The 55125-nt window shown below is 39.7% G+C and carries 50 protein-coding genes and 1 tRNA gene; 35 read left to right on the forward strand and 16 right to left on the reverse strand.

The annotated features are described in order from the left end of the window. From J576_RS16810 to J576_RS16865, 12 genes are all read left to right on the forward strand, one after another. On the forward strand, positions 1-786 hold a 786-nt coding region (locus J576_RS16810), incomplete at its 5' end, for an elongation factor Tu (protein ID WP_031959841.1). Positions 787-846: 60 nt separating this feature from the next. Beyond that, a tRNA-Trp gene (locus J576_RS16815) sits at positions 847-922 on the forward strand. A gap of 75 nt (positions 923-997) precedes the next feature. Then, entirely contained in the window at positions 998-1438 is a 441-nt protein-coding gene (gene secE, locus J576_RS16820) for a preprotein translocase subunit SecE (protein WP_002157045.1), read from the forward strand. Positions 1439-1445: 7 nt separating this feature from the next. After that, positions 1446-1979, forward strand: a complete 534-nt coding sequence (gene nusG, locus J576_RS16825) for a transcription termination/antitermination protein NusG (RefSeq protein ID WP_002115092.1) — start codon at positions 1446-1448, stop codon at positions 1977-1979. Between the two features lie 109 nt (positions 1980-2088). Then, a complete protein-coding gene (rplK, locus tag J576_RS16830) occupies positions 2089-2517 on the forward strand; it encodes a 50S ribosomal protein L11 (RefSeq protein ID WP_001074682.1) in 429 nt (142 codons plus the stop codon). Positions 2518-2520: 3 nt separating this feature from the next. Continuing rightward, entirely contained in the window at positions 2521-3216 is a 696-nt protein-coding gene (rplA, locus tag J576_RS16835; protein WP_002156922.1) for a 50S ribosomal protein L1, read from the forward strand. A gap of 319 nt (positions 3217-3535) precedes the next feature. Next, complete coding sequence (rplJ, locus tag J576_RS16840; protein ID WP_002157004.1) at positions 3536-4042, forward strand: 50S ribosomal protein L10; 507 nt, start codon at positions 3536-3538, stop codon at positions 4040-4042. Between the two features lie 42 nt (positions 4043-4084). Next, a complete protein-coding gene (rplL, locus tag J576_RS16845) occupies positions 4085-4456 on the forward strand; it encodes a 50S ribosomal protein L7/L12 (RefSeq protein WP_001229360.1) in 372 nt (123 codons plus the stop codon). 304 nt (positions 4457-4760) lie between these two features. After that, a complete protein-coding gene (rpoB, locus tag J576_RS16850) occupies positions 4761-8849 on the forward strand; it encodes a DNA-directed RNA polymerase subunit beta (protein WP_002156925.1) in 4089 nt (1362 codons plus the stop codon). Between the two features lie 86 nt (positions 8850-8935). Further along, complete coding sequence (gene rpoC, locus J576_RS16855) at positions 8936-13129, forward strand: DNA-directed RNA polymerase subunit beta' (RefSeq protein ID WP_002053534.1); 4194 nt, start codon at positions 8936-8938, stop codon at positions 13127-13129. Positions 13130-13295: 166 nt separating this feature from the next. Beyond that, positions 13296-13661: a hypothetical protein gene (locus J576_RS16860; protein ID WP_002157021.1), complete on the forward strand. Its 366-nt coding sequence runs from the start codon at positions 13296-13298 to the stop codon at positions 13659-13661. Positions 13662-13873: 212 nt separating this feature from the next. After that, entirely contained in the window at positions 13874-14230 is a 357-nt protein-coding gene (locus J576_RS16865) for a YMGG-like glycine zipper-containing protein (protein ID WP_023187972.1), read from the forward strand. 41 nt (positions 14231-14271) lie between these two features. Here J576_RS16865 and J576_RS16870 read toward each other — a convergent pair whose 3' ends face one another. Beyond that, positions 14272-14757, reverse strand: a complete 486-nt coding sequence (locus tag J576_RS16870) for a DUF4442 domain-containing protein (protein ID WP_002156984.1) — start codon at positions 14755-14757, stop codon at positions 14272-14274. A 117-nt stretch (positions 14758-14874) separates the two neighbouring features. On the opposite strand from J576_RS16870, the gene J576_RS16875 reads away from it, so the two are divergent. From J576_RS16875 to htpG, 5 genes are all read left to right on the forward strand, one after another. Continuing rightward, the gene (locus J576_RS16875) at positions 14875-15753 is read left to right on the forward strand and encodes an alpha/beta fold hydrolase (RefSeq protein ID WP_081401019.1); all 879 of its coding nucleotides are present in this window, start codon (positions 14875-14877) and stop codon (positions 15751-15753) included. Positions 15754-15857: 104 nt separating this feature from the next. Beyond that, entirely contained in the window at positions 15858-17282 is a 1425-nt protein-coding gene (locus tag J576_RS16880) for a Na+/H+ antiporter family protein (protein ID WP_002156999.1), read from the forward strand. A 328-nt stretch (positions 17283-17610) separates the two neighbouring features. Next, complete coding sequence (locus J576_RS16885; protein WP_002156917.1) at positions 17611-18192, forward strand: OmpW/AlkL family protein; 582 nt, start codon at positions 17611-17613, stop codon at positions 18190-18192. Positions 18193-18376: 184 nt separating this feature from the next. Beyond that, on the forward strand, positions 18377-18730 hold the full coding sequence (locus J576_RS16890) for a lysozyme inhibitor LprI family protein (RefSeq protein WP_002157002.1): 354 nt from the start codon (positions 18377-18379) through the stop codon (positions 18728-18730). Between the two features lie 102 nt (positions 18731-18832). Beyond that, the gene (gene htpG, locus J576_RS16895; protein ID WP_033855700.1) at positions 18833-20752 is read left to right on the forward strand and encodes a molecular chaperone HtpG; all 1920 of its coding nucleotides are present in this window, start codon (positions 18833-18835) and stop codon (positions 20750-20752) included. A gap of 85 nt (positions 20753-20837) precedes the next feature. On the opposite strand, the gene J576_RS16900 is transcribed toward htpG, so the two are convergent. From J576_RS16900 to J576_RS16910, 3 genes are all read right to left on the reverse strand, one after another. Continuing rightward, a complete protein-coding gene (locus J576_RS16900) occupies positions 20838-21740 on the reverse strand; it encodes a hypothetical protein (RefSeq protein ID WP_025467988.1) in 903 nt (300 codons plus the stop codon). A 122-nt stretch (positions 21741-21862) separates the two neighbouring features. Next, positions 21863-23002: a hypothetical protein gene (locus tag J576_RS16905; RefSeq protein ID WP_025467987.1), complete on the reverse strand. Its 1140-nt coding sequence runs from the start codon at positions 23000-23002 to the stop codon at positions 21863-21865. A gap of 351 nt (positions 23003-23353) precedes the next feature. Continuing rightward, entirely contained in the window at positions 23354-24064 is a 711-nt protein-coding gene (locus J576_RS16910) for a DsbA family oxidoreductase (RefSeq protein WP_002156938.1), read from the reverse strand. A gap of 177 nt (positions 24065-24241) precedes the next feature. On the opposite strand from J576_RS16910, the gene J576_RS16915 reads away from it, so the two are divergent. Continuing rightward, positions 24242-25000, forward strand: coding sequence for a hypothetical protein (locus tag J576_RS16915; RefSeq protein ID WP_002156981.1), 759 nt, complete (start codon positions 24242-24244; stop codon positions 24998-25000). 18 nt (positions 25001-25018) lie between these two features. Here the strand turns inward: J576_RS16915 and J576_RS16920 are convergent, their stop codons facing one another. After that, complete coding sequence (locus J576_RS16920; protein ID WP_002156979.1) at positions 25019-25387, reverse strand: MerR family transcriptional regulator; 369 nt, start codon at positions 25385-25387, stop codon at positions 25019-25021. Between the two features lie 71 nt (positions 25388-25458). On the opposite strand from J576_RS16920, the gene J576_RS16925 reads away from it, so the two are divergent. Together J576_RS16925 and J576_RS16930 are read left to right on the forward strand one after the other, a co-directional pair. Beyond that, positions 25459-26106: an RBBP9/YdeN family alpha/beta hydrolase gene (locus J576_RS16925; protein WP_002157044.1), complete on the forward strand. Its 648-nt coding sequence runs from the start codon at positions 25459-25461 to the stop codon at positions 26104-26106. A gap of 238 nt (positions 26107-26344) precedes the next feature. Then, the gene (locus tag J576_RS16930) at positions 26345-26836 is read left to right on the forward strand and encodes a hypothetical protein (protein WP_002156995.1); all 492 of its coding nucleotides are present in this window, start codon (positions 26345-26347) and stop codon (positions 26834-26836) included. A gap of 46 nt (positions 26837-26882) precedes the next feature. Here the strand turns inward: J576_RS16930 and fadA are convergent, their stop codons facing one another. Both fadA and fadB read right to left on the reverse strand, forming a co-directional pair. Next, entirely contained in the window at positions 26883-28055 is a 1173-nt protein-coding gene (gene fadA, locus J576_RS16935; protein WP_002157046.1) for an acetyl-CoA C-acyltransferase FadA, read from the reverse strand. A 12-nt stretch (positions 28056-28067) separates the two neighbouring features. Continuing rightward, complete coding sequence (gene fadB, locus J576_RS16940) at positions 28068-30221, reverse strand: fatty acid oxidation complex subunit alpha FadB (RefSeq protein ID WP_002156941.1); 2154 nt, start codon at positions 30219-30221, stop codon at positions 28068-28070. A gap of 572 nt (positions 30222-30793) precedes the next feature. Here fadB and lpxO point away from each other — a divergent pair. Next, complete coding sequence (lpxO, locus tag J576_RS16945) at positions 30794-31708, forward strand: lipid A hydroxylase LpxO (protein WP_002156921.1); 915 nt, start codon at positions 30794-30796, stop codon at positions 31706-31708. Between the two features lie 173 nt (positions 31709-31881). Here the strand turns inward: lpxO and J576_RS16950 are convergent, their stop codons facing one another. Beyond that, on the reverse strand, positions 31882-32166 hold the full coding sequence (locus J576_RS16950) for a hypothetical protein (RefSeq protein WP_002157039.1): 285 nt from the start codon (positions 32164-32166) through the stop codon (positions 31882-31884). Positions 32167-33049: 883 nt separating this feature from the next. Here J576_RS16950 and J576_RS16955 point away from each other — a divergent pair. The 6 genes from J576_RS16955 (at position 33050) to J576_RS16980 (ending at position 38723) form a co-directional block, all read left to right on the forward strand. Continuing rightward, positions 33050-33580 (forward strand): CHAP domain-containing protein, encoded by a 531-nt coding sequence (locus tag J576_RS16955; RefSeq protein WP_002157041.1) that lies wholly within the window; start codon positions 33050-33052, stop codon positions 33578-33580. Positions 33581-33713: 133 nt separating this feature from the next. Then, positions 33714-35513 (forward strand): excinuclease ABC subunit UvrC, encoded by a 1800-nt coding sequence (uvrC, locus tag J576_RS16960; protein WP_031944813.1) that lies wholly within the window; start codon positions 33714-33716, stop codon positions 35511-35513. A 120-nt stretch (positions 35514-35633) separates the two neighbouring features. Continuing rightward, entirely contained in the window at positions 35634-36428 is a 795-nt protein-coding gene (locus J576_RS16965) for a thioesterase family protein (RefSeq protein WP_002156933.1), read from the forward strand. A 118-nt stretch (positions 36429-36546) separates the two neighbouring features. Continuing rightward, positions 36547-37134: a CDP-diacylglycerol--glycerol-3-phosphate 3-phosphatidyltransferase gene (pgsA, locus tag J576_RS16970; RefSeq protein ID WP_002156973.1), complete on the forward strand. Its 588-nt coding sequence runs from the start codon at positions 36547-36549 to the stop codon at positions 37132-37134. 126 nt (positions 37135-37260) lie between these two features. After that, positions 37261-38115, forward strand: a complete 855-nt coding sequence (locus J576_RS16975; RefSeq protein WP_002156992.1) for a methylated-DNA--[protein]-cysteine S-methyltransferase — start codon at positions 37261-37263, stop codon at positions 38113-38115. Then, positions 38112-38723 (forward strand): alpha-ketoglutarate-dependent dioxygenase AlkB family protein, encoded by a 612-nt coding sequence (locus J576_RS16980; RefSeq protein WP_002156920.1) that lies wholly within the window; start codon positions 38112-38114, stop codon positions 38721-38723. Before J576_RS16975 ends, J576_RS16980 begins: the two co-directional genes overlap by 4 nt. 195 nt (positions 38724-38918) lie before the next feature. Here the strand turns inward: J576_RS16980 and J576_RS16985 are convergent, their stop codons facing one another. Next, positions 38919-39692 (reverse strand): IclR family transcriptional regulator, encoded by a 774-nt coding sequence (locus J576_RS16985; protein ID WP_002157015.1) that lies wholly within the window; start codon positions 39690-39692, stop codon positions 38919-38921. Between the two features lie 494 nt (positions 39693-40186). Here J576_RS16985 and J576_RS16990 point away from each other — a divergent pair, with 494 nt between their 5' ends. The 3 genes from J576_RS16990 to J576_RS17000 are packed head-to-tail and all read left to right on the forward strand — an operon-like array spanning position 40187 to position 43526. After that, positions 40187-42286: an FUSC family protein gene (locus J576_RS16990; RefSeq protein ID WP_002157006.1), complete on the forward strand. Its 2100-nt coding sequence runs from the start codon at positions 40187-40189 to the stop codon at positions 42284-42286. Further along, the gene (locus J576_RS16995; protein ID WP_002157017.1) at positions 42279-42485 is read left to right on the forward strand and encodes a DUF1656 domain-containing protein; all 207 of its coding nucleotides are present in this window, start codon (positions 42279-42281) and stop codon (positions 42483-42485) included. Before J576_RS16990 ends, J576_RS16995 begins: the two co-directional genes overlap by 8 nt. 39 nt (positions 42486-42524) lie before the next feature. Further along, positions 42525-43526, forward strand: a complete 1002-nt coding sequence (locus J576_RS17000) for an HlyD family secretion protein (RefSeq protein WP_002156989.1) — start codon at positions 42525-42527, stop codon at positions 43524-43526. 58 nt (positions 43527-43584) lie between these two features. Here J576_RS17000 and ruvX read toward each other — a convergent pair whose 3' ends face one another. The 3 genes from ruvX to recN form a co-directional block, all read right to left on the reverse strand. After that, positions 43585-44025, reverse strand: a complete 441-nt coding sequence (gene ruvX / locus J576_RS17005) for a Holliday junction resolvase RuvX (protein ID WP_000127528.1) — start codon at positions 44023-44025, stop codon at positions 43585-43587. Continuing rightward, on the reverse strand, positions 44025-44579 hold the full coding sequence (locus J576_RS17010; RefSeq protein ID WP_001979301.1) for a YqgE/AlgH family protein: 555 nt from the start codon (positions 44577-44579) through the stop codon (positions 44025-44027). Before J576_RS17010 ends, ruvX begins: the two co-directional genes overlap by 1 nt. A gap of 126 nt (positions 44580-44705) precedes the next feature. Then, entirely contained in the window at positions 44706-46373 is a 1668-nt protein-coding gene (gene recN, locus J576_RS17015) for a DNA repair protein RecN (RefSeq protein WP_002156954.1), read from the reverse strand. A 114-nt stretch (positions 46374-46487) separates the two neighbouring features. On the opposite strand from recN, the gene J576_RS17020 reads away from it, so the two are divergent. The 4 genes from J576_RS17020 (at position 46488) to J576_RS17035 (ending at position 50002) form a co-directional block, all read left to right on the forward strand. Next, positions 46488-47798, forward strand: coding sequence for a tetratricopeptide repeat protein (locus J576_RS17020; RefSeq protein ID WP_002157008.1), 1311 nt, complete (start codon positions 46488-46490; stop codon positions 47796-47798). A gap of 76 nt (positions 47799-47874) precedes the next feature. Beyond that, complete coding sequence (gene ppnP, locus J576_RS17025; RefSeq protein WP_000099685.1) at positions 47875-48201, forward strand: pyrimidine/purine nucleoside phosphorylase; 327 nt, start codon at positions 47875-47877, stop codon at positions 48199-48201. Between the two features lie 101 nt (positions 48202-48302). Next, a complete protein-coding gene (gene rlmB, locus J576_RS17030) occupies positions 48303-49052 on the forward strand; it encodes a 23S rRNA (guanosine(2251)-2'-O)-methyltransferase RlmB (RefSeq protein WP_002156969.1) in 750 nt (249 codons plus the stop codon). A 35-nt stretch (positions 49053-49087) separates the two neighbouring features. Beyond that, positions 49088-50002, forward strand: coding sequence for a DMT family transporter (locus J576_RS17035; RefSeq protein ID WP_002156915.1), 915 nt, complete (start codon positions 49088-49090; stop codon positions 50000-50002). Here J576_RS17035 and coaE read toward each other — a convergent pair. From coaE to pilB, 4 genes are read right to left on the reverse strand one after another with little or no spacing between them, the layout of a single operon-like run. Continuing rightward, on the reverse strand, positions 49999-50595 hold the full coding sequence (gene coaE / locus J576_RS17040; RefSeq protein ID WP_002156916.1) for a dephospho-CoA kinase: 597 nt from the start codon (positions 50593-50595) through the stop codon (positions 49999-50001). The genes J576_RS17035 and coaE overlap by 4 nt on opposite strands. 1 nt (position 50596) lies before the next feature. Further along, positions 50597-51457, reverse strand: a complete 861-nt coding sequence (locus tag J576_RS20560) for a prepilin peptidase (protein WP_002157022.1) — start codon at positions 51455-51457, stop codon at positions 50597-50599. Beyond that, positions 51457-52683, reverse strand: a complete 1227-nt coding sequence (locus tag J576_RS17050; protein ID WP_002156990.1) for a type II secretion system F family protein — start codon at positions 52681-52683, stop codon at positions 51457-51459. The genes J576_RS20560 and J576_RS17050 overlap by 1 nt, the downstream gene beginning before the upstream one ends. Before the next feature lie 27 nt (positions 52684-52710). Next, on the reverse strand, positions 52711-54423 hold the full coding sequence (pilB, locus tag J576_RS17055; RefSeq protein ID WP_002156910.1) for a type IV-A pilus assembly ATPase PilB: 1713 nt from the start codon (positions 54421-54423) through the stop codon (positions 52711-52713). 290 nt (positions 54424-54713) lie between these two features. Here pilB and J576_RS17060 point away from each other — a divergent pair. Then, the coding region (locus J576_RS17060) for a triose-phosphate isomerase (RefSeq protein ID WP_033855701.1) at positions 54714-55125 on the forward strand (412 nt) is incomplete at its 3' end.

Raw genomic sequence — 55125 nt, forward strand, 5'->3', positions numbered from 1 at the left:
AACAAATGCGACCTTGTTGACGACGAAGAATTACTTGAATTAGTAGAAATGGAAGTTCGTGAACTTCTTTCTACTTACGACTTCCCAGGTGATGACACTCCAGTAATCCGTGGTTCAGCTCTTGCTGCTCTTAACGGTGAAGCAGGTCCTTACGGTGAAGAATCAGTTCTTGCTCTTGTAGCAGCTCTTGACTCTTACATCCCAGAACCAGAACGTGCTATCGACAAAGCATTCTTAATGCCAATCGAAGACGTATTCTCAATTTCTGGTCGTGGTACAGTAGTAACAGGCCGTGTAGAATCTGGTATCGTTAAAGTTGGTGAAGAAGTAGAGATCGTTGGTATTAAAGATACAGTTAAAACAACTGTAACTGGCGTAGAAATGTTCCGTAAACTTCTTGACGAAGGCCGTGCAGGCGAGAACTGTGGTGTATTACTTCGTGGTACTAAGCGTGAAGACGTACAACGTGGTCAAGTACTTGCTAAACCAGGTACAATCAAGCCGCACACTAAATTCGACGCAGAAGTATACGTACTTTCTAAAGAAGAAGGTGGTCGTCACACTCCATTCTTAAATGGTTACCGTCCACAGTTCTACTTCCGTACAACTGACGTAACTGGTGCGATCCAGTTGAAAGAAGGCGTTGAAATGGTAATGCCAGGTGACAACGTTGAAATGTCAGTAGAATTAATCCACCCAATCGCAATGGACCCAGGTCTACGTTTTGCGATCCGTGAAGGTGGTCGTACTGTAGGTGCTGGTGTTGTTGCGAAAGTAACTGCATAAGCATAATATAGTGACGTATTACGTCTCAAGTTGAGAGCTTTGGCTCTCAACTTGCTTTATAGGTCAGTAGTTCAATTGGTAGAGCGTCGGTCTCCAAAACCGAATGTTGGGGGTTCGAGTCCCTCCTGACCTGCCATATTTTGAAATAAAAAGCTTGATGCTGGCTTAGTTGTTCATATAATAAGTCGCGAGTTCTACGACGAGTACAAAAATGTCGAATGATAAATCGCGTGACGCATTGAGCGACGCGCCAATTCCTCAAAGAAATAATTCTGCTGAAGTTGTTCGTACTGGTTCGCCTTTAGATATCGTTCTATGGGTGATAGCAATTGCATTATTGCTCTCGGCTACCATGGTGAATCAGCATTTACCAGCGTATTGGGCCCCTGCAAATAATGTATGGGTGCGCGTTGGGGTAATTTTTGCTTGTATCGTTGTGGCTTTAGGTTTATTATACGCCACCCATCAAGGTAAAGGCTTCGTTCGTTTGCTGAAAGATGCACGAGTCGAATTGCGTCGAGTAACTTGGCCAACAAAACAAGAAACAGTCACTACATCGTGGCAGGTTCTATTGGTTGTAGTTGTTGCATCGTTAGTATTATGGTGCTTTGACTATGGTTTGGGTTGGTTAATTAAGTTGATTATCGGGTAAAAGAGCTATGAAACGTTGGTACATTATTCATGCCTACTCTGGTTATGAAAAACAAGTGATGCGTTCACTTACAGAACGAATCCAGCGTAGCGCTGTTGCCGATAGCTTTGGTGATGTCCTAGTTCCTACCGAAGAAGTGGTAGAAATGAAGGACGGTAAGAAACGTAAATCTGAGCGTAAATTCTTTCCTGGCTATGTGTTAGTTGAAATGGAAATGAATGATGATACTTGGCACATTGTTAAAGAATGTCCAAAAGTATTAGGTTTTATTGGGGGTACACCTGAAAAACCTGCGCCAATCACTCAACGTGAAGCAGATGCGATTCTTGCGCGTGTACGTAATACTGGTGAAGCTCCACGTCCTAAGACGATGTTTGAACCAGGTGAAGAATTACTCGTTATTGACGGTCCATTCACAGACTTTAAAGGTGTGGTGGAAGAGGTTCAATACGACAAGTCACGTTTAACGTTGACGATTAACGTGTTTAATCGACCAACTCAGGTTGAACTCGAATTTCGCCAAGTCGAAAAAACGATTTAATCTTAATTGGTTGAAAAGCGCCCGATTTTATCGGGCATTGTTGTTGTAACAGTGTTGTTACGTAGAAATTGGGGAGCCTAACGGCGCCTGTACCCAGAGGTATTTTAAAATGGCTAAGAAGATTGACGGCTATATCAAGCTGCAAGTTCCAGCTGGTAAAGCAAATCCATCTCCACCAATTGGTCCTGCACTAGGTCAACGTGGTGTAAACATCATGGCATTCTGTAAAGAATTCAATGCTGCTACACAAAAAGTTGAACCAGGTCTTCCAATTCCTGTAGTGATTACTGTGTACAACGACAAGTCGTTCACATTCATCATGAAAACTCCTCCAGCTTCTATTCTTCTTAAGAAAGCTGCTGGTATCCAAAAGGGTTCATCTGTACCTAACAAAACTAAAGTTGGTAAGTTGACTCGTGCTCAATTAGAAGAAATCGCGACTACTAAAGAACCAGACTTAACTGGTGCTGATTTAGACGCGCGTGTTCGTACCATTGCTGGTTCTGCACGTTCTATGGGCTTGGAAGTGGAGCTATAAGACATGGCAAAGTTAACTAAACGTCAAAAAGCCATTGCTGCTGCTGTAGAAGCAAACAAAGTTTACACTTTGGAAGAAGCAGTACAGGTTCTTAACAGCTTACCTGCAGCAAAGTTCAAAGAATCTTTAGACATCTCTGTAAACCTTGGCGTAGATCCACGTAAATCTGATCAGGTTGTTCGTGGTGCGACTACATTACCTGCAGGTACTGGTAAAACTGTACGTGTAGCTGTATTTGCTCAAGGTGCTCAAGCAGAAGCTGCTAAAGAAGCTGGTGCTGATGTTGTAGGTTTTGATGACCTTGCTGAAAGCATCCAAGGTGGAAACCTTGACTTTGATGTTGTGATCGCTGCTCCAGACGCTATGCGTGTTGTTGGTAAGCTCGGTACAATTCTTGGTCCACGTGGTTTAATGCCAAACCCTAAAGTAGGTACTGTAACTCCTGATGTTGCGAATGCTGTTAAAAACGCGAAATCTGGTCAGGCTCGTTACCGTGTAGACAAAGCGGGTATTATCCACGCTGCGATTGGTCAAGTTGGCTTTGATGCTGCTGCAATCCGTCAAAACGTTGAAACTTTAGTTGCTGACTTGAAAAAGTTAAAACCTGCAACTTCTAAAGGTGTATACATCAAAAAGATCACTTTGAGCTCAACTATGGGTCCTGGTCTTACTGTTGATGTAAACAACGTTTCTAACTAAGTTTTAACTTAGTTCTGTACAGAATTTTAAAGTCCTGATTGAGTAGGTAGAAAAAATAGAAATAAGTTTCTATTTTTGCGCAGTTAAAGCAACGCTTTGACTCTTGCTTATCAGGCGGACTTTGAATTGATGAATGAGAATTTATCAGCGTCAAAGACCTCAGGCGAGAAGGCGTTATTTTCGGATAGCGGCTTTTCTTAATAATCCAGCCTGCGTAGACGCGGTGGTGTGATTTGTTCCTCCTCCGCGTGTAAGTCGAAAGGCTTACGAATTGGGAGTGTGCCCATTGGGTGCATAAATCACCTTAGGAGGTTTTACAATGGCTCTTCTTATCGAAGACAAAAAACAGATCGTTTCAGAAGTAAGTGAAGTTGCTTCTAAAGCGTTTGCAGCCGTTGTTGCTGACTATCAAGGTTTAAGCGTAGAGCAATTAACAACACTTCGTGTTGAAGCTCGTAAGTTAGGTGTAACTACACGTATCGTACGTAACACTTTGGCTAAGCGCGCATTCCAAGGTACTCAATTTGATATCTTGAACGACAACCTTGTTGGTCCAACAATTCTAGGTTTTTCAACTTCTGAAGATGACATGGGTGCAGCTGCACGCTTGTTTGAAGAATTTGCAAAAACTAACAAAGCATTTGAATTAAAAGCTGCTGCATTTGACGGCAAAGTTTATCAAGGTGCTGATGTTAGCGTAATTGCTAATCTTCCAAACCAAGAGAAAGCGCTTACTATGCTTGCCTCTGTTCTTCAAGCTCCTATTTCGAAATTGGGTCGCCTCATTACAGCGCTCAAAGAGAAAAACGAGTCAGAAGCTGCTTAATCAATTTTACACACCATTCAATATCCATTTGGAGTTATTCTCATGGCTTTAACTAACGAAGAAATCTTAAACGCAGTTGCTGAAAAAACTGTTCTTGAACTTGTTGAATTAATTTCTGCTTTCGAAGAGAAATTCAACGTTTCAGCTGCAGCTGTTGCTGTTGCTGCTCCAGCTGGTGGCGCTGCTGCAGCTGCTGAAGAACAATCTGAATTCAACGTTGAGTTGACTTCTTTCGGTGCTAACAAAGTAGCTGTTATTAAAGCAGTTCGTGAAGCAACTGGCCTTGGTCTTAAAGAAGCTAAAGACCTAGTTGAAGGTGCTCCTCAAGTTCTTAAAGAAGGCGTTTCTAAAGAAGAAGGCGAAGAACTTAAGAAGAAACTTGAAGAAGCTGGTGCTACAGTTACACTTAAGTAATTGTAAAAGGAGTCGGTTTTTAAATCGGCTCCATAAAATGGCTGATGGCTCTTGGGTCATCAGCCTTTTTGCGTTACAATAATCGGCTCGATTTTTGTTAGTTTTGTTTGATTTTTAGAAAAATCTAAATAAAACAAGAAATTTCAAATGTTTACCAATATTTTTCTTTTTTAAAAATATTGTTAAGCGTTTTTATACCACTAAAAATTGCAGCATTTGTAAACAGTGGTGGCCATATCGGCCTGCGTAATTCCTTCTGAGCCCGTTCTGCAGGCGGGCTTAGTTTACTTTCCGAGGACTCCAGATGGCATACTCATATACCGAAAAGAAACGGATCCGTAAGAATTTTGGTAAATTGCCCCAAGTAATGGATGCACCGTACTTACTATCGATTCAGGTCGATTCGTACAGAACATTCTTGCAAGATGGCAAAACTCCAAAAAACCGCGAAGATATCGGTCTCCAAGCCGCATTTCGTTCAGTTTTTCCTATCGAAAGTTATTCTGGCAATGCTGCTTTAGAATTTGTTGAGTATAGCCTTGGTAAACCTGAGTTCGATGTACGCGAATGTATTCTTCGTGGTTCGACTTATGCGGCACCAATGCGCGTTAAAATTCGTTTGATTATTAAAGATCGCGAAACTAAATCAATTAAAGACGTACGTGAACAAGAAGTCTATATGGGTGAAATTCCACTCATGACTGAAAACGGTACCTTTGTTATCAATGGTACTGAGCGTGTAATCGTATCTCAATTACACCGTTCACCAGGCGTATTCTTTGACCATGATAAAGGTAAGACTCACTCAAGTGGTAAAGTGTTGTATTCAGCACGTATCATTCCTTACCGTGGTTCATGGTTAGACTTTGAATTTGATGCAAAAGACCTTGTTTACGTACGTATTGACCGTCGTCGTAAATTACTTGCTACTGTTGTGTTACGTGCACTAGGTTATAACAATGAACAAATCTTGAATTTGTTCTACGAAAAAGTACCTGTGTATCTTGACATGGGCAGCTATCAAATTGACCTTGTTCCTGAGCGTTTACGTGGTGAAATGGCTCAATTTGATATTGCTGACAATGAAGGTAAAGTCATTGTTGAGCAAGGCAAACGTATTAATGCGCGTCACGTACGTCAAATGGAAGCTGCAGGTTTAACTAAACTTTCAGTTCCTGATGAATACTTATATGAACGTATTACGGCTGAAGATATTACTTTACGTGATGGTGAAGTAATTGCTGCAAATACGTTGTTAAGCCATGAAGTAATGGTGAAGTTGGCAGAAGGTGGTGTTAAACAATTTAACATCCTATTCACGAATGACATCGACCGTGGTTCATTTGTTGCTGATACATTGCGTGCAGACACAACAGCGGGACGTGAAGAAGCATTAGTAGAAATCTACAAAGTGATGCGTCCAGGCGAGCCGCCAACAAAAGAAGCTGCTGAAAACCTATTCAATAACTTATTCTTCTCTTCCGAGCGTTATGACTTATCTCCAGTAGGTCGTATGAAGTTCAACCGTCGTCTAGGTCGTCCTTACGAAGTTGGCACTGATCAAAAATCTCGTGAAGTTGAAGGTATTTTATCGCACGAAGATATCATCGATGTATTACGTACGTTGGTTGAAATCCGTAACGGTAAAGGCGAAGTAGACGATATCGACCATTTAGGTAACCGTCGTGTACGTTCTGTTGGTGAAATGACAGAGAACCAATTCCGTGTTGGTTTAGTACGTGTTGAGCGTGCTGTTAAAGAGCGTTTAAGCCAAGCAGAAACTGATAACTTGTCTCCACAAGACTTGATTAATGCTAAGCCAGTTGCTGCTGCAATCAAAGAATTCTTTGGTTCAAGCCAGTTATCTCAGTTCATGGACCAAAACAACCCATTATCTGAGATTACACATAAGCGTCGTGTATCTGCGCTTGGCCCAGGTGGTTTAACACGTGAACGTGCAGGCTTTGAAGTACGTGACGTACATCAAACTCACTATGGTCGTGTGTGTCCAATTGAAACGCCTGAAGGTCCAAACATTGGTTTGATTAACTCGCTTTCTGTATATGCAAAAGCGAATGACTTCGGTTTCTTGGAAACACCATACCGTAAAGTTGTAGATGGTCGTGTAACTGATGATGTTGAATATTTATCTGCAATTGAAGAAGTAGGTACTGTTATTGCACAGGCTGACTCAGCAGTAGATAAAGATGGCAACTTAACAGAAGAATTTGTTTCTGTTCGTCACCAAGGTGAATTCGTACGTATGCCACCTGAAAAAGTGACGCATATGGACGTTTCTGCACAGCAGGTTGTATCTGTTGCTGCATCACTTATTCCATTCCTTGAACACGATGACGCGAACCGTGCATTGATGGGTTCGAACATGCAACGTCAGGCTGTTCCTACTTTACGTGCTGACAAGCCTCTTGTTGGTACTGGTATGGAAGCGAACGTAGCACGTGATTCGGGTGTGTGTGTAATCGCAAACCGTGGTGGTGCAATTGAATATGTAGATGCTTCTCGTATCGTTATTCGTGTAAACGAAGATGAAATGGTTGCAGGTGAGGCAGGGGTAGATATCTATAATCTCATCAAATATACACGTTCGAACCAAAATACTTGTATTAACCAAAATGTTATCGTGAATTTGGGCGACAAAGTTGCTCGTGGTGACATCTTGGCAGATGGTCCGTCAACAGACATGGGTGAACTTGCGCTTGGTCAAAACATGCGTGTAGCGTTCATGACATGGAATGGTTACAACTATGAAGACTCGATCTTATTATCTGAGCGTGTTCTTCAAGAAGACCGTTTAACTTCTATTCATATTCAAGAATTGTCATGTGTGGCTCGTGATACTAAGTTAGGTGCAGAAGAAATTACTGCCGATATTCCTAACGTAGGTGAAGCTGCGCTTTCTAAACTTGATGAATCAGGTATCGTTTATATCGGTGCTGAAGTTACTGCTGGTGACATCTTAGTTGGTAAAGTAACGCCTAAAGGCGAAACTCAGTTAACTCCTGAAGAAAAATTGCTTCGTGCAATCTTTGGTGAAAAAGCTGCTGACGTTAAAGATTCATCTTTACGTGTTCCATCTGGTACTAAAGGTACAGTTATCGACGTTCAAGTCTTCACTCGTGATGGCTTAGAGAAAGATGACCGTGCATTAGCGATTGAAAAAGCACAGCTTGATTCTTACCGTAAAGACTTGAAAGAAGAATATAAAATCTTCGAAGAAGCGGCTCGTGAACGTGTAATCCGTTTACTTAAAGGCCAAGAGTCTAATGGCGGTGGTTCAACTAAACGTGGCGATAAACTTTCTGAAGATTTATTGTCTGGTTTAGAGCTTGTTGATTTACTTGAAATTCAACCGACAGATGAAGCAATCGCTGAGCGTTTAACTCAGATTCAAGTGTTCTTGAAAGAGAAGAGCGCAGAAATCGATGAGAAATTCGCTGAGAAGAAACGTAAGCTTGCAACAGGTGATGAGTTAACAACTGGCGTATTGAAAGTTGTTAAAGTTTACTTAGCTGTTAAACGTCGTATTCAGCCTGGTGATAAGATGGCTGGTCGTCATGGTAACAAGGGTGTTGTTTCTAACATCTTACCTGTTGAAGACATGCCACACGATGCGAACGGTGTACCTGTAGATATCGTATTGAACCCGTTGGGCGTACCATCTCGTATGAACGTGGGTCAGATTCTCGAGACTCACTTGGGTATGGCGGCTAAAGGGCTTGGTGACAAAATCGAAAAAATGTTGAAAGAACAGCGTACAGTTTTAGAACTACGTGAATTCTTAGACAAGATTTATAACAAAGTCGGTGGCGAGCAAGAAGATCTTGATAGCTTGACTGATGATGAAATCCTAGCACTTTCAGGCAACTTGCGTGCTGGTGTTCCTTTGGCTACTCCTGTATTTGATGGTGCTGAAGAAAGTCAAATTAAAGATTTACTTGAGTTGGCTGACATTTCACGTACAGGTCAAACAGTATTGTTTGATGGACGTACAGGTGAACAGTTTGACCGTCCAGTAACTGTTGGTTACATGTACATGTTGAAGTTGAACCACTTGGTTGATGACAAGATGCATGCTCGTTCAACTGGTTCGTACTCATTAGTTACACAACAACCGCTTGGTGGTAAAGCACAATTCGGTGGTCAGCGTTTCGGTGAGATGGAAGTATGGGCACTTGAAGCATACGGTGCAGCATATACACTCCAAGAAATGCTCACAGTGAAGTCGGATGACGTTGAAGGCCGTACTCGCATCTATAAGAATATTGTAGATGGTAACCATTATATGGATCCGGGTATGCCTGAATCGTTCAACGTATTGACCAAAGAGATCCGTTCTTTAGGTATCAACATTGAACTGAAAAATGGTGACTAAGTCGTAAGACTCACGATTTTTTAGGAAAAAACAATATTTGTGACCCAGTCGGGTAAGCGAGGCTTCCCGACACACGGAGAAAAAAATTGAAAGACTTGCTCGATATCATGCGTAAGAAAACGGATTCAGATGGTCATGCGCCAGTTGAGTTCGACCGTATCCGTATTGGTCTTGCGTCACCAGAAATGATTAAGTCATGGTCTCATGGTGAAGTTAAAAAACCTGAGACGATCAACTATCGTACGTTCAAGCCAGAACGTGACGGTTTATTCTGTGCCAAAATCTTTGGTCCAGTAAAAGATTACGAATGCTTGTGTGGTAAATACAAGCGTATGAAATACAAAGGCGTCATTTGTGAAAAATGTGGCGTTGAAGTAACTACAGCGAAAGTTCGTCGTGAACGTATGGGTCACATTGAACTTGCTTCTCCAGTTGCGCATATCTGGTTCTTAAAATCGTTACCTAGCCGTATCGGTTTATTACTTGATATGACACTTCGTGATATCGAACGTGTATTGTATTTCGAATCATATGTTGTTACTGATCCTGGCATGACGCCTTTCGAAAAGTATCAACTTCTTAATGACGAAGAATACTTTACAGCTTTAGAAGAGCACGGTGACGAGTTCGTTGCAAAAATGGGTGCGGAAGCAGTTCAAGACTTGTTGAAAGACATTGATCTTGAAGCTGAGATTGCTCGTTTACGTGAAGAAATTCCTCAAACAACTTCTGAAACGAAGTTGAAAAAAGCATCTAAACGCTTGAAATTGATGGAAGCATTCAAAGACTCGAACAACAAGCCAGAATGGATGGTAATGAATGTACTTCCGGTGCTTCCACCAGATTTACGTCCATTAGTTCCACTTGAAGGTGGTCGTTTCGCGACTTCTGACTTGAACGATTTATATCGTCGTGTAATTAACCGTAACAACCGTTTGAAGCGTCTTCTTGACCTTGCAGCGCCGGACATCATCGTACGTAACGAAAAACGTATGTTACAAGAGTCTGTAGATGCGTTGCTTGATAACGGTCGTCGTGGTCGTGCAATTACTGGTTCTAACAAACGTCCATTAAAATCTTTGGCAGACATGATCAAAGGTAAACAAGGTCGTTTCCGTCAGAACTTGTTAGGTAAGCGTGTTGACTACTCTGGTCGTTCGGTAATTACTGTAGGTCCTACTTTACGTCTTCACCAATGTGGTCTTCCGAAGAAAATGGCACTTGAATTATTCAAGCCATTCATTTTCGCGAAATTACAAGCTTCAGGTCAGGCAACAACCATTAAAGCTGCGAAGAAAATGGTTGAGCGTGAGACTCCGGAAGTTTGGGACGTTCTTGCATCTGTAATTCGTCAACACCCAGTAATGTTGAACCGTGCGCCAACACTTCACCGTTTAGGTCTTCAAGCATTTGAACCTATTCTTATTGAAGGTAAGGCAATCCGTCTTCACCCACTCGTTTGTGCTGCGTTTAACGCCGACTTCGATGGTGACCAAATGGCGGTACACGTTCCATTGACACTTGAAGCACAGTTAGAAGCTCGTGCATTGATGATGTCAACAAACAACATCTTGTCACCAGCAAACGGTGAGCCAATTATTGTTCCTTCTCAGGACGTTGTCTTGGGTCTTTACTACATCACACGTGATGCAGTAAATGCTAAAGGTGAAGGCATGGTGTTTGCGGATACTCACGAAGTAAACCGTGCACTTGCAACTGGTCAAGTTGCGATTCATGCTCGTGTTAAAGTACGTGTGCATCAAACTGTTATCAATGAAAATGGTGAGCGTGAACAGCAAACTATTATTGTTGATACGACACCAGGTCGTTGCTTACTTTGGGAAGTTGTTCCAGAAGGTTTAAGCTTTGACATGATCAACCTTGAGATGACTAAAAAGAACATCTCGAAGTTAATCAACTCTTGCTACCGTAAACTTGGTTTGAAAGATACAGTTATCTTCGCTGACCAGTTAATGTACTTGGGCTTCCGTCAAGCGACTCGTTCAGGTGTATCTGTAGGTATGGAAGACATGTTAATTCCACCTACTAAGCACACAATTATTGATAAAGCTGAAACAGAAGTTCGTGAAATCGAACAACAGTTCGAACAAGGTTTCGTAACTGCTGGTGAGCGTTATAACAAAGTTGTCGATATTTGGGCGCGTACAAACGACCAAGTTGCGAAAGCGATGATGGATAACTTGTCTTACACACTTGTGAAAAACAAACAAGGTGAAGACGAGAAGCAAAAATCATTCAACAGCATCTATATGATGTCTGACTCTGGTGCCCGTGGTAGTGCGGCGCAGATTCGTCAGCTTGCTGGTATGCGTGGTTTGATGGCAAAACCGGATGGCTCGATTATTGAGACACCGATTAAAGCGAACTTCCGTGAAGGTTTAACAGTACTTCAGTACTTTATTTCTACACACGGTGCGCGTAAAGGTTTGGCCGATACAGCATTGAAAACAGCGAACTCTGGTTACTTGACTCGTCGTCTTGTAGACGTAGCACAAGACTTGGTAATTACTGAGCCTGATTGTGGTACAAATGGCGGCCTAGTAATGACTCCATTCATTCAAGGTGGTGATGTCATCGAGCCATTACGTGACCGTGTATTAGGTCGTGTAACTGCTGAAGATGTACGTCGTGCTTCTGATGATGAAGTTGTATTACCTCGCGGTACGTTAATTGACGAGAAAATCGCAGCTCAGCTTGAAGAGGCTGGTGTCGATGAAGTTAAAGTACGTTCAGTAATCGCATGTGAATCTACATTCGGTGTATGTGCTCGTTGTTATGGTCGTGACCTTGCACGTGGTCACTTGGTGAACCCAGGTGAGTCAGTAGGTGTAATGGCTGCGCAATCAATTGGTGAGCCAGGTACACAGTTAACGATGCGTACGTTCCACGTAGGTGGTGCTGCGAGCCGAACTTCTGCTGCAAACAGTGTTCAAGTACGTAACAAAGGTACTGTACGTTTCCACAACGTGAAAACTGTACAACACGCGAAAGGTCACTTGGTTTCAGTTTCACGTTCAGGTGAAATTGGTATTGCCGATGAGTTAGGTCGTGAGCGTGAGCGTTATAAACTTCCTTACGGTGCAAGCATCTTGTTGAAAGATGGTGAAGTCGTTGAGGCAGGTGGTATCGTTGCAACTTGGGATCCGCATACACATCCATTAGTAACAGAAGTTGCTGGTAAAGCACGTTTCAGCCAAATCGCTGATGGTGTAACTGCAACATCGAAAACTGATGATGCAACTGGTATGACAACTGTTGAAATCTTGCCTGTAACAGCACGTCCTGCTTCTGGTAAAGATTTACGTCCAGCAATCGTATTGGATACGGCTGATGGTGGCGAACAGTTCTACTTCTTGCCACAAAACACAATTGTTACCGTTCGTGATGGCGAAACAATTGGTGTGGGTGACGTTATTGGTCGTGTACCACAAGAATCTTCACGTACTCGTGATATTACCGGTGGTCTTCCACGTGTTGCTGACTTGTTCGAAGCACGTAAGCCGAAAGAACATGCGATCTTGGCAGAAGTGTCTGGTATCGTAAGCTTTGGTAAAGAGACTAAAGGTAAGAACCGTTTAGTAATTACTCCAGATGACGGTTCTGAAATTTACGAAGAGTTGATTCCAAAATGGCGTCAAATCAACGTGTTTGAAGGTGAACATGTGAACCGTGGTGAAACCATTTCTGATGGTCCACAAAACCCACATGACATCTTACGCTTGAAAGGCGAAGTTGCTTTAACTAACTACATCGTGAACGAAGTTCAAGACGTTTACCGCCTCCAAGGTGTAAAAATCAACGATAAGCACATTGAAGTTATCGTACGTCAAATGTTGCGTAAAGTTGATATCATCGATGGTGGTGATACAAGCTTCATTAAAGGCGAACAAGTGGATTACATCCGCGTTGTTCAAGAGAACCAAGCTGTCTTGGCTCAGAACAAGTTCCCTGCGAAGTTTGAACGTCAATTGATGGGTATTACGAAAGCATCGCTTTCTACTGACTCGTTCATCTCTGCTGCATCGTTCCAGGAAACAACTCGTGTGTTAACTGAAGCGGCTGTAACAGGTAAAGAAGATGATTTACGCGGCTTGAAAGAGAACGTTGTAGTGGGTCGCTTGATTCCAGCTGGTACTGGTCTTGCATACCATTTAGAACGTCGTCGTCAAGAAGCAGAAGCTGCAGAACATGAGCTTCATAATGACTTCAGCGAAGTAGACCAAGCATTTAGCCAAGCTTTAAACTCAGAACAATTCTAAGCTTAAAGTTTTATTAAAAAGACGCCTTAGGGCGTCTTTTTTGTGGAAAAAATAAGCTATTTTTACAAAAGTCTATTAAAGCACTCTTAATCTATTACTTAATGAGAAAAAACTCTCCATGAAAGCATACTATCCTAGGCACAACTGAGTAGAGGAGTAGCTTTCAATGAAAAAAATGATGATGATTGCAGGTGTGGGTCTGATGTCAACCACTCTATTTGTAGGTTGCCAAAATGCAAGTCCAGAAAGTAAACGTATTGGTTCTGCAGCTATTGGTGGCGGTGCAGGGGGTGCGGTAGGTAAACATGTAGGCGGTAATATTGGTGCAGGTTTAGGGGCAGCTCTTGGCGCAGGCGTTGCAGCAAATGCAAAAGGGTCTAACAGTAAAACTGTACGTAACAGTGCAATTGGTGCCGGTGTTGGTGCAATCTTAGGTGGTGCAGTGATTGGTGGTGATGCTGGTGCTGCTGCAGGTGGTGCACTTGGTGGTAGTGCGGGCGCGGCCTATGAAGAGAAAAAAGGGAAATACTAAAAGTACCTTTAAATATATTTAAACTAGAAGCTCTTTGTAAAATAAGAGCTTCTATTTTCTTTGCTTATTAGATTGAAATTTAAATAATAACTAGACCTAGAATGCTTTTACAAAATATCAATCTATTGCCACAGTGCGATAACATAAACTGATCAAATTCCTCATAAAAGAAGATTATGCTTTGATTAGAGCACAATGGAGTGAGTATGGTCATGAAAAAAACAATTGGTTTAATTTCTACTTTAATGTTATCTGCATTCATGTTCACTGGTTGTCAGAATATGAGTCCATCTGATCAGCGTATTGGTGCAGCAGCATTAGGCGGTGCTGTTGGAGGTGGTGTCGGTAACCATGTTGGTGGCGGTCTAGGTGCTGGTGTAGGTGCAGCAGCTGGTGCGGGTGTAGGTGCGAATGCTAAGGGTAGTAATAAGAGTTCCACAACAAGTAGTGCTATCGGTGCCGGTATTGGATCTGTAGTAGGGAAAGCCATTTTTGGTGGTGACACAGGCGCTGCGATTGGTGGTGCACTTGGTGGCGGAGCTGGTGCTGCGATTGAAGAAAAGCGTTAGAATTTACTAAAATAAAAATAAGTGCCTTTAGGCACTTATTTTTATGGGTATAAGGCTTTTGCCTTTTTTCTACGGATGTATAGCGTCTTTTGCACTTCAGCAATTCTCACACCTGATTCATCAAAAATATTTAAATGATATGTTCTAAGCACTGGAGCATAGTTCTCGGCAAGTTCTCGAATCTGTTCAATTTCTGCTAAGTCAACTCGAATGTCAGCATAAACAGTGCTTCGCCCAGGCGATAAAAAATTAATCTCAGCCGCTTTATCCCAAACTATATATTTTGATCCAAGGTGATGCATAAGAATCAGCATATAAAATGGATCAACCATAGAATAAAGACTTCCTCCAAAATGAGTACCTACCAGATTTTGGTTTTTCCAGGTCAGTGGCATTTTTACGCGAACATGACAGAGCTCTAAATTCATGATTTCAATATGAATCCCTGCACCGCGGTAGGGAGGATAATAATTAAATAAGAATTTAGAAATTGAGGGAATGTTCTGAAGTTTTTTTAAAATAGCCATAATAGTCAATTTTTTTTATTGCAACACTGGTCATACTAGATAAGTATCATCTTTTTTATATTGATGGCAATGCTTTATCCGATTAACGACATGATCGATTGAAAAACAAAATAGGAAATGATTATGCAGCCAAAGATTTATACAGTAACAACAAGTGATCAACAAACTCTATGCGCTAAGGCTTGGGGTGATGAGAAAAATACTCCATTAGTTTTAGTACATGGTTATCCAGATAATCAGGAAGTATGGGAATCAGTCATTGAGCATTTGATCAAAGATTTTTATATTGTTACTTATGATGTCCGTGGAGCGGGTTTGTCATCTATTCCTAAACGAATACGAGATTATCGTTTAGAACGTTTATCTTTAGACTTACAAGAAGTCGTCGATGAAGTACTCCCAAATCGACAGTTCCATATGGCTGCCCATGATTGGGGATCAATTCAGTCTTGGGAGTCTGCAACTGAACCTAAATTTAAAGGCCGTTTACTCTCTTATACAACCATTTCTGGTCCTTGTTTAGATCATGCTTCGCTCTTTTTAAGAGATAAATTTAAAACGACGCCTGCAAAAATCTTAAAAATACTAACAAAATCATGGTATATCGGTGCTTTCCATTTACCATTAATTGCTCCGACGGTCTGGTCTCTTTTTACTCCAGAAAAATGGGGCAAAATATTAAAAGACTTAGAGAGAAAAGATAATTTACCGTTAAATAGTAATATTTCTGCTGATGGTAAATACGGGATTAATTTATATCGTGCGAATTTTATTCCTCGCTTAACAGCTCCTCGCCAGCGTTATGCACAGTGTCCAGTCAAAGCAATAATTTTAAAATACGATACTTTTGTGAGTCCTGAATATATTACGGAAGCAATGCCAAAATGGGTTGAAAACTTTGAGTATGTTGAGCTTGAAGCAAACCATTGGGCGATTCTGAGTCAGGCTGAAAAAGTGGCAGGACATATTCGTCAGTTCATCGAATCACAAAGTTAGTAAGTGACTGTTTAATTTACAAAACTGATAATTTGGCGATATTTTCGGCTTCGTAGATGTGAATCTGATAGAATATCGCCTTTTGTTTTGTTCTGAATTTGTTCATGAATGCTGTTGTTGTGGCGATTGCTGTGATGTTTTTACTATCACTAGCACGCGTTTCTGTCGTATTGACATTAGTGGTCTCTGCCATTGTTGGTGGTCTTGTCGCGGGTTTAAGTCTTTCTCAAACAGTTGAAGCTTTTAATGCTGGTCTTGGTGATGGAGCCGAAGTTGCTCTCGCTTATGCTGTATTAGGTGCATTTGCACTCGCTCTCTCTAAATCGGGTTTACCCGACCTGCTTGCTCATAAACTTATTGGTCTGTTGGGAATGGAAGCAGGGAAAAGCCGTGAAACCAAAGTAAAATATTTACTCTTAGGTATTTTACTTATTGCTGCCATTTTCTCTCAAAACCTCATACCGGTTCATATCGCATTTATTCCTGTACTGGTGCCGCCATTATTACGAGTCATGAATCATTTAAAACTAGACCGCCGCGCAGCAGCTTGTGTCCTGACTTTAGGTTTAGTTGGTACTTATATTTTTCTACCCGTTGGCTTTGGTGCGATTTTCCTTGAACAAATTTTGATGGGGAATATCAACAAAATCGGTGCTGCTTATGGCTTGCATGTAGAACGTGGGATGATGCCAATTGGCATGGCTATTCCAGTTTTAGGTATGGTTTTAGGTACTTTAGTTGCAGTATTTATTAGTTACCGTAAGCCAAGAATTTATGTGGACCGTGCCATTACCCCTGTAGCTACCATTGATTTAGACAAACCTCTGCGTGCAACAGCGCAAGATGAAACAATAGATCTAAAAGCAGATGCAGAAGAACTTAAACACGAAGCAGAGCAAGGCCCTGTAATTGCGAAAAAAACAATTTTTATGGCTTTGCTCGCGATTGGTCTTACCTTAGTTGCACAGCTTTATTCCGGCTCAATGATTTTGGGTGGTTTAGTAGGCTTTGCGGTTCTGTCTACAGCCGGCATTTTTAAATGGCAAGATGCAGATGATGTCTTTGTACAAGGCATGCGAATGATGGCTCTAGTAGGCTTTATTATGATCTCTGCCGCCGGTTTCGCTTCAGTCATGACGCATACAGGAGATATCAATCAACTGGTTAAAGGGGTGGTTGAAATCATTGGTGATAATCGTGCGCTCGCGGCTTTCTTAATGCTGAGTATTGGTTTATTTGTCACGATTGGTATTGGTTCATCTTTTTCAAGTGTGCCTGTTTTAGCAGTTATTTATGTACCTTTATGTGTACAGTTTGGTTTCTCGCCATTAGCGACAATTGCATTGATTGGTACAGCGGCGGCTTTAGGTGATGCTGGATCTCCAGCTTCCGATTCTACCTTAGGACCAACAGCGGGTTTAGGGGTCGATGGACAACATGACCATATTTGGGATACCGTCATTCCAACATTTATCCACTTTAATATTCCATTGTTAGTTTTTGGTTGGATTGCAGCCATGGTTTTATAAGTTTTTTATAATATATTAAATTAAAACCTTCTTAATAATTATCTTAAGATAAGTATTAAGAAGGTTTTTTTATGCTCTAAATAAAATATGTATTTAAAATAAATTATATTAAAATACTCGGAATTTAAAGTATATTAAAAAGGTTGGTTATATAAAATAATTCTGATTAATTAAGTTGGGATAAAAACCAATTAAAATGGTTGGTTAATATATATTTTTATTTAAAACAGTTATTTAAAAATAAATATAAAAATAATTATATAATGGGTGTTGCATCAATTTAAAATAAATGTTTATTATAAATATAAATAAGGTTGGAGATATTAACGTGTTCAAAAAAGCTTTGATTATTGCATTAATGGGGATGTCTTCATTTACTTTTGCTGGTAATTGGCAAGTAAAATTTGGGGGTAGTGTTATTGCTCCATCTGACGATACAACAACTGCTTTAGGTGTAGTAAAAGCTGATCATGAATATGCATTTACACCATCAGTTGAATACTTTTTTGGTGAATCACCTTTTTCGGCAGAATTATTATTAGCAGCGCCGGTTAATCATGATGTTTTATTAGATGGTAAAAATGTAGCACGTATTAAACAATTACCTCCGACAATTACCGCAAAATATCATTTTAAAAACTCAACTCGTTTCACACCGTATATTGGTATCGGGGCGACAGCATTTATTCCTTGGGATGAACAAGGTGTTGCTGACAAAGTAAAAGAAGATTTTGGTGTAGCTGGACAAGTTGGTTTTAACTTCCAACCTGCTGATGCGAAAAATTGGGGGGTATTTGTAGATGTTCGCTATGCGGATATTAGCCCAGAAGTTACTTTAACAAATGGTGCTAAATTTGATTTGGATATTAATCCGTTTGTTTACACTTTAGGTTATAGCTATAAATTTTAAGCATAATAATAAATAGAAAAAATATAATAACAAACCTAGACTCAGGCACCTCACATAGATTTTATGTGAGGTTTTTTATTTTATTGCTCTCACTAAAAAAAAGCATAAAACAGACAGTTTTATACATATTCTTTTGATCTTTATTTTTAAACTATTTTTTATATATCTTTAAAGGAATAACATCATGAATAGAAAATTTGCCATAGGTCTAGCACTTTTTAGTGGCATCACTCTTGCTCATAATGCACAGGCCGCTAGTTTTTCCTGTGAGGCTGCAAAAACTAAGACTGAGCTGAGTATTTGCAAAAATCGTTCTTTAAATGATGCTGATGTCAAAATGGCAACAACATATCAAATTGTTTTACATGCATTGCCAATGGGTGGCCGTGATAATCAAAAAGATACACAGCAGCAGTGGTTAAAAAAAAGAAATGCTTGTGCAGCTAATGTAAGTTGTATTTCTAAAGCTTATCAGCAGAGACAACAACAATTGGACTCTATCTTGCAAGATAGGGTACTAAGTCATGGTCCGTTTTAGTTAAAGAAAAATTTTTTAATATTCAGGATTGAAAAATTGTAGAAGTACTCCATTCATAAAGCATTCGAGAACAAACAAACTTCAAAATTTAAGGAGTGATTTATGAGTGAACAAGCATCACAAAATTATAGTTTCCAAGCAGAAGTAGCCCAGCTTTTACATTTAGTGACGCATTCTCTCTATTCGAACCCTGAAATTTTCTTACGTGAACTTATCTCTAATGCATCTGATGCATGTGATAAGTTGCGTTTTGAAGGAATTAATCATCCTGAATATTATGAAAATGATCCGGACTTACATGTACGCATCAGCTTAAACAAAGAAGATAAAACTTTAACGATTTCTGATAACGGTATTGGATTAAGCCAACAAGAAGCAATTGATAACTTGGGTACTATTGCAAAATCAGGCACTAAAGACTTCATGTCAAAATTAACGGGCGACCAGAAAGCGGATGCTCAATTGATTGGTCAGTTTGGTGTTGGTTTCTACTCAGGTTTTATTGTTGCCGATAAAATTACAGTTGAATCACGCCGCGCAGGTCTCGATGCTTCTGAAGGGGTGCGTTGGATCAGCGGTGGCACAGGTGAGTTTGAAGTTCAGCAAATTGTTAAAGCTTCACGCGGTACTGACATTATTCTTCACTTGCGCGATGATGCGCTTGATTATTTAGAGTCTTATAAAGTTAAGCAAATCGTTAATAAATACTCTGACCACATTAGCTTGCCAATTGAAATGCAAAAAGAAGTTTGGCAGGAAGAGGAGGTTGCTGAAGGTGAAGAGCCTAAAGGCGGCCAAATGGTCAAGACTGATGAATGGGAAGCGATTAACTCTGCAAGTGCTTTATGGACACGCAACAAGAGTGAAGTGACTGAAGAGCAATATGTTGAGTTCTATAAAAACTTAACTCATGACTTCGAAGCACCACTGGCTTGGGCACATAACCGTGTTGAAGGTAGCACCGAATATACCCAATTACTTTATATTCCAAGTAAAGCACCACATGACATTTTTACACGTGAAGCAAAAGCGGGAATTAAGCTGTATGTAAAACGTGTTTTCATTATGGATGATGCGGATAATTTAATTCCAAACTATTTACGCTTTGTTCAAGGTGTCGTGGACAGCGCCGATTTACCGCTTAATGTGAGCCGTGAGTTGTTGCAAGAAAGTCGTGATGTTAAAACAATTCGTGAAGGTAACGCACGCCGTGTACTCACTTTGCTTGATGGTTTGGCTAAATCAGAAGATGAAAAAGACCAAGAAAAATTCAAGACCTTCTACACTGAGTTTGGCTCAGTACTGAAAGAAGGCTTGGGCGAAGACTTTGGTAACCGTGAACGTATTTTAAAATTATTACGTTATGCAACTTCAACAAATGATGAAGTGGTAACTTCTTTTGCAGACTATAAAGCGCGCATGAAAGAAGGCCAAAAAGCCATTTATTATGTTACTGCTGACAGCTTAGCTGCTGCTAAAAACTCTCCACAGTTGGAGTTGTTTAAGAAAAAAGGCATTGAAGTATTGTTAATGGCAGAGCGTGTTGATGAGTGGGCAATGAACTTTGTTCATGAGTTTGACGGTACGCCATTAAAGAATGTATCTAAAGGCGCTGTTGATTTAGGTGACTTGCAAGATGCAGAAGAGAAAAAGGCATTAGAGCAAGCGTCTGAACAGTTTAAACCTGTTGTTGAGAAATTAAGTGACTCATTGAAGGCTAAAACTAAAGAAGTCCGTGTAACGACCCGTTTAGTAGATTCTCCTGCGTGTTTAGTAACAAGTGAAGGTGAGTTGTCTCCTCAACTTATTCGTATGCTCAAACAAGCAGGGCAAGCTGTACCTGAAATCAAGCCAATTTTAGAAATTAACCCTGAGCATCCTTTAGTGAAAAAACTTGAAGGTTCAGAACAGTTTGATGACTTGGCAAACGTGATTTTTGATCAGGCTGTGATTGCAGAAGGTGGTTTACCAGAAGACCCTGCAGCTTATGTGAAGCGTATTAATAGCTTATTGTTGAAATAATATTTGATGTAAAAAAAGCCTCTGAACTGTCAGAGGCTTTTTTTGTGGATAAAGAAAGAGTTATCCACAATTTGATGATTTTTGGCTAAAAATTAGCTTCTAAATTCATTTGGACACTAAGCTGATGTTTCGGGTCATCATCAATATGATTAAAAAAATTAAGATCATTTTGCATAAAAATCCAATCTCGCCATACGGGCTGGCGCCATGAAATATAAGGTCCCCAACTATTTACCCGCATGTCATTTTTAGTATATACACCGCCACTATAAATGCCGTAAGTCAGGCTATTATCTTTTACGAACTCAAATTGCTGAAAAGTCCAATTGCCCCAGTTGTATTCTTCATTTTCACTCTTATTCACATTAAATTTGTTAGCGAACAGGGTGTTGTCTTGCATCTTTTGCGTTAAGTTTAGCGTGGTTTCAGTATAGTTTCGGCTGGTTGAGCCATAGCGAAAGACTTGTTCGGTATCTATGCTAATGTTATGTCTTAAATTCCATTTTTTCTTGGCAAGAAATTGTACATAAACATCACTTTCTGAATTTGAGCCTAAATCAAGATTATTTTCGAAAGGCATCCATGTTGAAATCGTATCCCAGCTTGCAGTAATTGGGTTGCTGATTGAAATATGGGGTGTTGAAGCTTTCTTCTTTTTCTTACCCAAGGTTTTATAAGGTTGTTTGTGCTGGGTTGCACGGTTCCACAGCGTATCATTTCCAAACACGGCCATCAGGTCCTGAATGAGTGCTGCATCTGAATCATTATTATTTTCTACTTCACATGGTGAATTTGAAAAAGTTAGAGAATGACTTTTGCTTTTTATGAATAGGCTCGACGGATGTAGGGAGCGTCTCGTGGAGCGTTGATGCTTTAAGGGCGTAGAGAAAAGCTGTGTATGAGGGATTAAAACCAACATACCTAAACTATAAATACAAAGTAGAGCTTTAGATTTATATTCAAATGACAAAGAAGAGAATTGATTCATTTTTCTGAAAATCAGGAATCAAAAGTTAGCTCAGTATTGTAAGGGAAAAAGCTTAAATTTTTATTTAAAAGTATTTTATTATTCATCACCTTGGAGATAACCTCCAAGGTGATCTTGCTCAATTAGAAAAGTGCTTCTAAACGTAAGAATGTGCTGACAAAATGGTTACGGTCTTCTCGGTGGTCATTAAAGTAGTTGACGTCACCTTGTACAAAGAACCACTCACGTAAGAGCGGCTGACGCCATGATACAAATGGTCCCCAACTGTTTAAGCGTAAATCGTTGTCGTTGTAATAGCCACCTGTGTAAATACCATAGTTAAAACGGTTATTTGCAAAGAAACTATGTTCACGGAAAACTCGGTTTTCCCATGTTAAATCATCATCTTGATCGTCAGCATAAGTTAGGCTGAACTGATTTGATAAGATGGGTTGATTTGGACGAGCATGGGTGAGTTCCAAATTAGTACGTAAATAATTTTCACTATGAATGCCATAGCGATAAATTTCTTCAGCATAAAACTTAAAGTCATTACGGAGTTGCCAATCTCTTGATGCTTTTAAGCGAACATACACGTCATCTCCAGAACGGATACCTAAGTCGGCATCTGTTTCAAACGGCAGTTTTTTAGAGAAATTTGACCAACGTAATGCGATTGAGCTGTTATCATCTCGTGTTCGTTTAGTATCAAGTTTCTTATTTGAATCTTGATTTGGGTTCTGGTTAATATTGGCTGGACTATTATTAAATTCGTTATCTAAAGAGTCATCACCAAATACTACGCTTAAGCGTTTTTCTAGCGTCGGAAGTTTAATTTTACCGCGTATTCTTGGCTTAATTTCAAAGTTATCATATTCGTTCCAATAGTTATCAATCATGACTCGAATGGTGGCCGAAGCAGGCTTTTGAGGATCGACTTCACCAAACCAGTTATCAATTTTTTCCGAAGTGTGATCGGCCCAATTTCGAATTTTCTTTTGCTTACGGTCAAACCAGGTCTGGTCTTCGGTCTGCTCGGTAGGTGGCACAATTGGTTCGTTGGACTGCTCCGGAAAAATCGTTGGAGTGGCATCAATCCACCTTGGAATTTGATCTAAAAGATTTTCATCTTTATTTTCTTCGGTTTGTACTCCAGATGACGAACCATTGACTTGTTGAGTTGAAGAAGAATTTACTTCTGCATGAGCCATGCATATAGAACCAAATCCCAATGTTACAAGTGCAAAAAGCTGCCGATACGTAATAACGTGAAATGTTTTCATATCTATCTTTATGTTTTGTTGTTATTGCCACTTTTGTTGATTTTTCTAATAAAATCAAGAGGACGACACAAAAGTTAAGTAAATTTAACTTTTCTTACATATTTGAAATAACTTAAAAAGTTTAAGCTATTAGCGAGAATTTTTAAGCAAAAAAAATCCCCCAAACTAGGGGGATTTTAGATCAAGGAAACTTCAAATTCCGATCATTAAACACATAAAAAACAGAACATTACAGCGCGAATATTCTAAGTGGCAATCATAAACGCATTTTAAGCAATTGAATAGTTCTTTTTTTAGAACGCTCTATTGCTAAAACGATGATAAAACATACGATTTGTTCACACTTTGCAATTAAGACTGTTTATTTTGTGGAATATCACATGTTTCATCATTACAAACAGCAGCATCATCTTGCTCGATTTCTTCAGCATTTGCCTTGAGCTGTGCTTGTTCTAAGACTTGTAAAAACACTTCACGAGGTTGTGCGCCTGCAAGCGCAATTCTTTGATCAAATACAAAGAATGGTACGCCTGTTACATTAAGTTGCTCATGCGCAATCTTTTCGTCATGACGAACAAAGTCAGCCAATTCATTTGTATCGAGTACATATTCAACTTCGGCATTATCTAAGCCAATACGAGAAGCGATTTCTTCTACGACTTCGCGTTCGCCAATAGCTAAACCTTCAGTCATATAAGCGTGAAAAAAGGCTTCTTTTGCTTCGTTACCTAAGCCTTTACTTTGAGCTAGGTGAATAATACGGTGAGCGTTAAAGCTATTGCCTGAGTTGGCTTTTTGCCATTGGAAGTCGATCCCTTCAGAGGCAGCCATGGCCGCAATGTTGCGCTCCATTTCTTCCATCTCTTCATAGGTACGACCATATTTTTTCGCTAAACGCTCAGTATTTGAAGTGTCGTGGGTCGCTGGCGCATTCGGATCTAACTCGAAACTATGCCAATGAATATCAAGTTCAATGCCAGCTTCAGCCGCGACATGCTCAAGGCGTTTTTTGCCGATGTAACAGAAAGGACAAACTACATCAGACCAGACATCAACACGCATGGGAGAATCTCATAAATTTTAATTACTCATCATAATAGGGATGATGTACAAGGATTTAAAGCATTGAATAGCGAATAGAGTGTTGCGTATTGTGAAATAAATGACATATAAAGAAGTAAGAGCTCTATTTCATAACTATAAAGAGCAAAACTATAAGAATGGAAATAGGAGGTGTGTATGCGCCGAATTTTGATTGCGATTGCAGGTTTGGTGGTAATTGCAGGTATTGTCTTTTTTTCCTATCAACATATTAAACAGCAACAAGCTAAAGACAGTAGCCAAATGTTCGATGTGGTGATGAATGAAAAAATGAGTGAACTTTATGAACAGGCTCAAGATTGGTCTAAACCTGTACAACTCGATATTCATGATAAACGGCTCGCAGGGCACTATAAGCAAGTCTCAGAATTTCTTTTAAGTTATTGGGTTCAAAATGTAAATGCGCGTAATGAATACTTAAGAGAATTAAAGGCTGCAAAATGGGATACTTTTTTAAATGTTGACCGTTTGGATATTGATAAAAAGCAAAAATATGCTGAAACAGAAAAGATGTTAGCTGACGTTCGAAAAGCTTCAGATAAATACCAATCTGAATATGAAAAAATTCATAAAATCTTTCTCGCTAAAATACAGGAATTATCTGTTGATGCAGATACCAGACAACTTCTTGAAATGAAATTGGGAACTCAGCAAAAAGCTGATCAAGACCATACGATTTTTATGATTGAGCTGCAAATTTTAGATGACGCAGAGCAAATGTTTAAACTTCTAAAAAACTATTCGTGGCAAAAGAAAGACCATATGATTCTTTTTCATGAAAATGCTCAAGTTAAAAAATTTAACGAGCTTTATCAACATGTCTTAAAGCTTAATGCAAAAATAGAAAGTATTAAGAAAAAGAACGTGGCTGCTTTAGAAAATGAGTTAGAAGAATAATTACAGCATGAGCATCAATCATGATGTATTGGTGCTCTCAGCTTTGCCTTTTATCAAGAAAGATTGTAATAAACTTTGAGAAGTTTGTAGTTTGTTTAACTGCTCCGATACATGCATCAGCTCTGTTTGTAGCTTTTCTTGAACAATAAGGCAAAGCGTAAATACCCTTTCATCTAAATCAAAACATGGTAATAACACCTGAATGTCTTTTAGTGTCATACCCGCATCATTTAATATTTTAATTTTCTTAATATTTTCAATATCTTTTTGCGTATAACTTCGATAGTTATTACTTGCTCGATGCGGTTGTATTAGCCCTAAACTTTCATAATAACGCAGCATACGCGGACTAACTTTAGTAAGCTCAGCGACTTTAGCTAGGTTCATAAAATAGGCTTGACCTTAACAGTGGTGTCATAGTTTAGCATGTTTTTATCTTTCAAAATGGTACTTGTTCAATGATCAGAAAACTCATTTTATTGGTGTTATTTGGATTAATGTTATTTGCTGCAAATACCAAAACACTGGAACATCAGGAGAAGAACATGCGTCAAATATTTGTACTTCACGGTTATTCGGCTTCTATACATGATCACTGGTTCTTGGACCTAAAACATCAAATAGAAGATGAACATACGGCTGTTACTTTAATACCATTTCCAGATTCTGAGCATCCCAATGTAGATGCTTGGCAGAAGGTTTTAGATGAACAGATACCAGTGGTTAATGAAAATACTTATTTTGTGGCACATAGTTTGGGTGTCATTACCTTACTGCACTTTTTGCAAAGACATGATTATAAAAATATTGGAGGAATGATTTTAGTATCCGGATTCTCTGGACCAATTGCAGATTCTTCCCCTCTCACAGCTTATATAACACAGAGCAAAGTCGACACCAATTATTTTAAGAGCATAAAGAAAAAGTTGGTGTATTTATCTGATAATGATGATTTGGTTCCACCACACTTAACGATTCAATTGGCTAAGGATATTGATGCGCCGTACATTACTGTTCCTAATGGCGGGCACTTTTTAGGTCGGGAAGGTTATACGGCATTTCCTCAATTGGTCGACTCTTTAAAAGAAATGTTAGAGAACAAATAAAATCTATAAGATAAATCTCACCCTATAAATGGTTATAACTCATTTATAGGGTGGTTTTTCTATTCAGCTTTTTATTAAGAAAGTCCCTTACTATTACATTAAAAATTTTAATTATATTTACCGTTTATCTGAGCCTTACTGAATCACAAAGCAGTTTGTTGTAGCCTATTTATAGAGACCTTTATTTGAATCTTCATCTTTTGATTGAAACAGGATGACTGATTTTTTGGAGCTAGTTATGAACTTTCTAAAACAATCAGCTTTAATCGCTGCATTTGCTTTTATGGGTTTACCAACTGTTCAGGCAGAAGAAGTAACGACTTTACCCACTATTCGCGTTATGGCTGAATCTGAGCTACGTGATGAGGTGGGCTTTGTGCCGTTTCAAGAAGATAAGAAGGTACGCCAAGCACTACAACACCATGAATATAAAATACATAACGATATACAGAATGCTTTAGTCCCAGAAGGGATGACGACCATAGATTATCAGCCCGTTATGGCGCAGCCTGATCTCTCACAACTTTCTCCATTTTTACGAGAATATATTCTAGCGGTAGCGGGCGGGATTCAGTCTTCTGACCCAACCAATGGTCTTTTTGAAATGTTAAAGCCGTTGAACATTAACCGAAGTAATGTCGATGCTTATCGTGAAGGTACGATGAAAGTAAATTTAGATGATATTTTGAAATTACAGCAACAAATCCAAGATGGTTTAAAAGGCCGGTAAAATAAAAATCCCCGCATTGAGCGGGGATTTTTTATCTTGGTGTTAATTAAACACGTTCGATAATCGTTGCGATACCTTGACCAAGGCCGATACACATGGTCGCAAGACCGATTTGAGTATCTTGTTGTTCCATTACGTTTAACAACGTAGTGGTGATACGAGCACCTGAACAGCCTAGTGGGTGACCAAGAGCGATTGCACCACCATTTAAGTTCACGATGTCTTGTTTGTCATACAGACCTAAGCCTTTAAGAACAGACAAGCCTTGTGCAGCAAATGCTTCATTTAACTCAACAGTCTGGATATCAGCAATTGATAAGCCAGCACGCTTAAGCGCTTTTTGAGTCGCTGGAACTGGACCGTAACCCATGATTGCTGCGTCACAGCCTGCTACTGCCATAGAGCGAATTACAGCACGTGGTTTTAAACCTAATGCTTGTGCACGTTCAGCAGACATAAGCAACATTGCAGAAGCACCGTCAGAAAGAGCAGAAGAAGTTGCTGCTGTTACTGAACCACCTTTAGGGTCAAATACAGGTTTTAATGCTTTGAATGCTTCAAGGTTTGCATCTGGACGAATCACTTCGTCGATGTCACAAAGGATTTTGAAACCATTTGCATCGTGGCCTTCAACACCAACGATTTCATTTTTGAAACGACCTTCCTGAGTTGCAGCCCAAGCACGGCGGTGAGATTCGACACCGAACGCATCTTGTTCTTCACGAGTAATGCCGTTCATACGACCTAACATTTCAGCAGTTAAGCCCATCATATTAGATGCTTTTGCATAGTGTTTAGATGCTTCTGGGTTAAGGTCGATGCCGTGCATCATACCTACATGGCCCATGTGCTCTACACCACCAATAATGAAGATGTCACCTTGGTTAGTCGCAATTTGTGCTGCGGCAGTGTGGATTGCCTGCATAGACGAACCACAAAGACGGTTCACTGTTTGACCAGCAACAGTTTTAGGCAAGTCAGCCAATAAACCGATGTTACGGCCAATGTTCATACCTTGTTCTAGAGTCTGGTTTACACAGCCCCAGATCAGGTCTTCAACTTCGTTTACATCAAACTGGTTACGGGCAACGAGCGCACGTACAAGTTCAGCAGATAAACTGTCGGCACGTACATTACGGAACATACCGTTTTTAGATTTGCCCATGGCAGAACGAACGCCATCAACAATCACAACGTCACGTGGATTTAAAGTAGCCATTCACGTCGCTCCTTAACCGTAGAATTTTTTATTGTTAGCAGCCATGTCGCGCAACATTTGCGGCGCTTCATAAGCCTTACCTAAGTGTGCATATTTATCGCAAAGTGCAACGTATTCAGCAACACCAGTTTGGTCGATGTAACGGCATGGACCACCACGGAATGGAGGGAAACCTACACCCATAATCATTGCCATGTCTGCTTCAGATGCAGTTGCTACAATCTTGTCTTCCAAGCAACGAACTGTTTCGTTACAGAAAGCAAGCATCATACGGTCAATGATTTCTTGGTTATCAAATTCGCGTTTTTCGCCAGTTACGAACGGAGCAATCACTTCATACGCTGTTGGATCAACAGTTTTTGCTTTCTTGCCTTTCTTGTCGAGTTCGTATTTGTAGAAACCTACGTCATTCTTTTGACCAAGACGCTTCGCTTCATACATTGCTTGGATTGCGCCTTTGTAGTCTGGCTTCATACGGTCAGGGAAACCTTCAGCCATTACTTCTGCACCATGCACACCTGTATCAATACCTACAACATCGATCAGGTAAGCAGGACCCATTGGCCAACCAAACTTAGACATTACATTGTCGATTTGTTGGAAATCTGCGCCGTCTTTTACAAGAAGGTCAAATGCGCCGAAGTAAGGGAACAATACACGGTTAACCAAGAACCCTGGGCAGTCGTTTACAACAATTGGTGTTTTACCCATTTTTTGAGCAAGAACGACTGTCGTTGCAATTGCTTCTTCAGAAGTCTTTTCACCACGAATAACTTCTACAAGCGGCATCATGTGAACTGGGTTGAAGAAGTGCATACCAACGAAGTTTTCAGGACGTTGTAATGCTTTTGCCAAACGTGTAATTGAAATTGTAGAAGTATTAGAAGCAATGATCGTGTTTTCACGAACATTTTTCTCAGTTTCTGCAAGTACGATTTCTTTAACTTTTGGATTTTCAGTTACCGCTTCGATCACGATGTCGACTTCTTTAAACTCTTCGTAGCTTAAAGTAGGACGAATACGTGCAAGCGTTTCACCCATTTGTGCAGGCTTCATTTTCTTGCGTTCAACTTGCTTAGTTAACAAGTTGTTAGCTTCTGACATACCTAATGCAAGTTGTGGGTTACCAATATCTTTCATGATAATTGGAGTGCCTTTGCTTGCTGCTTGGTAAGCAATACCACCACCCATAATACCAGCGCCAAGTACAGCTGCTTGGTTTACAGGGTGAGCACCTTTTTCATGTTGTTTAGATGCCTTTTTCACAACTTGGTCATTGATGAATAGACCAATCAATGCGCCAGCTTGTGGAGTAATTGCTGCTTTAGCAAAGCCTTCAGCCTCAGCTTTTAATGCTTCATCACGTGCAAGGCTTGCACCAGCTTGTAATGAATCAAGTAATAGTTTTGGAGCAGGGTATTGAGCAGGATTTGCTTTAGCAAGTACTGCACCTTTTGCTGTGTTGAACGCCATCATTTGTTCAAGCGGGTTCAATTTTACAGCTTCAAGTTTCTCTTGACGTTTTGCTTTCCAGTTTAAACGACCAGAAATTGCTTGTTTAACCAAGTCAGTTGCAGCATCAAGTAATTTGTCAGCAGCTACAACAGCATCTACAGCACCATCTTTAAGCGCAGCAGCTGGTTTTTTAGGAGCAGCCATTGCCATCCATTCAACCGCGTTATCGATACCAATAAGACGGCTTAAACGAACACTACCACCGAAACCAGGGTAAATACCGAGTTTGATTTCTGGTAAACCGACTTGTGCAGCTTCTGACATCACGCGATAGTCACAAACTAAACACATTTCAAAACCACCACCCAAAGCCATGCCGTTAATAGCAGCAACTTTTGGAAGGTCTAAATCTTCAAAGCTATTGAAGATTTCGTGAACAGGCATAAGCCAGTCAACAATCGCTTTTTCGCCTTGTGCGAAGTTTTCACCAAACTCGGTAATATCTGCACCTACAATAAATGTAGATTTACCAGAAGTTACGACTAAGCCTTTAATATCGTTATTAGCTTTTACAGCCGCGATAGCAGCTTTGAAATCTTCAATTGTTGCACGGTTAAATTTATTGACCGACTCACCTTGTAAGTCAAAGCGGAATTCTGCAATTCCGTCCGCAAGCATTTGGACGGTAATGGCATTGCCAGCGTGGATCATGCCTGATCTCCTTAGTTTTGGAGGATTTCTAAGTTGATGTTATGAAGCGTGTGTACAGCTCCGGTACACATTTATGCTTCGCTAATCTTACGATAACTATATCTAAAAAGAACCCGACAAGTTGTATCAAGCCGTGACGCAAGGGTCATCTTATTTTTTGTTGAATTCATACCAATTAAATGCATAAAGAAAATCATAGAGATAGCTATTGGTTAGAGGTTTTTGTTTTAATTTAAGTTTTTATTTATAAAAAGTATAAATTTTTAATTTTTTATATAAAAAATAAGAATTTTATCCTATTCACTTCTTGTCAAAAAGGTCAATTGTTCTGGTGTGATGTCTAAAAAAATCGACTACAAAGTCACAATTTTCTAATGAATGATCACCACAACAAATTAAGCGCTTTTTTTATATTCAGACCCCTTAATTTTCCGAAATACACTGTTTAATTTTTTACATTCGCTTTTTATAAGTCAATTTTGTTAAAATTTGCGCCAATTAAATAAACTTCCGGTTGCTATTACCTTAGAAAATTAAGGTAAGGTTGCCCTAAACTTTGAAAGAGTAGCAATATGATTAAGTGGATCATATTAGCGATTTTTGTGATATCTGCATTGTATATCCAACATCGCGGCAAAGTGCGTCACTCGTTTTATCGTCAATTTTTTGACCATTCAACCTTGCTCGCACCGATTAACTTTTTAATGTACATCTTTTCAAAGGTACCGAATCAACCCTATATCGACACTCAACACTTTAAAGATTTAAAAGTGTTAGATGAAAATTGGGAAATGATTCGAGATGAAGCGAAAGCTTTATATGAACAAGGTGGGATTAAAGCATCAAGTACCTATAACGACTTAGGTTTTAACTCGTTCTTTAAAACAGGGTGGAAACGTTTTTACCTCAAGTGGTATGAATCAAGTCATCCTTCAGCTGCTGAGCTTTGCCCAAAAACAACGGCTTTACTCAAAACATTACCAACCATTAAAGCGGCAATGTTTACAGAGCTTGCTCCTGACAGCCGTTTGGTAAAACACCGTGATCCATATGCGGGATCACTCCGTTATCATTTGGGTCTGATTACTCCAAATGATGACCGTTGTTTCATTGATGTAGATGGTGAAAGATACTCTTGGCGTGACGGTCAAAGTGTCGTGTTTGATGAAACTTATATTCACTATGCTGAAAATAAGACTGATCAAAACCGTATTATTTTCTTTGCAGACGTTGAACGTCCAATGAAAGTAAAATGGATGGAACGCTTCAACCATTGGTTTGGTCGTAACGTAATGACTGCGGCAAGCTCACCGAATGAAACAGGTGACCAAACAGGGGGGTTAAATAAAGCCTTTGGTTATGTTTATCAAATTCGTATTAAAGCTAAAGCTTTAAAAGCTAGTAATCGTAAGTTGTATTACTTCTTGAAGTGGTTCCTCATGCTTGGAATTTTCTTCCTGATTTTTGTTCGACCATACGTATTTTAATGAAAGCGCCCGAAATAAAAATTCTGCGTGATTGAACTAAGCCACACCTTCGAGTGTGGTTTTTTTTGTGGAAAGTTTCTGAGAGGCCTCTGTGCCACAACAGACTTTAATTTTTTGCGCTGATTTAAAGTAATCAACCATTGCGACACAGAGATAAAGAGCTAAGCCAACGCTTAGCCCAGACTACTTTTGTCACACCGCTGCATGGTGTTCAAAAAAGTAGGGGCAAAGTCCCGTGGGAGAACAGGACTTTGCAAACTGACATGTTCTAGGCGTTGCATCATTTTAGGGGAATAAGCTTTTTCAAGTTGCTGGTAAATACAGTCACAACTCGACTCGCTATGCCCACCTGACAAGCAAATTTTTTCAAACTCCTGCTGAGTGTGTAAATTGCAACCCGAAATGCCCAAGCTACCTAGAACTAAACTAAAAGTTAAAATAGATTTATAAGTTTTCATATTATTCTCATAATGATTTATATCTATGAGTAGAATAAAAATATAATGGGTTTAAATGGTTAAAATAAATTTTAGTTAATAATTAATCCTCCTAAAAAGCAGGAAAATAAAATGATTAAAATTTTTAAAATAAAAATAATTTATAGATATAAAAATAAGGCATAAAACCAAATTTTAAATAAATAAAATAATTAAATTAGAGAGAAAACAAGTTTGAATAATGGCATGGCCAACTCCTTAAAAAATGGAGTCCTACCACCAGATTACCGCGAATTAATTAGGGTGGTAGAACGAAAGGGGGTTAGCAGACTGGAATCTATGGGACCAGCACGCACAGGGCGTCCCCCTCCCGTCCTACCGCAAAGAAAAGGGGACGCAAGGGTCTAACGACTTATAGATTGTACTATAACCCGCCATAGATTACGGTCTGCTAAAACCGACTGGCAATGTAGGCCAGCAACGAGATAATAATAGTTAAAATTAAAAGCGTCAATTATTAAAAAGGATTTTTATTTAAAATAAATGTGATTTATTTTTATTAAATTTTTTTATTTTAAATATTATTTAGGAAAATATTTATAATATTTAAAATTTCTAATTAATCTGAAGTTTTATATAAGTGTTTGGTCGGTTGAAATGAATTTGATTGATTGGTTGTAGCTAAGTATTTTGCTTTTATAAGAGGATATCTTTGCCTCAATATTTATAGAAAGATTAAAGGGCCAGAAAGGGTATTTTTTTATAAAATAAAAACGATAAATTCATTTTGTGACTCATTTCACAGTGCTGGCAATTTGTTACAACTATTAAAAGCCAACGCATAATTTTGATTCTACAATTGCTCCGTTTTTTCGAAGACTGATTAGCGGAAGTAGGTTTCAAAATGGCTCATGCTCATCACGTAGCTCATGCACATGTTCACCATATTAAATTGAGAAAAGAAGAAAGTTCTCAGGGTGACTTAAAAACGAAAGCGATGTTAAACAAAGCTTCTGCTGAGACTAAAAAGCATGGCCGAACGACTTCTAAAAGACATAAAGTAGAAGATCAAAACATTGATCTACATAAGTTCTCAAGCAAACTTGAAAGCATGTCAGCAAAGCACAGCAAAGAGAAATGTGCCAAGAATATCCGTATTGCTCTACAAGCAGCAGGTGCAGATGTATCAAAGCATCCTGTAGCTGCATCTGACTGGGGACATACCTTAGAAAAGAACGGCTATAAGAAAATCAAACCGGCATTTAACCGTCCTCAAGAAGGGGATATCTATATTATTGAACGCACCAGTGGGCATACCTACGGACACATTGCTGGCTATACGGGTAATGGCTGGTTCTCTGATTTTCGTCAAAAAACCTATGCGGTCTATAAAGAAAAAGACGTGAAATATAGTTACTATCGCCTCGATTCTTAAGGTAGTACGACACATATTGTCGGGCTGATTCATGATGTGTTTTCAAATTTAGGTTCTGCCACAGTAAAGCACTTGAAAAGTAAGGATGAAAACATCACATTAGGTATTCAATATTAAGCCATGTATGCCAATAGTGAATCAAAACGCTCGTCCCCATATTGAAAAAATTTTAGCTAACCTGACCCAACTTCCAGGCGTTTATAAGATGCTAGGGAAAGAGGGAGAGTTGTTATATGTGGGTAAAGCTAAAAACCTAAAAAATCGGGTATCGAGTTATTTTGTCAAAACTATTGAGCATCCGAAAACTCAGGCTTTAGTTGCACGAATTTATGATATTGAAACGCTCGTTACGCGTTCAGAAACTGAAGCGCTGCTTTTAGAACAAAACTTAATTAAGCAACATCGTCCGCCTTATAACATTATGCTGCGTGACGATAAGTCATATGTCTATATCTTTGTATCGGCAGATAAACCTTATCCGCGAATCGCCAGTGGACGTGGCAAAGGTAAGCATCAAATCGGGAAGTTCTTTGGCCCGTATCCAAGCGCTTATAGTGCTCGAGATACCTTACTGGTTTTACAAAAACTTTTTAATGTGCGCCAATGTGAAAATACTTACTTCTCACAGCGCAAGCGTCCATGTTTGCAATATCAAATCAAACGTTGCTCGGCCCCATGTGTAGGCTTAGTCTCACCAGAAGATTACAAAGAAGACGTCAATAACAGTATTCGCTTCTTACAAGGTGATACCAAAGAATTAAACCAAGAACTGATTGCGAAAATGGAGCAGGCAGCGGCAGATCTTGAATTTGAAAAAGCTGTTTTTTATCGAGACCGTTTGTCTTTACTTCGCGAAGTACAAGCACAGCAAGCTGTTTTCAAAGTGAAAGGTGAGGCGGATATTTTAGCCATTGCCTATCAGGCTGGTGTGACATGTGTGCAGATTATGCATGTGCGTAATGGTCGTATGTTAGGCGGCAAAAGTTATTTCCCTGACATGTTGGGCGATGACCTCGGGCAAATGCTAAGTGACTTCATGGCAAACTTTTACTTTCAGGTTGCCGATGAAGTACCAAGCGAACTGATTGTGAATACTGCCTTACCTGACCGTAAAGAGTTGGAAGAAGCTTTAGCACAGCAGTTTGGAAAGAAAGTCCAGATTAAGAGCAATGTGCGAGAAACACGTGCCGAATGGTTAGAACTTGCCGAAATGAATGTTCAACATGCGATTAAAGGACAGTTGAGTAATCATTTAGAACTTAATGAGCGTTTCCACCAGCTTGAGCAGGTAGTTGGCCGTCCGATCGATCGGATTGAATGTTTTGATATTAGCCATACCATGGGTGAAGCACCGATTGCATCATGTGTGGTATTTGACCAAGGTGGTGCACGTAAACGAGACTATCGCCAATTTGCCATTCAAGATATTACTGCGGGTGACGATTATGCAGCAATGCGCCAAGCTTTAACGCGTCGCTATAAAAAGGCAATGTTACCAGATTTACTTTTAATTGATGGTGGTAAAGGCCAGCTCCATATGGCTATGGAAGTTATGCAAGATCTTGGACTTGATGCTTTCATGATTGGTGTTTCAAAAGGTGAGGGACGTAAACCGGGCCTTGAAACGCTTCATTTTACTGATGGTACAAAAATTCAGTTACCTGAAGATAATAAGGCACTACACTTGATTCAACAGGTACGTGATGAAGCTCATCGCTTTGCCATTACCAAACACCGCGCTAAACGTGACAAACGCCGTAGTACTTCAGTTTTAGAAGCAATTCCGGGCCTAGGACCTAAACGCCGTCGAGATTTATTAACACATTTTGGTGGAATTCAAGGTGTGTTAAAAGCATCTGAAAAAGAATTGACGGTAGTGCCGGGCTTGGGTGAAGTGATGGCAAGAACGATTTATAAAATTTTGCATGAGTAGTCATGTCTTACTTATGTGAGTGACAAAAGCGCTCTTAAATTAATAGCTGAATGATCATTCACATGTTGGTCAAAATGATGAAAGATATTTCTTAATCATACGCATGATTTAGGGATAGGAATGTCATTATTACAACTATGGGAAGATGTAAAACAAAATGAATGGATTGACATACCCGCAGGATGGTTACAGGGCCGCACCGTTTTTGGTGGCCTTGTTGCTGGGCTATTAATGCAAAAGGCATGTTCCTATATTCAAGATTCAAATAAAAGATTATTAAGTTGTAGTGTTACTTTTGTAGGTCCTGTACCACAAGGCGCTGCCCGATTGACTATTGAAGTTTTAAGAGAAGGAAAGTCAGTCACTACGCTTGAAGCACGTTTATGGCAAGATAATGCAGTTCAAACGATTTTGGTTGCAAGTTTTGGCGTGTCTCGTGTGTCGAGTATTGAGGTAAAACAAGAACCCATAGCACCTGCTTATGTACAACCAGAAAATTTAACCGTCATTCCTTTTGCGAAACATATGCCGGAATGCTTTCAGCATTTTGAAGTCTGTTGGGCTGAGGGTAATTATCCGGTGACGGCAAGTGGGTATCCTGACTTTGGTGGTTGGTCAAGGTTCTCACCAGAACAACATGAAAATCGTCAAATGACATTACCTGATTTGATTGTGCTTATGGATATTTGGCCGCCGGGTGTATTGCCAATGTTTAAGCAAGTTGCGCCAGCAAGCTCTTTAACATGGCACATTACTTGTGTTCATCCAGTTCAGCATCAGTTGTGCGACTGGTTTAAATATAAAGTCACGACTGAATATGCAGCTGAGGGTTATTCCACAGAATATGCATATCTTTGGGATCAAAATGATCATTTAATTGCAATCTTGCGGCAAACTGTTACGGTATTTACCTAAGTAATCTACTTTCTCGATTCACATATTTCGTATAAAGTGGCTGTTACAGATAGATACAATATTGAAGTATGTGTCGTTGTCTGTTAAAAGATGCGTGAAGACTAAATTGGCGGTGTTTATGACCACAGGGCGAATCCTGAATATCCCAAATATCCTAACTTTGGCGCGTATCGCGCTTATTCCTGTATTTTTGGTGATTGCATATTGGCCGCCTGCAATAGGTATTGGTGAGCACGTAGGAAGTATGACGCGTCATATTATCTTGACGGCTATTTTTGTGCTGGCTGCCGTAACTGACTGGTTTGATGGCTACCTAGCACGAACTTTGAACCAGACTTCAGCATTTGGCCGATTCTTAGACCCAGTTGCAGACAAACTTATGGTGGCAGCTGCACTTATTGTTTTAGTGCAGTGGAAACCGACAATTGCGATGGCTTTTGCTGCAATTGTTATTATTTCACGGGAAATTACCGTGTCTGCTTTACGTGAGTGGATGGCAGAACTTGGCGCGCGAACCAGTGTAGCCGTATCAACTGTAGGTAAATATAAGACCGCATTTCAAATGATTGCGATTAGTGTATTTCTACTGAATTGGCAGCCTTTAGAAATGCTGGCTTATGCTTTGTTATATACCGCTGTGATTCTCACTTTATGGTCAATGTTTATTTATTTAAAAGCAGCGTGGCCATATCTAAAACAACCCTAATGTCAGGTTGAATGATTAAGCCTTTCTATAACGAAAGGCTTTTTTTATTTTTGAAGAGTGCAAGAATCGGGTCGTCATAAGACTTTGGCTACTTTAAAGTAAGATTAAGTGCTAAGGAGGTGACAGATGCAAATGCTTTCTTCTCTGCAATTTGCTGTGATTGCCACAATTATTGAATATTTATATGAACATCTAGACCAGCAACCAAGCTTAGAAGATGTCGCGACATATATGGATTTAAGTCCAAGTTATATCCAGCGGCAGTTTCAGGAATGGGTAGGCATTAGCCCTAAGAAGTTTGTGCAATATATGAGCTTGCAGCAGGCAAAATATTATTTAATGCAGCAACGTAGCTTATTAGATACTGCTTTAAATACTGGACTATCGGGTACGGGTCGTTTACATGATTTGTTTATTCAGCTTGAGGGGATGACCCCAGGTGAATACAAGCAGCAAGGTAATGGGGTTGAACTGAATTATTCAGTTGAAACAAGCCCATTTGGTGATTTATTAGTAGTAAGTAGTGATAAAGGGATTTGTTCTGTTCGCTTTGTTGATAGTCGTGAAAATATTGAAGACATCATTAAACAATACTTTCCGAAAGCTCAACTAAGAAATCACTCTCCGATTTGGCATCAGCAAATTGCACAGTGGTTTAGACAAGATTTTTCAGAACACTTACAGCAGAAATTACCGCTTAATCTTGCAGGAACACCATTTCAGCTTCAAGTGTGGGAAGCATTACTTACTATTCCCGAAGGACAGCTACGTACTTACCAAGATATTGCTGAGCAAATTGGAAAACCTAAAGCAGTCAGAGCAGTCGCTACGGCAATTGGACAAAATCCGATTGCATATTTAATTCCGTGTCATCGAGTCATTCGTGCAACAGGAATGGTCGGTGAGTACCATTGGCAAAAAGGGCGTAAACTGGCATTGTTAGCTTGGGAAATGGCTAAGCAGCAAGGGGAGATTGCATGACACTAGATTTATTTTCTCCGGAGCCTTGTTCAAACTTATTGCCTTATGAAGGTGAGGTTCAGGATTATGGATGTATTTTAAGTACGGAAGAAGCCGAACAATATTTTCATTATTTGTACCACCATTTGGCATGGCGACATGATGAAGCGAAGCTATATGGCAAGCACTTTATTACACCCCGCAAGGTTGCTTGGTATGGAGATGAGCACTATCGATATAAATATTCTGGTGTTTTCCGTGATTCTTTGCCGTGGGACAGAGCACTTGCCAAGCTAAAGCAGCAAGTCGAGCAGATTCTTTCAGAAAAATTTAACTCTTGCTTGGCAAATCTTTATGAAGACGGAACGCAAGGTATGGCTTGGCATAGTGATTCGGATGTGTCTTTAGCTAGAACTACTACAATTGCTTCTTTAAGTTTTGGAGCAACGCGGAAGTTCTCTTTTAGACATATTCAAACCAAGGAAAAAGTTGAGATGTGGTTACAACCGGGTCAACTTATTGTGATGCGTGGTGAGACTCAACAATATTGGCAACACCGTTTAAATCGTTCTACAAAGATTTTACAACCGCGTATTAATCTGACATTCCGTCAGTTCAAATTTTCATAAGTTTTATTCTAAAAAATGGGCAAGAAAAAAGCCCATGATGGCAGCATGAGCTTATTCCTCTGAGGGAGAGCCTTCTATTGATGAGCTGCTGATGAAAAGAATCATCAATAGGTGCTAAAATCATAATATGAGAATATTTGGATATTTTCAATGCTTCAAAGTGTAAGAAAACTTTAAATTATCAAAAATATTATTTTAGATCTCACCTTTTTCTGAAAGTTCCATAAAGCGCTGTTCTATTAATGCAGCATTTTCTTGCAAAATTTCAATGAGTTTTTCAATATTTAAAAAATCAAAGCGGTTCTTTGATGCGACTAGTGTTAAAGCTAATGGAACTTCTTTACTTGAAAAACGAACGGGTACAGCAAGCCCTGAAACATTAGGATCAATCTCACCTTGTGAGAAATAGAAGCCTTGTTTCTTTATTTTACGCATGCGTTGGATAAAGCTTGGTTCATCCAGAGCAAAACCTGACTGTGATAACTCATGTTGAAAACGTTGATAATAGTCATGCATGCGCTGTTTACTTAAATGTGACACCATTGTTTTTGGTGATGCTCCAACATAGATCGGACGCGGACAACCTCGGCCATATGAAAGTAGCTCTGTATCTTTGAAGATTTCATGATGAATATCAATGCAGTAGTCATCATTTAAATAGGTGAGTAAACAGCAAAGTTCAGTGCGTTCAACAATGTTGCGCATAAACGGCGTACTGATTTGAACTAATGGATCGGTTGTTCTGGATACATAGTCAAGAACTGCTATTTTTGAGCCTAAAGTGTAATCGCCAGAAGTACCATTAATACGTTTTAATAAGTCGGCTGATACGAGTTCTTTCAGATAACGATAGCTGGTCGGTTTAGACAAGCCAAGTTCTTCGCAAATAATATCGACATTAATCACTGGTCGTGAAACTGAAAATAAATCCAGTACGGTTAAAATTTTGCCAAAACTTGAAATTGCCATGATGTCTTATTCGTATCCTTAATAAACGGGTCACACTTGAGTTCTTATAACAGAAAAATTGAAGCTTTGTCTCAATTCCAAGATAACTACCTGATTTAAATATTTTACGCTCAGAATCAGAAAAGTTCTCTTGATTCACACATCATATATGATTAACTAAAAACATATCAAATTATCAAATAAAGATATTTTAGTTGACTAAATCACTTTATTTTGAAAAAATTGTGCAGCAAAATATCTAATCGAGAAATTGGTTTACTCTGCCGACTTTTTCGATGTCTCTCCTTTCCTAAGCTTGGTCGTATAAATAGCGGCCAAACTGAAATCATCTCGGTACATCATGCAGAGATGTAGGAAAAATCATTGTATTGAAGGATGCTCTCATTAACTCATTTGTCTATAAGGCAAATGACAAAGTCGTGTTGTCTTTTTAAAAGGCAAATGGACACTGATGAGCATGCTCATCAGTTCAAATCTGTATTTGAGATGAGTTCATGTTATTAAAGCAAATACTGGCTTTCCGCCCGAGTAAGCTGGATCTAATTTTTGCAATAAAGACATTTATTGCCGGCATGTTGGCATTATTTGTTTCGTTTGAATTAGACCTGATTAATCCAATGTGGTCGATCGGTACCGTCCTGATTATCGCCAACCCTTATTCGGGTATGGTGTCGTCTAAGTGTGTCTATCGTGTTTTAGGCACGGTGGGTGGTGCCATTGTTGCGTTAACAATAACACCTCACCTGATTAATACGCCGTGGATATTTACGGTTGTGTTGTCACTATGGGTGGGCTTTGCGCTTTATGTATCCTTACTCGACCGGACACCTCGCAGTTATGCATTTATGTTGGCGGGTTATTCAACTGCAATGATTGCGTATAACGCGATTACATATATTGACCAGTACAATATTTTTGATATTGCTTTGGCGCGTGTACTCGAGATTTCAATTGGGGTAATTTCGAGTGCGGTTGTGTCTGCAACTATTTTGCCGATGCATATTGGTTCGGCTATTAAACAGCGTGTAACTAAGACACTCAAAGATACAGAGAACCTATTTGCTAATTTGTTAAATGCAGACCAGCAGCAAAACAATACACAGCTTTTAGCTGCGATTACTCGTGATACGACTGATATTCATGCTTTAGCAGTTCACTTGAGCTATGAAAAAGGTGAGTTACATGGCATGACCAAACCTTTGCAAGAAATGCTCCATCAAATGTCGATGGTGGTTGCGAACTTGGTTGCCTTATCTGAACGAATTAAACAACTGCAAGAACTCAATTTTATTGAAAGTCATTCAGACAAATTAAAGCAGCTTTCAGGTCATGTGATTCATTTTCTTGAACAGAAAGACCAGATGACTGATGAAAATGTTTTGCAGTTACCTGACGAGTTTGAAAATGATTTTTTGAACTTAAATGACTCGGCTTCAGAACATCAACAAGTGCTATTGGCTGCCATGAAAATGGATGTCCGCCACTTTATTAGTAATGTTTTAGCTGTAAAAGTTTTATGGCAACGCATCAAGAAAGGTAATAAAGAGATTCCAGATAACATTACCCCAATGACGACTAAATATCCAAGTTTGCACCGAGATCATGGTGTAGCAGTCAGAGGCGGTATTAGTGCGGTACTCATTACATTTATTGTGACAGGTGTGTGGATTCTCTCTGGCTGGAAAGCTGGATTTATGATGGCACAGATTGGTGCAGTAACAGCTTGTATTTTAACGGCCTTAGATAACCCTGTTCCTGTCTTGCGTATTTTTATATGGGGCAGTGTGGCTTCGGCTGTTTTAGTGTTTATTTATGCTTTTGGTGTTTTTCCTCATGTCACAACATTTTGGGAACTTGGACTCGTTCTGTTGCCGATGTTCTTATTTGCGGTTTCCATGATGGCGAATCAAGCACTCATGCCAGTGGGCATGGTGCTGGGTATTAACACCATGATGGGTCTGAACTTACACAATGCTTACAGCATGGATGCAGTGTCTTACCTAGACAGCTCATTTGGTATGGTTATGGGCGTATTGGTGTCTCTCATTGTGATAGATGTTGTACGTGCCATGTCACCCGACACCAGTGCAAACCGTATTTTAGCTTTACATTATCGCGCGATGCGTCAAGCGATTTATATACCTTATGGCATTGAATTCAAAGTACATTTGCGGGCGATGTTAGACCGTGTCGGTGTCTTAAATACTAAAATGGTTCAATCAGAAGAGATTAAAAAATCGATTCATCAAGCATTAGTTGAATCAAGTGCGATTGTTGATTTAAGCCGACTTCAAGAGTTAGCAAATCAATTTCAGCCATCTTCAGAACTAGCTCATCACATTGGCCGTTTGCAACAAGATTTAGATGAGCTGTTTAGAGCCAAAGAAAATGAAAAAGATGAAAGTGATGTATTGGTACAGCACATTCATCAGACCTTGTTTGAACTTAAACAACTTGCTTCACATATTGAAGATATGACTTTGCGTCAAAGATTATTTATTTCGCTAAATAATATTGCTTATAGCATGTGTCATGTCTCATCAAACCAAATGAATGCAGATCGTACGCTTACAGGAGCCACAGCGCATGGGTGAGTTTAATGTCTACGGTATTTACCTGCCCGCTTTGCTCGTCCAAGCCTTATTTGCATATATATGTTTCCGCTTGTTAAGTCCTTTAACTAACAAATGGATTGCACAAGGCTGGATTGCACTACCCAGCATTTTCAATTTGTGTTTTTACCTTTTACTACTTTTGGTGATACACCAAATTTTTGTTGGGTTAGGTGCTTAAAGATGATTGCCAGATTAAAGATTGAGTTAGGTGAGTAAAATGAATCAATTGGAGTTGAAAAAAGTCATCCGTCCAGTGATTTTGATTGTCGCATTAATGATTGCGGTCTATACCATTGTGCATTTATGGAACTACTATAATGCAGCGCCGTGGACACGTGATGGCCGAGTTCGTGGTGACGTTATTCAAGTCTCCTCAGATGTAGCAGGACTTGTAACGGAAGTATTGGTTCAAGATAACCAGACTGTCAAAAAAGGTCAGGTGCTTTTTAAAATTGATGTCTCTCGCCGAGCTTTAGATGTAGAGCAAGCAAAATCTGATTTGGCAAAAGCAAAAGCGGCCTATGCTCAAGCACAAGCAGGTCTAGCCCAAGCCAAAGCAAACTTGATTAAGTCGAGTACTAACATTAAGTTAGCCGAGAAAAACGCAAACCGTTATTCAAACTTAATGGATGGCGCGATTTCTAAACAAGAACAAGATCAGGTCTTTGCAACTCGCGATCAATCACATGCGGAACATGAGCAACTCCAAGCAGCTATTCAACAAGCTGAAGCCACTATTAAACAGCAACAGGCATTGGTTGAAGCAGCAACAAGTAACTTACATTTAGCAGAACTCAATATGCACCGTGCCGCTGTTGTTGCACCGGCAGATGGAACACTCTCTAACTTTGATTTGCGCCCAGGTAACTATGTCCAAGTTGGACAAGCGGTTGCAGCATTGCTAGATCGTAAACAACTTTATGTGGTGGGATATTTTGAAGAAACAAAATTAGACCGCATTCATATTGGCGATCAAGCAAGTGTGCAATTAATGGGTGACAGTCAGAAAATTAAGGGCCATGTGCAAGGTATTGCATCGGGTATTGAAGATCGTGAGCGTTCAAGTAGTTCTAAACTGCTTGCAAACGTAAACCCGACGTTTAGCTGGGTTCGTTTAGCACAGCGTGTACCTGTAAAAATTGTGTTAGATGAAGCACCAAAAAACGAGCTGGCTTTTGTTTCTGGTCGTACTGCTACAGTACATATTATTGAAAAATAAAAAATTGAAGTTTTTAAACCCAATAAAAAAGCATGTGTAAAACATGCTTTTTTATTTTTTATGGTGTTAAACCAACTGGATTGCGATACCAGCTTTGAATCAGCAAAGCTGCTGCAAAACTATCTGCTGATAATTTCTTTGCACGGCCTTGTTCTTGATAAAAACCAAGTTCTTCTCTTGCTTCACGGGTGGTGAGTCGTTCATCTACCATCCACGTTTCAATATTGGTTTGATGGCGTAAACGGCGTGCAAATTTACGTGCACGTGTAGAAAGCTCTGATTCGCTATCATCCATATTTAATGGAAGACCGACAATAAACAAATCAGGTTGCCATTCTTTAACAATTTTTAAAAGTTGGTCCCAGTTGGGAATCCCATCTTTCATCACAAATAATGGCAATGGATTAGCACTTTCAATTGCAGATTGGCCGATCGCCATTCCCATTTTTTGAGTACCAAAGTCAAAAGCCATAATTGATTTTGATTGTGTTGCAGTCATTAAGCATGTCCGATTTCAGAAGCCAGCCATGTACGATCTACACCAATTTTTTTATAGGCTGCATCCCAACGGTCATCATACGGCAAGTTAAAAATCAGATCCATGTCGGCATCACAAATGAGCCAGTCACCACGAGCAATTTCATCTTCTAGCTGGTTTTTACCCCAACTCGCATAACCGAGGGCGATTTGGTAGCGACCAACACCTTCGTTATGTGCAATTGCATCGAGAATATCTTTACTGGTGGTAATACAGACATTTTCACCGACAGCAATAGAGGAGTGCCATGTTGGTTGACCAGTATGAAGGACAAAGCCTGCTTCAGGGCGTAAAGGTCCACCTTGTAAAACCTCATGCGGATTTACATTGTCTGCATCAATGTCTAAATCATTGAGTAGTTCTTTAATTTGGATACCAGCAGGGCGATTGATAATAATACCTTGAGCACCTTCTTCGTCATGGCGGGCAAGATAAATTACAGTATTTGCAAAAAAGTCATCTGCCATTTCTGGCGGGGCAATCAGACAACGGTGAGTCATGTATTGTTTGGTCACCTAAGCGGTTCTCCCTCAAAAAATGTCGCTATAGGGTCTCTCGACCCTTTTTATGTATATAGGTTCTTTTTATCAACATACAAGAGTTAATCGGATTTCGCCAATCTTTTTCTCTCATTTTCTTTATTAATTTGAAGAAGCCTGAAATTTAAGTTGGCGTAATTGTTTAGCATGCTGCAAGGTCGTTTCATTAATTTCAACCCCACCTGACATACGTGCTAGTTCAGAAATAATCTGATTTTCATCGAGTTGTACAATGGTACTGCTTGCCGGATCAGTTTGTTGCTTTTTAACTAACAAATGTTGGTCAGATTGTGCAGCGACCTGTGCTTGGTGAGTAATACATAGCAGTTGGACATGCTGAGCCAAATCGGCAAGTAATCGTCCAACCACTTCAGCCGTACCACCACTAATCCCGACATCAATCTCGTCAAATACCAAAACTTCTGCTTCGGTCTTTTCAGCATTCATCACTTGCATGACGAGTGCAATACGTGAAAGCTCACCACCCGATGCCACACGCGCCAATGGTTGTGGTGGTATACCTTTGTTGGCAGTAAATAAAAGTTGAATAAAGCTTAAGCCTTCTGCACTTGGTTGCTCTAATGGCTCAAACTTAAACTCAAAGTGTGCCTCAGGCAGCGCTAAAGGCTTAACCTGCTCGGTTAATTGTTTTGCAAGTGGAGTAGCAGCTTCACGACGAATATTGTCTAAATGCTGGGCTTTTTCTAAGAACTCTTGATGTGACTTTTCTACTTGTTCTGCCAGAGTCTCTGGGTCTTCAAGTTGATGTAACTGTTCAAGCTCATTTTGCCATGTTTCGTACTCTTCTTTCAGTGTCTCTGGCTGAGTACGGTATTTACGTGCTAGACGATGGAAAACTTCCAATTTGGAATTCAGTTCTTCCATCCGTTCAGGGTCAAAGCTCTGACGGTCAATAAATTGACGTAAATTTGATGTTGCATCATCAATTTCACTTTGAGCATTAAGTAAAGAATTATAAATTTCAGAAAGCTGTTCACTACGTCCAGCATGAGATTCTAGTCGGCGAATGATCGATGACATTTCTTGAGTAATGTTTTGTTCAGCTTCATCAAGCGCATTCAAGCTATAGCTACAATCTTGCATGATATGTTCATGATGACTGAGACGATCAAACTCTTGCTCGATTTCTTTGTAATCGGTCTGAATGACTTCCTCAAGTTCTTCGATTTGCAGCTCTAAGGTCGCAATACGTTGTAGACGAGTTGCTTGAGCATCTAAGGCTGCTTGGTGTAAACGAATCGTGCGTTGCCATGTGCTATAAGCTTCGCGGACATTATTCGCTTCAGCATAAAAATTGTTATAACGGTCTAACCAATGCTTTGGATAAGGTGGTTCAAGAAGCTGTTGCTGGCTGTGCTGGCTATATAATTGAACCAATAGGCGCCCCAATTCTTTAAGCTCAGAGAGGCTACTTGGGCGGCCATTCACCCATGCTTTACTACGACCAGTTGCGAAAATAACTCGACGTAAATGAATTTCCCCAGAGTCATCATCTAGCTCATGGTCTTGTAACCATTTTGCCTCTGGGCTATTGTCCTGATAAGTAAAAACAGCGGTGATATCCGCCTTGTCCGAACCATAGCGGACATAATTTGTATCTGTACGTTCCCCTAAGCAGGCAGAAAGTGCATCCAGTAATAATGATTTTCCGGCACCTGTCTCACCTGTTAGAACATTAAATCCTTGTTCTATATCAATAGCTAAATGATCAGCTAATGCAAAATTGATTAAAGTTAAATGTGTGAGCATAAACGCATCCAACGCGCCAAATCATGGGTTAAAGATAGAGAAGTTTTGAATTTGCTACAAGTGATCTATTATTCTAAATGAAATTATAGAACAGCAAGATTGCGGATCTTTACAATGAAAAAAACATTAAGCTTACCGAAAGCACCAATAGGAATGATGAACCGCCATAAAAAAATTAATCCTGCTGAAATGAATAAAATTTTAAATCAGTATTTTAATGCATTTAAACAGGCTGCTGCACAAGGCGATTATCTCAAAGCTTATCAGCATGTAAAAAAAGCGGTAAATCTAGTACCACAGCATCCAGGAGCATTATCTGATTTAGCTTATATTGAGCTGCGGTTACGCCGTTATGAAGATGCATATCAACATTATATGCAAGCCATTAAAGCAAGTGGTTCTAACGTTAATACAAATCTATACGATGGATTAACCGAAGTTTGTCATCATTTAAATAAAAAAGAAGAAAAAATCAAATTTGGGCGTTTAGCCATTTCAACAAAAAAAGAACTCACAAAGAATGAGCCTGCTTTAAATATACCCCCGCATAAACCTGTACCATTTAGTTCTAATCCTCAAGAAAACATTATTGCTTTTTCTTTATTTGGAGCAAATCCGCGTTACTGTGAAACTTCAATTTTAAATACTAAGTTAGCACAAGAAATTTATCCGGAATGGACGTGTCGGTTCTATATAGATGATACCGTTCCTGAACTTGTACAGAAACGTTTACAAGCAAATGGTGCCCAAGTAGTACATGTCAGCTCCACTCAAAAACAGTTATCTGGTTTATTTTGGCGCTTTTTAGTCATGGATGATCCACTAGTTAAACGATTTTTGATACGGGATGCTGACTCTATCGTGTCTTATCGTGAAAAAGCTGCTGTCGATGCTTGGCTCAAGAGTGATCAATGGTTTCATTTAATGAGAGATAGCTATTCTCACACTGAATTAATCTTGGCGGGAATGTGGGGTGGTTGCTCAGGTATTTTTCATAATATTGAAGCACATGTCAGAGATTATGTCGCCACTGGAAAGTATCCGGATAATCGGGTCATAGATCAGCATTATCTTCGTTATCGTGTTTGGCCGACTTTAAAACAAAGTGTGCTTGTGCATGACAGCCAGCAATTTGATGAAAATGGCATCGATTTTCCGGCTTACGAGTTAGCTTCAATGCAAAATGACCCAGACAATTTTCATGTTGGCATGGATAATGGTTCACCAGTGGTTACAACTGCTGTGACACACCCAACCGCAGAGAAAGTTTATTGGGTTGTATTCGATGAAAATCACGATGAGGTTTGCAGATATGATGCAATAGTGTCGAAGAATCGAAATATTGAAGTAAATTTACCCCACGCTTTTGCTAAAAAAATTCAGTTACAGCAGTGGGAATTACAAGTCTATCCGTATGAAAACTGATTGATTAGTTATTTAGGCACAATTAAACTACATTCATCATAATTTATATAAATGCGGCATTATCTGGAGAGTGTGCATGAGTTCAACCCAATTTGATCATGTAACGGTCATCAAAAAATCAAATGTTTATTTTGGTGGAGCATGTATCAGCCATACCGTGCAATTTGAAGATGGAACGAAAAAAACATTAGGTGTTATTTTGCCGACTGAGCAGCCTTTAACATTTGAAACACATGTTCCTGAGCGTATGGAAATTATTTCAGGTGAATGTCGCGTTAAAATTGCAGATAGCAATGAAAGTGAATTGTTCCGCGCTGGTCAATCATTTTATGTACCAGGCAATAGCGTTTTTAAAATCGAGACTGATGAAGTACTCGATTATGTTTGCCATTTAGAAGGCTAAGAAATTCCTGTTTAAATCGGGTACACTATGCCCAAAGAAATCCTGTGAAGTTGGCTTTGCAGGATTTTTATTTTTTGCTCAAACGTTGTTAGAGGTCATGCATGGCAAAACCGGAATATTATTATGGCGTTCACTCAGTGGAGTCATTGTTAGAACTTGAGCCGGAGCGCGTGCTGACCTTGTTTACATTGAAGGGGCGCGATGATCAACGTTTACAAAAGATTTTGCAATTGGCTGAGCCTTTTGGAATTAGCGTACAAAAAGCAAGCCGTGAAAGTCTTGAGAAGCTTGCAGGCTTACCATTCCACCAAGGTGTAGTTGCAGCAGTACGTCCGCATCCGACGTTAAATGAAAAAGATCTCGATCAGATTTTGGCTGAAACTCCAGATGCCTTATTGCTGGCATTAGATCAGGTGACAGACCCGCATAACTTAGGGGCTTGTATTCGTACAGCCGCTGCAATGGGTGTTCAAGCAGTCATTGTTCCTCGTGATCGCTCAGCAAGCTTAACTCCAACTGCTCGCAAAGTCGCAGCGGGTGGGGCCGAAAAAGTTAAATTTATTCAAGTAACAAACTTAGCGCGTACTTTAGCGCATCTTAAAGAGACAACTCACGTACGTGTGATTGGTACAATGCTTGATGAAAGTGCTTTGCCTATTCAAAAATGTGATTTCTCTGGCCCAGTTGTCATTGTTATGGGTGCAGAAGACACAGGTTTACGTCCAATTACTCAGGCACAGTGTGATCATAAAGTTTATATCCCGATGTCTGGGAATTTACAGAGCCTAAATGTGAGTGTGGCAACAGGTATGGCACTTTATGAGGCTTGCCGTCAGCGTTCTGAGGTATAATTTAGCTGCCTTTCTCGTTTTAAAGCAGTCTTAATATGTCTCCCCGTAAGCAAGGTTATTTTTTTGTATTGGTGACCATGTGCATTTGGGGCGGGTTTACGCTTTTTGCCCGTTTAAATGCACAATGGCACATCAGTGCTTGGGATATTGCTGCACTGCGCTTCGCTATTGCTTTTCTAATTTTGATGCCTATCTTAATTTATAAAAAAGATCTCGCTTTTTTATGGAGTAAGCATGCGGTTATTTTGGCGCTCATTGGTGGAGTCATCTATTGTCTCACCGTCTATACTGCGTTTCTTTATGCGCCAGCTGCACATGCCGCAATATTTTTAAATGGTTGTATCCCCATCTGTACAGCTATAGCTGCCTATATTTTATTTAGACAACCATTTGATAAGCATACATGGGTGAGTCTGGCAATTATGATCACTGCCTTGGGCCTCATGAGTGCATTAATGCTACAAAGTAGTACCTCTGCTTTTGGAATTGGCGATTTACTTCTGTTTATCAGTGCAATTTGGTGGGGGATTTTTACTGTACTACTTAAACAGTGGAAACTCTCTGCCTGGCACTCTATGGCAAGCGTCGCGATTTGGTCTGCAATTATTTATTTGCCGATTTATCTATTATTCTTACCTAAACATCTTACGGATGTAGATCCTGTACATTTGGCTGTACAAGGCATTTTTCATGGCGTATTTGTTGTTATTATTGCAACGTTGACTTATGTTGCTGCTATTCAACGTCTTGGTGCTTTTAAAACGGGAAGTATTGTAACTTTGGCGCCGTTTATTGCAGCTATTTTAGCTGTACCTTTACTTGGTGAATCATTAAGCCCATCAATTGTTGTGGGCTTGGTAGGTATGGGGATAGGCGCTTTACAGCCTTGGCGCTGGTTTAGACAAGATAGCCTGACACAAAAGATTAAGCAGCAAAATACACAAAATTAGTTTGCACGCTTCAAATAGCTTTGATGTAAAGGCTCTAATTGCAGATATAAATGTTCGAGTAATCCGTCGTTAAACACGATGTCATTGGCAAGCTCACGTTTTCGTTCGCGTGGCATTTGTGTAGCAATGATTTTCTGGATTTGTTCTTGGTTTTGCCCATCGCGCTGGCTTGCACGCTGAATTTGAGTTTGTTCACTCGCATCAATTAGTAGCGTGTGATTGACCAGTTCATGTTGATTTGTTTCAAACAATAATGGCGAAACTAAAATTACATAAGGACTTTTAGGATTTTGTAGCTGTTGAATAATAGATTGACGGATTGCAGGGTGGGTAATTTGCTCGAGTGTATGACGCGCTTGTGGATTTTGAAAAATATATTCACGTAAGGCACGACGGTCTAAACTGCCATCGGGTTGAAGCACCCAGTCTCCAAAAGTTTGCTGAATTTTTTGAAGGGCAGGTTGGCCCTTTTCAACCACTTCGCGAGCAACAATATCGGCATCGACGACTTGGATTCCTTGGGATTCAAACCACTGTGTTGCAGCTGATTTACCACTGCCTATACCACCTGTGATTCCCAGAATAAAAGCCATCTTAACCTCCCAAATAAATTTTCATAATCTGATCACCCCATAAAAAGGCAACCCAACCTGCAATGGCAATATATGGCCCAAATGCAAAAGGCTGATTGTCATTTCTTAATTTTAATAAAATGATGCCAATGATTGCGCCAAGTAACGATGACAATAACACAATTAACGGTAGCATCAATGGCCCCATCCATGCACCTAATGCTGCAAGCAATTTAAAGTCGCCGTAGCCCATACCTTCTTTGCCAGTAATTACTTTAAATAAGTAATAGACAATCCAAAGACATAGAAAACCAATGAGGTAACCCCAAATGGCCGAGTTGGGTGAGGTGTAGATATTAAAGGTGTTAATGCCTAAACCAAGCGCAGCTAAAGGTAGGGTAAAGCGATCAGGCAATAATTGTGTATCGAAATCAATAAAGGTAAGTGCTATCAATACCCATGTGAGGACCAGTCCAAAAAGCATTTGTATAGTTGGCCCAAGCACCATAACCACCACCAATGAACATAGCATGGTAAGTAGTTCGATGGCTGGATAGCGAATGCTAATCGGGTGCTGGCAATGACCACATTTTCCTCTTAACACTAGCCAGCTTATGAGTGGGATATTTTGATACCAACGGATGGGTTGATGGCATGCAGGGCATGATGAAGCAGGCTTACTTAAAGTTAGCTTCTCATGATCAATAATGGGTTGCTCAGGATTGAGTAACATTTGGCATTCTTGCTGCCAATCTTGCTCCATCATTCTTGGTGTGCGGTAAATCACTACATTAAGAAAGCTACCGATACATAGGCTCACGAGTGCAACAGCAATATAAAGTGCAGTTAAGTTTTGAATAAAATACGCAATGATGTCTTGCATTATATAACTGAGCCCATTTGGAAAATTGGAAGATACATAGCAATTACCAGACCGCCTACGAGTACCCCTAAAATTGCCATAATTAAAGGTTCCATCATAGAAGTTAAACCATCAACGGCATTATCCACTTCATTTTCATAGTAAGTGGCAACTTTATCGAGCATGCTGTCTAGTGCACCCGATTCTTCACCAATTGCAACCATTTGTATAGCCATAGATGGAAAACGATTAGATACTCGCATAGCAAATTGAAGTTGTTGACCGGTTGCCACATCTTCACGAATTTTCATCACAGCTTGCTCATAAATGACATTATTTGTTGCGCCTGCAGTCGACTCTAGTGCATCAATAAGCGGAACACCTGCGGCAAATGTTGTAGCAAGCGTGCGGCTATAACGGGCAATAATTGCTTTATAAACCAGATCTCCGAAAATAGGTAACTTAAGCGCCAGCTTATCTAAGCCATCACGAAACTTTTTACTACGTTTTTTTGCTTCTAAAAACGCAGCAATAAATACACCAATCGCAATAATCATAATGAACCAGTATTCCTGCATCCATTTCGACATATTCACGACCATTTGTGTGAATGCTGGTAATTCTGCACCGAAAGAAGAAAACAGATCTTGGAAAACGGGAACTACTTTAACCATCAAAATAATAGTCACCACAATGGCTACCACAATAACGGTTGCAGGGTATTTCATTGCTTTCTTAATTTTTTGCTTGAGCAACTCACTTTTTTCTTTATAAATTGCAACGCGGTCCAACATTGTTTCGAGTGCACCTGACTGTTCACCAGATTCAACAAGTGAACAAAACAAGTTATCAAAATGTTGAGGGTACTTTTTTAAAGCTGAGGCAAAGGTACTACCCCCTTCAACTTCACTTTTAATACCGAGGACAACCTCTCGCATGGCAGGGTTTTCTAAACCTTCTGCTACAATTTCAAAGCCTTGTACTAGAGGTACACCAGCTTTCATCATAGTCGCAAGTTGTCGGGTAAAAATCGTAATATCGAGTGTGGTGACTTTTTTCTTAAATAAACCTTCAAGAATATTTTTACGTTTTTCACGTATAGTTCGAACAGTCACCCCTTGTTTGCGTAAGGTTACTTTGGCTAAAGCCATGTTTTTAGCCGGAAGTTCTCCTTTAATTTTTACGCCCTTACGGTCAACCCCTTCATAAGCAAAAGTCGGCATCATTTGTGCCTTTTTGACAGCCATTAGATTATCCTTATTTTAAATAGTGTCTTATTCACTGGTTACACGGTTAACTTCTTGTAAAGAGGTCACCCCTTGCATCACCTTTTTTAAACCTGAACGACGTAGATTATTAAACCCCAATTTTTCAGAAGCAGCCGCGATTTCTAAAGCGTTGCCATCTTCCATAATAATCTTGGAAATTTCAGGTGTAACTTTCATTACCTCATAAATACCGACACGGCCTTTATAGCCTTCACGACATTCAGGACAGCCCATGGGTTGAAAAACCCGAAAATCTGGATGTGCTAAATCTTGTTCGGTAAAGCCCATTTCTAATAAGCTTTGTTTAGGAATATCAGCAGGTATTTTACATTGAGAACAAAGACGACGTGCTAAACGCTGTGCAATCACTAGATTTACTGATGTTGCAATATTAAAAGAAGGAACCCCCATATTGCGTAGACGGGTCAATGTTTCCGGAGCACTATTGGTATGTAGTGTTGACATCACCATATGGCCGGTTTGAGCAGCCTTAATCGCAATTTCTGCTGTTTCCAAGTCACGAATCTCACCGACCATAATAATGTCAGGGTCTTGACGTAAAAAAGACTTAAGTGCAGCTGCAAACGTTAAACCCACTTTAGGATTGACGTTAACCTGATTAATACCTTCTAAGTTAATTTCCACTGGATCTTCGGCAGTAGAAATATTGGAACTCTCAGTATTTAAAATATTTAAGCCTGTATATAAAGATACAGTTTTACCGGAACCTGTTGGTCCAGTAATCAAAAGCATACCTTGTGGTTTATCTAAAGCTTCCATAAATAAAGCTTTTTGTTCTTCTTCGTAGCCTAATGCATCAATGCCTAGCATTGCGCTTGATGGGTCAAGAATACGTAGAACTAACTTTTCACCAAACAAGGTAGGGAGCGAGTTCACACGGAAATCAATTGCTTTGGTTTTTGACAGCTTAAGTTTAATACGTCCATCTTGTGGGACGCGTTTTTCAGAAATGTCCATTTGAGACATTACTTTTAAGCGTGATGCCAAACGGTTTGCAAGTTGTAAAGGCGGATTGGCAATTTGACGTAACACACCATCGACACGATAACGTACCCGATATGACTTTTCATAAGGCTCAAAATGTAAATCTGACGCGCCCATACGAATGGCATCAATAAGCAACTTATTAATATATTTAACAATAGGAGCTTCATCACCTTGAGGTGTTTCTTCTTCATCTTCTTGAGTGGTAGGACCATCAAGGCTGACATCAAGATCAAACTCTTCATCATTAAAGTCAAAGCTGCTTTCTTCTGCAAAATGCTGGCCTAAAACTTTTTCCAGCTTATGATGCTCGACAATAACAGGTTCAACCAGCAATTTACTGTTAAAACGGATTGCATCGATTGCTTCAATATTGCTTGGGTTGCTGGTCGCGACATATAGAATTTGTCCTCTTTGAATGAGCGGCAAAATTCGATGTTTTAAAATCAGTTTTTGATCGACCAGATCTTTAGGAATCTGAGATGTGTCATAAACATCTAGATCAAAATATGGTTCAGCAAACTCCGCAGAAATGGTTTCAGCCAATAAAGATGGGGAGAGATGTACCTCTTCAATTAAATATGCGACTGTATCCTGCTTGGCTCTCTTTGCTGCATCTAATGCATTTTGCATGGTCGCTGCCGACACATGCTTTTCTTCGACTAAACGCCGAAAAAACCCCGTAAATTTTGGAGATGTATGTAATACTGACATCTGCCTGCCTATGCTAATGTGTTTATAATTGGTATATGAAAAATTATACTTTTGTTATGTAAAATTACTACCTTATAAAGTGTTGCTCTAGTCTTACTCGAGCTATTAAAGCTTGAACTAGTCGAAGTTTTTAAAGATTAATTTTTAGAATGTTTAACTTCGAATGGCTATAAAGTTTTTCTTAATTTCAAAGAGAAGAAAAGATATAAGTAATCCCTTTAAAGAAAAGTATCTGAAATTTGTATAAATGCGTGTAGAATGTGCTGCATTTTTGATGAAAGGTGAGCAGTATGTCGGGTTCGACGATTACGCCTTGGGTAGTTGGCAACTGGAAAATGAATCCAATGCGTGCTAACGCCAACCAACTTATAGAAGAATTTAAACAATTATTGCAACAAAACCAAATTGCAGATGAAAGCTGCCATGTGGGCGTTGCCCCTGTTTCTATTGCACTTACAACAGTACAGGCGCAATTTCAGGATGCTGCAAGAACGGTATATACAGTTGCGCAAGATGTATCGCGTATTGCAGGTACAGGTGCTTATACTGGCGAAGTTAGTGCAGAATTATTAAAAGATAGCCAAATTAATTTCGTATTGGTCGGACACTCTGAACGCCGTGATATTTTTGGCGATAACGTTGAAATTTTGAAGGCGAAACTCCAAAATGCATTAAATGCGGGCTTGACTGTCATTTATTGTG

It is taken from the genome of Acinetobacter sp. 766875, assembly GCF_000582055.1.
GTDB lineage: Bacteria > Pseudomonadota > Gammaproteobacteria > Pseudomonadales > Moraxellaceae > Acinetobacter > Acinetobacter nosocomialis.

Coding starts and splice junctions, on each gene's coding strand:
- rplJ (WP_002157004.1), top strand. CDS start 3,536: ATGGCTCTTCTTATCGAAGACAAAAAACAGATCGTTTCAGAAGTAAGT.
- J576_RS16860 (WP_002157021.1), top strand. CDS start 13,296: ATGAAAAAAATGATGATGATTGCAGGTGTGGGTCTGATGTCAACCACT.
- J576_RS16865 (WP_023187972.1), top strand. CDS start 13,874: ATGAAAAAAACAATTGGTTTAATTTCTACTTTAATGTTATCTGCATTC.
- J576_RS16930 (WP_002156995.1), top strand. CDS start 26,345: ATGAACTTTCTAAAACAATCAGCTTTAATCGCTGCATTTGCTTTTATG.
- rpoB (WP_002156925.1), top strand. CDS start 4,761: ATGGCATACTCATATACCGAAAAGAAACGGATCCGTAAGAATTTTGGT.
- recN (WP_002156954.1), bottom strand. CDS start 46,373: ATGCTCACACATTTAACTTTAATCAATTTTGCATTAGCTGATCATTTA.
- J576_RS16880 (WP_002156999.1), top strand. CDS start 15,858: ATGAATGCTGTTGTTGTGGCGATTGCTGTGATGTTTTTACTATCACTA.
- J576_RS16920 (WP_002156979.1), bottom strand. CDS start 25,387: ATGAACCTAGCTAAAGTCGCTGAGCTTACTAAAGTTAGTCCGCGTATG.
- rplL (WP_001229360.1), top strand. CDS start 4,085: ATGGCTTTAACTAACGAAGAAATCTTAAACGCAGTTGCTGAAAAAACT.
- J576_RS16985 (WP_002157015.1), bottom strand. CDS start 39,692: ATGGCAATTTCAAGTTTTGGCAAAATTTTAACCGTACTGGATTTATTT.
- J576_RS16950 (WP_002157039.1), bottom strand. CDS start 32,166: ATGAAAACTTATAAATCTATTTTAACTTTTAGTTTAGTTCTAGGTAGC.
- J576_RS16975 (WP_002156992.1), top strand. CDS start 37,261: ATGCAAATGCTTTCTTCTCTGCAATTTGCTGTGATTGCCACAATTATT.
- J576_RS17020 (WP_002157008.1), top strand. CDS start 46,488: ATGAAAAAAACATTAAGCTTACCGAAAGCACCAATAGGAATGATGAAC.
- pilB (WP_002156910.1), bottom strand. CDS start 54,423: ATGTCAGTATTACATACATCTCCAAAATTTACGGGGTTTTTTCGGCGT.
- rlmB (WP_002156969.1), top strand. CDS start 48,303: ATGGCAAAACCGGAATATTATTATGGCGTTCACTCAGTGGAGTCATTG.
- J576_RS16870 (WP_002156984.1), bottom strand. CDS start 14,757: ATGGCTATTTTAAAAAAACTTCAGAACATTCCCTCAATTTCTAAATTC.
- J576_RS16995 (WP_002157017.1), top strand. CDS start 42,279: ATGGGTGAGTTTAATGTCTACGGTATTTACCTGCCCGCTTTGCTCGTC.
- J576_RS16900 (WP_025467988.1), bottom strand. CDS start 21,740: ATGAATCAATTCTCTTCTTTGTCATTTGAATATAAATCTAAAGCTCTA.
- pgsA (WP_002156973.1), top strand. CDS start 36,547: ATGACCACAGGGCGAATCCTGAATATCCCAAATATCCTAACTTTGGCG.
- rplK (WP_001074682.1), top strand. CDS start 2,089: ATGGCTAAGAAGATTGACGGCTATATCAAGCTGCAAGTTCCAGCTGGT.
- secE (WP_002157045.1), top strand. CDS start 998: ATGTCGAATGATAAATCGCGTGACGCATTGAGCGACGCGCCAATTCCT.
- J576_RS16890 (WP_002157002.1), top strand. CDS start 18,377: ATGAATAGAAAATTTGCCATAGGTCTAGCACTTTTTAGTGGCATCACT.
- J576_RS16925 (WP_002157044.1), top strand. CDS start 25,459: ATGATCAGAAAACTCATTTTATTGGTGTTATTTGGATTAATGTTATTT.
- J576_RS16905 (WP_025467987.1), bottom strand. CDS start 23,002: ATGAAAACATTTCACGTTATTACGTATCGGCAGCTTTTTGCACTTGTA.
- htpG (WP_033855700.1), top strand. CDS start 18,833: ATGAGTGAACAAGCATCACAAAATTATAGTTTCCAAGCAGAAGTAGCC.
- J576_RS16965 (WP_002156933.1), top strand. CDS start 35,634: ATGTCATTATTACAACTATGGGAAGATGTAAAACAAAATGAATGGATT.
- J576_RS20560 (WP_002157022.1), bottom strand. CDS start 51,457: ATGCAAGACATCATTGCGTATTTTATTCAAAACTTAACTGCACTTTAT.
- J576_RS17035 (WP_002156915.1), top strand. CDS start 49,088: ATGTCTCCCCGTAAGCAAGGTTATTTTTTTGTATTGGTGACCATGTGC.
- coaE (WP_002156916.1), bottom strand. CDS start 50,595: ATGGCTTTTATTCTGGGAATCACAGGTGGTATAGGCAGTGGTAAATCA.
- J576_RS16875 (WP_081401019.1), top strand. CDS start 14,875: ATGATTATGCAGCCAAAGATTTATACAGTAACAACAAGTGATCAACAA.
- nusG (WP_002115092.1), top strand. CDS start 1,446: ATGAAACGTTGGTACATTATTCATGCCTACTCTGGTTATGAAAAACAA.
- J576_RS17050 (WP_002156990.1), bottom strand. CDS start 52,683: ATGGCTGTCAAAAAGGCACAAATGATGCCGACTTTTGCTTATGAAGGG.
- J576_RS16990 (WP_002157006.1), top strand. CDS start 40,187: ATGTTATTAAAGCAAATACTGGCTTTCCGCCCGAGTAAGCTGGATCTA.
- J576_RS16955 (WP_002157041.1), top strand. CDS start 33,050: ATGGCTCATGCTCATCACGTAGCTCATGCACATGTTCACCATATTAAA.
- J576_RS16980 (WP_002156920.1), top strand. CDS start 38,112: ATGACACTAGATTTATTTTCTCCGGAGCCTTGTTCAAACTTATTGCCT.
- J576_RS16915 (WP_002156981.1), top strand. CDS start 24,242: ATGCGCCGAATTTTGATTGCGATTGCAGGTTTGGTGGTAATTGCAGGT.
- fadB (WP_002156941.1), bottom strand. CDS start 30,221: ATGATCCACGCTGGCAATGCCATTACCGTCCAAATGCTTGCGGACGGA.
- ruvX (WP_000127528.1), bottom strand. CDS start 44,025: ATGACTGCAACACAATCAAAATCAATTATGGCTTTTGACTTTGGTACT.
- rplA (WP_002156922.1), top strand. CDS start 2,521: ATGGCAAAGTTAACTAAACGTCAAAAAGCCATTGCTGCTGCTGTAGAA.
- fadA (WP_002157046.1), bottom strand. CDS start 28,055: ATGGCTACTTTAAATCCACGTGACGTTGTGATTGTTGATGGCGTTCGT.
- J576_RS17000 (WP_002156989.1), top strand. CDS start 42,525: ATGAATCAATTGGAGTTGAAAAAAGTCATCCGTCCAGTGATTTTGATT.
- lpxO (WP_002156921.1), top strand. CDS start 30,794: ATGATTAAGTGGATCATATTAGCGATTTTTGTGATATCTGCATTGTAT.
- ppnP (WP_000099685.1), top strand. CDS start 47,875: ATGAGTTCAACCCAATTTGATCATGTAACGGTCATCAAAAAATCAAAT.
- J576_RS16910 (WP_002156938.1), bottom strand. CDS start 24,064: ATGCGTGTTGATGTCTGGTCTGATGTAGTTTGTCCTTTCTGTTACATC.